This window comes from Streptomyces sp. NPDC006551, assembly GCF_040611675.1.
GTDB lineage: Bacteria > Actinomycetota > Actinomycetes > Streptomycetales > Streptomycetaceae > Streptomyces.
Genome location: NZ_JBEXOT010000007.1, coordinates 170,149 through 216,478, shown reverse-complemented (window position 1 = coordinate 216,478; position 46,330 = coordinate 170,149). Strand labels below are relative to the sequence as shown.

General features: G+C 71.2%; 39 protein-coding genes and 1 pseudogene. 22 read left to right on the top strand and 18 right to left on the bottom strand.

From position 1 onward, the window contains the following. The 4 genes and pseudogenes from ABZY12_RS11105 to ABZY12_RS11090 form a co-directional block, all read right to left on the bottom strand. Positions 1 to 94, bottom strand: a pseudogene (locus ABZY12_RS11105) (response regulator); the annotation flags it as partial. Between the two features lie 50 nt (positions 95 to 144). Beyond that, positions 145 to 1,962, bottom strand: coding sequence for a 2-oxoglutarate dehydrogenase, E2 component, dihydrolipoamide succinyltransferase (gene sucB / locus ABZY12_RS11100; RefSeq protein ID WP_356889004.1), 1,818 nt, complete (start codon positions 1,960 to 1,962; stop codon positions 145 to 147). Between the two features lie 62 nt (positions 1,963 to 2,024). Further along, complete coding sequence (lpdA, locus tag ABZY12_RS11095; RefSeq protein ID WP_356889003.1) at positions 2,025 to 3,413, bottom strand: dihydrolipoyl dehydrogenase; 1,389 nt, start codon at positions 3,411 to 3,413, stop codon at positions 2,025 to 2,027. Positions 3,414 to 3,695: 282 nt separating this feature from the next. Beyond that, a complete protein-coding gene (locus ABZY12_RS11090) occupies positions 3,696 to 5,204 on the bottom strand; it encodes a leucyl aminopeptidase (RefSeq protein WP_356889002.1) in 1,509 nt (502 codons plus the stop codon). Between the two features lie 296 nt (positions 5,205 to 5,500). Between ABZY12_RS11090 and ABZY12_RS11085 the strand changes: the two genes are divergently transcribed. Genes ABZY12_RS11085 through ABZY12_RS11065 form a run of 5 tightly spaced genes read left to right on the top strand, consistent with a single transcriptional unit; the run spans position 5,501 to position 12,165 of the window. Next, positions 5,501 to 7,546: a hypothetical protein gene (locus ABZY12_RS11085; RefSeq protein ID WP_356889001.1), complete on the top strand. Its 2,046-nt coding sequence runs from the start codon at positions 5,501 to 5,503 to the stop codon at positions 7,544 to 7,546. Between the two features lie 33 nt (positions 7,547 to 7,579). Next, positions 7,580 to 9,103: a GT4 family glycosyltransferase PelF gene (pelF, locus tag ABZY12_RS11080; protein WP_356889000.1), complete on the top strand. Its 1,524-nt coding sequence runs from the start codon at positions 7,580 to 7,582 to the stop codon at positions 9,101 to 9,103. Then, positions 9,100 to 10,746 carry a hypothetical protein gene (locus ABZY12_RS11075; protein ID WP_356888999.1) on the top strand — a complete coding sequence of 549 codons (1,647 nt, stop codon included), beginning with the start codon at positions 9,100 to 9,102 and terminating at the stop codon, positions 10,744 to 10,746. The genes pelF and ABZY12_RS11075 overlap by 4 nt, the downstream gene beginning before the upstream one ends. Before the next feature lie 7 nt (positions 10,747 to 10,753). Beyond that, positions 10,754 to 11,386, top strand: coding sequence for a spherulation-specific family 4 protein (locus ABZY12_RS11070; protein WP_356888998.1), 633 nt, complete (start codon positions 10,754 to 10,756; stop codon positions 11,384 to 11,386). Then, positions 11,383 to 12,165, top strand: coding sequence for an endo alpha-1,4 polygalactosaminidase (locus ABZY12_RS11065; RefSeq protein ID WP_356888997.1), 783 nt, complete (start codon positions 11,383 to 11,385; stop codon positions 12,163 to 12,165). The genes ABZY12_RS11070 and ABZY12_RS11065 overlap by 4 nt, the downstream gene beginning before the upstream one ends. A gap of 9 nt (positions 12,166 to 12,174) precedes the next feature. Here ABZY12_RS11065 and ABZY12_RS11060 read toward each other — a convergent pair whose 3' ends face one another. Continuing rightward, the gene (locus tag ABZY12_RS11060; RefSeq protein WP_356888996.1) at positions 12,175 to 12,939 is read right to left on the bottom strand and encodes an adenosylcobinamide-GDP ribazoletransferase; all 765 of its coding nucleotides are present in this window, start codon (positions 12,937 to 12,939) and stop codon (positions 12,175 to 12,177) included. 67 nt (positions 12,940 to 13,006) lie between these two features. Between ABZY12_RS11060 and ABZY12_RS11055 the strand changes: the two genes are divergently transcribed. After that, on the top strand, positions 13,007 to 13,777 hold the full coding sequence (locus tag ABZY12_RS11055) for a hypothetical protein (protein WP_356888995.1): 771 nt from the start codon (positions 13,007 to 13,009) through the stop codon (positions 13,775 to 13,777). Here the strand turns inward: ABZY12_RS11055 and ABZY12_RS11050 are convergent. The 4 genes from ABZY12_RS11050 to ABZY12_RS11035 form a co-directional block, all read right to left on the bottom strand. Next, on the bottom strand, positions 13,711 to 14,427 hold the full coding sequence (locus tag ABZY12_RS11050; RefSeq protein ID WP_356888994.1) for a hypothetical protein: 717 nt from the start codon (positions 14,425 to 14,427) through the stop codon (positions 13,711 to 13,713). The genes ABZY12_RS11055 and ABZY12_RS11050 overlap by 67 nt on opposite strands. Next, the gene (locus tag ABZY12_RS11045; RefSeq protein WP_356888993.1) at positions 14,424 to 16,184 is read right to left on the bottom strand and encodes a phosphatidylglycerol lysyltransferase domain-containing protein; all 1,761 of its coding nucleotides are present in this window, start codon (positions 16,182 to 16,184) and stop codon (positions 14,424 to 14,426) included. The genes ABZY12_RS11050 and ABZY12_RS11045 overlap by 4 nt, the downstream gene beginning before the upstream one ends. Before the next feature lie 96 nt (positions 16,185 to 16,280). Next, the gene (gene cobT, locus ABZY12_RS11040; RefSeq protein WP_356888992.1) at positions 16,281 to 17,348 is read right to left on the bottom strand and encodes a nicotinate-nucleotide--dimethylbenzimidazole phosphoribosyltransferase; all 1,068 of its coding nucleotides are present in this window, start codon (positions 17,346 to 17,348) and stop codon (positions 16,281 to 16,283) included. A 44-nt stretch (positions 17,349 to 17,392) separates the two neighbouring features. Beyond that, positions 17,393 to 18,595 (bottom strand): bifunctional adenosylcobinamide kinase/adenosylcobinamide-phosphate guanylyltransferase, encoded by a 1,203-nt coding sequence (locus tag ABZY12_RS11035; RefSeq protein ID WP_356888991.1) that lies wholly within the window; start codon positions 18,593 to 18,595, stop codon positions 17,393 to 17,395. Between the two features lie 92 nt (positions 18,596 to 18,687). Here ABZY12_RS11035 and ABZY12_RS11030 point away from each other — a divergent pair, with 92 nt between their 5' ends. Then, the gene (locus ABZY12_RS11030) at positions 18,688 to 18,894 is read left to right on the top strand and encodes a hypothetical protein (protein WP_356888990.1); all 207 of its coding nucleotides are present in this window, start codon (positions 18,688 to 18,690) and stop codon (positions 18,892 to 18,894) included. A gap of 148 nt (positions 18,895 to 19,042) precedes the next feature. Here the strand turns inward: ABZY12_RS11030 and ABZY12_RS11025 are convergent, their stop codons facing one another. The 4 genes from ABZY12_RS11025 to ABZY12_RS11010 all read right to left on the bottom strand — a co-directional run bounded on the left by ABZY12_RS11025 (position 19,043) and on the right by ABZY12_RS11010 (position 23,633). Continuing rightward, positions 19,043 to 20,131: a trypsin-like peptidase domain-containing protein gene (locus tag ABZY12_RS11025; protein WP_356888989.1), complete on the bottom strand. Its 1,089-nt coding sequence runs from the start codon at positions 20,129 to 20,131 to the stop codon at positions 19,043 to 19,045. 84 nt (positions 20,132 to 20,215) lie between these two features. Further along, positions 20,216 to 21,985 carry an ABC transporter ATP-binding protein gene (locus ABZY12_RS11020; RefSeq protein WP_356888988.1) on the bottom strand — a complete coding sequence of 590 codons (1,770 nt, stop codon included), beginning with the start codon at positions 21,983 to 21,985 and terminating at the stop codon, positions 20,216 to 20,218. 239 nt (positions 21,986 to 22,224) lie between these two features. Continuing rightward, a complete protein-coding gene (locus ABZY12_RS11015) occupies positions 22,225 to 22,935 on the bottom strand; it encodes a methyltransferase domain-containing protein (protein WP_356889017.1) in 711 nt (236 codons plus the stop codon). A gap of 101 nt (positions 22,936 to 23,036) precedes the next feature. Next, positions 23,037 to 23,633, bottom strand: a complete 597-nt coding sequence (locus ABZY12_RS11010; protein WP_356888987.1) for a DUF3043 domain-containing protein — start codon at positions 23,631 to 23,633, stop codon at positions 23,037 to 23,039. A 270-nt stretch (positions 23,634 to 23,903) separates the two neighbouring features. On the opposite strand from ABZY12_RS11010, the gene ABZY12_RS11005 reads away from it, so the two are divergent. The 5 genes from ABZY12_RS11005 (at position 23,904) to ABZY12_RS10985 (ending at position 30,322) form a co-directional block, all read left to right on the top strand. After that, on the top strand, positions 23,904 to 24,701 hold the full coding sequence (locus tag ABZY12_RS11005) for a PspA/IM30 family protein (protein ID WP_356888986.1): 798 nt from the start codon (positions 23,904 to 23,906) through the stop codon (positions 24,699 to 24,701). Between the two features lie 39 nt (positions 24,702 to 24,740). Next, positions 24,741 to 25,019 carry a hypothetical protein gene (locus ABZY12_RS11000; RefSeq protein WP_356888985.1) on the top strand — a complete coding sequence of 93 codons (279 nt, stop codon included), beginning with the start codon at positions 24,741 to 24,743 and terminating at the stop codon, positions 25,017 to 25,019. Positions 25,020 to 25,105: 86 nt separating this feature from the next. After that, positions 25,106 to 26,335 (top strand): sensor histidine kinase, encoded by a 1,230-nt coding sequence (locus ABZY12_RS10995; protein WP_356888984.1) that lies wholly within the window; start codon positions 25,106 to 25,108, stop codon positions 26,333 to 26,335. Next, the gene (locus tag ABZY12_RS10990) at positions 26,332 to 27,024 is read left to right on the top strand and encodes a response regulator transcription factor (protein WP_356888983.1); all 693 of its coding nucleotides are present in this window, start codon (positions 26,332 to 26,334) and stop codon (positions 27,022 to 27,024) included. Before ABZY12_RS10995 ends, ABZY12_RS10990 begins: the two co-directional genes overlap by 4 nt. Before the next feature lie 148 nt (positions 27,025 to 27,172). Then, positions 27,173 to 30,322: an efflux RND transporter permease subunit gene (locus ABZY12_RS10985; protein WP_356888982.1), complete on the top strand. Its 3,150-nt coding sequence runs from the start codon at positions 27,173 to 27,175 to the stop codon at positions 30,320 to 30,322. A gap of 83 nt (positions 30,323 to 30,405) precedes the next feature. Here the strand turns inward: ABZY12_RS10985 and nadA are convergent, their stop codons facing one another. Further along, positions 30,406 to 31,587 (bottom strand): quinolinate synthase NadA, encoded by a 1,182-nt coding sequence (gene nadA, locus ABZY12_RS10980; RefSeq protein WP_356888981.1) that lies wholly within the window; start codon positions 31,585 to 31,587, stop codon positions 30,406 to 30,408. Between the two features lie 264 nt (positions 31,588 to 31,851). On the opposite strand from nadA, the gene ABZY12_RS10975 reads away from it, so the two are divergent. Further along, positions 31,852 to 32,208, top strand: a complete 357-nt coding sequence (locus tag ABZY12_RS10975; RefSeq protein WP_018848827.1) for an iron-sulfur cluster assembly accessory protein — start codon at positions 31,852 to 31,854, stop codon at positions 32,206 to 32,208. 76 nt (positions 32,209 to 32,284) lie between these two features. Here ABZY12_RS10975 and ABZY12_RS10970 read toward each other — a convergent pair whose 3' ends face one another. Together ABZY12_RS10970 and ABZY12_RS10965 are read right to left on the bottom strand one after the other, a co-directional pair. Then, the gene (locus tag ABZY12_RS10970; RefSeq protein ID WP_356888980.1) at positions 32,285 to 33,703 is read right to left on the bottom strand and encodes a hypothetical protein; all 1,419 of its coding nucleotides are present in this window, start codon (positions 33,701 to 33,703) and stop codon (positions 32,285 to 32,287) included. 79 nt (positions 33,704 to 33,782) lie between these two features. Beyond that, positions 33,783 to 33,989 (bottom strand): hypothetical protein, encoded by a 207-nt coding sequence (locus ABZY12_RS10965; RefSeq protein ID WP_356888979.1) that lies wholly within the window; start codon positions 33,987 to 33,989, stop codon positions 33,783 to 33,785. A 132-nt stretch (positions 33,990 to 34,121) separates the two neighbouring features. Here ABZY12_RS10965 and ABZY12_RS10960 point away from each other — a divergent pair, with 132 nt between their 5' ends. After that, positions 34,122 to 35,096, top strand: coding sequence for a carbohydrate kinase family protein (locus tag ABZY12_RS10960; RefSeq protein ID WP_356888978.1), 975 nt, complete (start codon positions 34,122 to 34,124; stop codon positions 35,094 to 35,096). 99 nt (positions 35,097 to 35,195) lie between these two features. Here ABZY12_RS10960 and ABZY12_RS10955 read toward each other — a convergent pair whose 3' ends face one another. After that, a complete protein-coding gene (locus ABZY12_RS10955) occupies positions 35,196 to 36,581 on the bottom strand; it encodes an aminotransferase class V-fold PLP-dependent enzyme (protein WP_356888977.1) in 1,386 nt (461 codons plus the stop codon). A 286-nt stretch (positions 36,582 to 36,867) separates the two neighbouring features. Between ABZY12_RS10955 and coxB the strand changes: the two genes are divergently transcribed. The 4 genes from coxB (at position 36,868) to ABZY12_RS10935 (ending at position 41,423) form a co-directional block, all read left to right on the top strand. Further along, positions 36,868 to 37,833 carry a cytochrome c oxidase subunit II gene (gene coxB, locus ABZY12_RS10950; RefSeq protein ID WP_356888976.1) on the top strand — a complete coding sequence of 322 codons (966 nt, stop codon included), beginning with the start codon at positions 36,868 to 36,870 and terminating at the stop codon, positions 37,831 to 37,833. Next, complete coding sequence (ctaD, locus tag ABZY12_RS10945; RefSeq protein WP_356888975.1) at positions 37,830 to 39,563, top strand: cytochrome c oxidase subunit I; 1,734 nt, start codon at positions 37,830 to 37,832, stop codon at positions 39,561 to 39,563. Before coxB ends, ctaD begins: the two co-directional genes overlap by 4 nt. Next, a complete protein-coding gene (locus ABZY12_RS10940; protein WP_356888974.1) occupies positions 39,560 to 39,958 on the top strand; it encodes a cytochrome c oxidase subunit 4 in 399 nt (132 codons plus the stop codon). Before ctaD ends, ABZY12_RS10940 begins: the two co-directional genes overlap by 4 nt. A 211-nt stretch (positions 39,959 to 40,169) precedes the next feature. Beyond that, on the top strand, positions 40,170 to 41,423 hold the full coding sequence (locus ABZY12_RS10935) for an Ig-like domain-containing protein (protein ID WP_356888973.1): 1,254 nt from the start codon (positions 40,170 to 40,172) through the stop codon (positions 41,421 to 41,423). A gap of 8 nt (positions 41,424 to 41,431) precedes the next feature. Here ABZY12_RS10935 and ABZY12_RS10930 read toward each other — a convergent pair whose 3' ends face one another. Next, positions 41,432 to 41,839 carry a hypothetical protein gene (locus tag ABZY12_RS10930; protein ID WP_356888972.1) on the bottom strand — a complete coding sequence of 136 codons (408 nt, stop codon included), beginning with the start codon at positions 41,837 to 41,839 and terminating at the stop codon, positions 41,432 to 41,434. 177 nt (positions 41,840 to 42,016) lie between these two features. Between ABZY12_RS10930 and ABZY12_RS10925 the strand changes: the two genes are divergently transcribed. The 4 genes from ABZY12_RS10925 (at position 42,017) to ABZY12_RS10910 (ending at position 46,190) form a co-directional block, all read left to right on the top strand. Then, positions 42,017 to 42,637 (top strand): heme-copper oxidase subunit III, encoded by a 621-nt coding sequence (locus ABZY12_RS10925; protein ID WP_356888971.1) that lies wholly within the window; start codon positions 42,017 to 42,019, stop codon positions 42,635 to 42,637. 72 nt (positions 42,638 to 42,709) lie between these two features. Continuing rightward, positions 42,710 to 43,519, top strand: coding sequence for a c-type cytochrome (locus tag ABZY12_RS10920; RefSeq protein WP_356888970.1), 810 nt, complete (start codon positions 42,710 to 42,712; stop codon positions 43,517 to 43,519). Continuing rightward, positions 43,516 to 44,568, top strand: a complete 1,053-nt coding sequence (locus ABZY12_RS10915) for a Rieske 2Fe-2S domain-containing protein (RefSeq protein WP_356888969.1) — start codon at positions 43,516 to 43,518, stop codon at positions 44,566 to 44,568. Before ABZY12_RS10920 ends, ABZY12_RS10915 begins: the two co-directional genes overlap by 4 nt. Then, positions 44,565 to 46,190: a cytochrome bc complex cytochrome b subunit gene (locus ABZY12_RS10910; RefSeq protein WP_356888968.1), complete on the top strand. Its 1,626-nt coding sequence runs from the start codon at positions 44,565 to 44,567 to the stop codon at positions 46,188 to 46,190. The genes ABZY12_RS10915 and ABZY12_RS10910 overlap by 4 nt, the downstream gene beginning before the upstream one ends. Positions 46,191 to 46,330 lie beyond the last annotated feature (140 nt).

The following is a 46,330-nucleotide window of genomic DNA, read 5'->3' as shown; positions in this document are numbered from 1 at the left end:
CCTCCTTCTCCAGGGCCCGCAGCTCGGCGAAGCGGGAGACGGCCATCTCGATGGCCGGCACGACATCGCTCTTGCTGAACGGCTTGACGAGGTACCCCGGGCAGGGGCGCCGCTGGTGAGCCTTGTTACAGCTCAGGGGCTTGCCTACAGGCCGAGCTCGACCTCGAACTCGCCGGCCTCGAGGATCGCCTTGACCGCCGTGAGGTAGCGGGCGGCGTCGGCGCCGTCCACCAGACGGTGGTCGTAGGAGAGCGCGACGTACGTCATGTCGCGGATCGCGATCGTCTCACCCAGGTCCGGGTGGTCGACGACGACCGGACGACGGACCGTGGCACCGATGCCCAGGATGGCGACCTGGTTCGGCGGCACGATGATCGTGTCGAACAGCGCGCCGCGCGAGCCGGTGTTGGAGATCGTGAAGGTCGCGCCGGAGAGCTCGTCCGGCGTGATCTTGTTGCCGCGGACCTTGCCGGCCAGCTCGGCGGTGGCCTTCGAGATACCGGCGATGTTCAGGTCGCCCGCACCCTTGATGACCGGCGTCATCAGACCCTTCTCGGAGTCCACGGCGATGCCGATGTTCTCCGAGTCGAAGTACGTGATGGTGCCCTCGTCCTCGTTGATCCGGGCGTTGATGACCGGGTGGGCCTTCAGCGCCTGGGCCGCCGCCTTCACGAAGAACGGCATCGGGGACAGCTTGACGCCCTCGCGGGCCGCGAAGGAGTCCTTCGCGGCGGCGCGCAGACGCATCAGCTTGGTGATGTCGACCTCGACGACCGAGGTCAGCTGGGCCTGGCCGTGCAGCGCCTTCATCATGTTGTCGCCGATGACCTTGCGCATGCGGGTCATCTTGACGGTCTGGCCGCGGAGGGGGGAGACCTCCAGGGCCGGAGCCTTCGGCGCGGCGGCCGGAGCGGCGGCCGGAGCCGGGGCGGCCTTCTTGGCCTCGGCGGCCGCGAGGACGTCCTGCTTGCGGATACGGCCACCGACGCCGGTGCCCTTGACGGCCGCCAGGTCGACACCGTTCTCGGTGGCGAGCTTGCGGACCAGCGGGGTCACGTAGGCACCGTCCTCCGCCGGCTGTGCGGCGGCGGGGGCAGGAGCGGCCGGGGCCGGGGTGACCGGAGCGGGCGCCGGAGCCGGAGCCGGAGCGGGCGCCGGGGCGGCGGGAGCGGCCGGGGCGGGCGCCGGAGCCGGAGCGGCCTGGGCGGCCGGGGCCGGGGCCGGAGCGGCCGGGGCGGGGGCCGGAGCCGGAGCCGGGGCGGCGGGAGCGGCGGCCGGAGCCGGCGCGGCGGCCGGGGCGGCACCCGCGGCACCGATGACGGCCAGCTTGGCGCCGACCTCGGCGGTCTCGTCCTCACCGACGACGATCTCGAGCAGGACGCCCGACGCCGGGGCGGGGATCTCGGTGTCGACCTTGTCCGTGGAGACCTCGAGCAACGGCTCGTCGGCCTCGACGGTCTCGCCGACCGACTTCAGCCAACGGGTGACGGTGCCCTCGGTGACGGACTCGCCGAGCGCCGGCAGGACGACGTCGGTGCCCTCGGCGGAACCGCCGCCGGAGGCGGCCTCGGCCGTCGGGGCCGGAGCCGGGGTCTGCACCTCGGTGGAGGGGGCGGCCTGCGGAGCGGGGGCCGGGGCCTCCTGCTGCGGGGCCGGAGCCTCGGCCTGGGCCGGGGCCTCGGCCTGGGCCGGCTCGGCGGCCGGGGCCGCCGCGGCGGCACCCGAGCCGTCGTCGATGATCGCCAGCTCGGCACCGACCTCGACGGTCTCGTCCTCGGCCACCTTGATGGAGGACAGGACGCCCGACGCGGGGGCGGGGATCTCGGTGTCGACCTTGTCGGTCGAGACCTCGAGCAGCGGCTCGTCGGCCTCGACACGCTCGCCCTCGGCCTTGAGCCAGCGGGTGACGGTGCCCTCGGTGACGCTCTCGCCGAGCGCCGGCAGGGTTACGGAAACCGGCATGGTTTCAGTTGCTCCTAACGAATTGCGGAAAGTGGTCGTCGCGCCCGTTGATGACGTGAGCGTCAGTCGTGGGAGTGGAGGGGCTTGCCGGCCAGGGCCAGGTGAGCCTCGCCGAGCGCCTCGTTCTGCGTCGGGTGGGCGTGGATGAGCTGCGCGACCTCGGCCGGCAGCGCCTCCCAGTTGTAGATCAGCTGCGCTTCGCCGACCTGCTCGCCCATGCGGTCACCGACCATGTGGACGCCGACCACGGCACCGTCCTTGACCTGGACGAGCTTGATCTCGCCCGCGGTCTTCAGGATCTTGCTCTTGCCGTTGCCCGCGAGGTTGTACTTCAGGGCGACGACCTTGTCCGCGCCGTAGATCTCCTTGGCCTTCGCCTCGGTGATCCCGACGGAGGCGACCTCGGGGTGGCAGTACGTCACCCGCGGCACGCCGTCGTAGTCGATCGGAACGGTCTTCAGACCGGCCAGGCGCTCGGCCACCAGGATGCCCTCGGCGAAACCGACGTGCGCGAGCTGGAGCGTGGGGACGAGGTCGCCCACGGCCGAGATCGTCGGCACGTTGGTGCGCATGTACTCGTCGACGAGGACGTAGCCGCGGTCCATCGCGACGCCCTGCTCCTCGTAGCCGAGACCGGACGAGACCGGGCCGCGGCCGATGGCGACGAGCAGCACCTCCGCCTCGAAGGTCTTGCCGTCGGCCAGGGTGACCTTGACGCCGCTGTCGGTGTACTCGGCGGACTGGAAGAACGTGCCGAGGTTGAACTTGATGCCGCGCTTGCGGAAAGCGCGCTCAAGAAGCTTGGAGCTGTTCTCGTCCTCGACCGGGACCAGGTGCTTCAGACCCTCGATGACCGTCACGTCGGTGCCGAAGGACTTCCACGCGGAAGCGAACTCGACGCCGATGACACCGCCGCCGAGGATGATCGCGGACTCCGGGACCCGGTCCAGGGTCAGCGCGTGGTCCGAGGAGATGATCCGGTTGCCGTCGATCTCCAGGCCCGGCAGCGACTTCGGTACGGAACCGGTCGCGAGGAGGACGTGCCGACCCTCGACGCGGCGGCCGTCCACGTCGACCGAGGTCGGGGAGGACAGGTGACCGTGACCCTCGATGTAGGTCACCTTGCGGGAGGCGACGAGACCCTGCAGACCCTTGTAGAGGCCCGAGATCACGTCGTCCTTGTACTTGTGCACGGCCTTGATGTCGATGCCCTCGAAGGAGGCCTTGACACCGAACTGCTCCGCCTCGCGGGCCTGGTCGGCGACCTCGCCGGCGTGGAGCAGCGCCTTCGTGGGAATGCAGCCGTTGTGCAGGCAGGTGCCGCCGAGCTTGTTCTTCTCGATCAGTGCGACGTCCAGGCCCAGCTGCGCTCCGCGCAGCGCCGCGGCGTAACCGCCGCTACCGCCGCCGAGGATCACTAGGTCGAAAACGGTGCTGGCGTCGTTCGCCACGTCACGTCCTCCATGCATGTGCGCCGGTCGCCGGTCTTCTCTGACCGGGCGGCGGCTGGTGTTCGGCCGCTTTTTCTTCGGCCCTGTGGTGGGGGCCCTGTCCTGCCGAGAACCCATCTTCGCACTTGTTGCCGGAAGGCGGGACGCGGGGCCGGGTCCTGAGACAGGCGATCGTCCGTACGGGCGGGTGAGGCGGGCGTACGAACCTACGGATTTCGTCGAGGGCGCGACGTGTGCGGCCCCGGGGAGCTCGTCCCCGGGGCCGCACACGGAAGGCGACGGTCAGAGCTCGCCGTCGGCCGTCTTCTCCGCCAGCCTCACCAGGGTGCGGACCGCGGATCCCGTGCCGCCCTTCGGGGTGTAGCCGTACGGCGCGCCCTCGTGGAAGGCCGGGCCCGCGATGTCGAGGTGGGCCCAGGTGATGCCCTCGCCGACGAACTCCTGGAGGAAGAGACCGGCGACCAGGCCGCCGCCCATCCGCTCGCCCATGTTGGCGATGTCGGCGGTCGGGGAGTCCATGCCCTTGCGCAGGTCCGCGGGGAGCGGCATCGGCCAGGACTGCTCGCCGACCTCCTCGGCGATCTCGTGGATCGCCGTGCGGTAGGCGTCGTCGTTGGCCATGATGCCGAAGGTCCGGTTGCCCAGGGCCAGGACCATCGCACCGGTCAGGGTCGCCACGTCCACGATCGCGTCCGGGTTCTCCTCCGACGCCCTGGTCAGCGCGTCGGCGAGGACGAGCCGGCCCTCGGCGTCGGTGTTCAGGACCTCGACGGTCTTGCCGCTGTACATGCGCAGCACGTCACCGGGGCGGGTGGCCGAGCCCGACGGCATGTTCTCGGCGAGCGCCAGCCAGCCGGTGACGTTGACGGCCAGGCCGATCCGGGCGGCGGCGACGACGGCGGCGAACACGGCGGCGGCACCGCTCATGTCGCACTTCATCGTCTCGTTGTGGCCGGCCGGCTTCAGGGAGATGCCGCCCGAGTCGTAGGTGATGCCCTTGCCGACCAGGGCGAGGGTGCGCTCCGCCTTCGGGTGGGTGTAGGCGATACGGACCAGACGCGGCGGGTTCTCCGAACCGGCGCCGACGCCCAGGATGCCGCCGTAGCCGCCCTTGGCGAGCGCCTTCTCGTCGAGGACCTGGACCTTGAGGCCGTGCGCCTTGCCCGCGGCCTGCGCCTCGGCGGCGAAGGCGGCCGGGGTCAGGTCGTTCGGGGGCATGTTGATCAGGTCGCGGGCGCGGTTGATCTCCTCGGCGACCGCCTGGGCGCGCTCCGCGGCGGCCTTGAAGGCCTTGTCGCGCGGCTTGGCGCCCAGCAGGGCCACCTCGGCCAGCGGCTTCTTCCCGTTCTTGCCGTTCTCCTGGTAGGCGGTGAAGGCGTACGCACCGAGCAGAGCGCCCTCGGCGATCGCCTCGGCGTCCTCGACGGCGGTGATCGGCAGCGCGAACGCGGCCTTCTTGGCGCCGGTCAGGGTGCGGGCGGCGGTGCCGGCGGCACGGCGCAGGGCCTCGGTGCCGAAGGCCTCGCCGTCCTCGGGCGTGGAGCCCAGGCCGACGGCCAGGACGACGGGGGCCTTCAGACCTGCGGGGGCGGGCAGCTTGGTCACCTCACCCTCGGCACCCGAGGCACCCAGGGTCTCCAGGACCGCGGCGAGCTTTCCGTCGAACGCCTTGTCCACGGCCTCGGCGCCCGGCGCGACGACGAGGGCCTTGCCCGACTTCGCGACGCCGACGACGAGTGCGTCGGCGCGCAGCGTCGCCGCACCGGCAGTGCTGAGAGTGAGAGCAGTCACGGTGGTGAAATCTCGCTTCCGTTGAGTCCTGTGGCGGTCGAGGGATGGGCCGACCGTGCCCGCCGCATCGTATTTCGGCCCGATGAGCGCCGGGAACGAGCCTACGCTCGCTCCTCGTGTTCGCTCACGGCGACGGCGATTCACTCATCCGTGGTGTCTCTTTCACGTTTACCGCGCACGGCCGGAGAGCTCGTCCACACTCGCCTCATTCGCGCAAGCGCGGCATCCGCGCCTTTGCATCATCTCCACAGGTCTCCCCGGTTGCGGGTGGCCCTGCCGAGGGGGGACACCACCCGATGGAATCCGACCGGACCCGCCTGCCCGGAGCCGCCCGCACCGCGGCCCTCGCCGCCGCCGCACTCCTGGCCACCGTCGTTCCGTCGGCCGGAGCGAGCGCCGCCGAACCCGCCCCGCGCGTCGACCTGACCGTCCTCGTCCTCGACGACGGTGGCAGCGCGGTCGAGGCCATCACCTCGGAGCTGCGCTCCACCGGGGTCCCGTACCGCACGGTCGATCTGACCGACCCCGGCCGCCCGGTCATCACGGCCGGCTTCCTCTCCGACACGGTCGACGGGCGCCCGCGCGCCAGGTACCAGGGCGTCGTCCTGCCGCACGAGGCCGCCTTCGGCCCCGACTCCGCCGAGCACACCGCCCTCGTCGCGTACGAGAAGACCTACGGCATCCCGCAGGTCGACGCGTACACCTGGGCGCATCCGGGCGTCGGCCTCGAGTACACCAGCGACGGAGGCTTCTCCGGCAGCCTCGACGGGGTCACGGCCTCGGTGACCGCCGCCGGACGCGCCGGGCCCTTCCGCCACCTCGACGGGCCGCTGACCTTCGAGGACAACGACCCGGCGATCTCCGAGAGCCACGGCTACGCGGGGCGCCCAAGGGCGGGCTACACCAGCTATCTCGACATCCCCGTCCAGGGCGGCGGGCGGGCCGGCCTGATCGGCGAGTACGTCCACGACGGGCGCCGCGAACTGGTCGTCACCTTCGCCTACAACCGCCACCAGCGGCAGTTCCGGGCACTCGCCCGCGGCATCGTCGAATGGCTCACCCAGGGCGTCCACCTCGGACAGAGCCGCGCCTACTTCTCCGTCCACGTCGACGACGTCTTCGCCCCCGACGCCCGCTGGGACACCGTGCGCGACTGCACCCCCGGCGACTTCGACTGCGCCGACGGCGACGGAGCCGGCGCGAGCCCCATCCGGATGACCGACGCCGACGCACGGTACGCCGCCGCCTGGCAGAAGTCCGCGGGCTTCACCCTCGACATGGTCTACAACGGCGGCCAGGGCGAGCAGTGGAAGTCGGAACACGGCGGGAGCGACCCGCTCGCCGCCCAGCTGATCGCCGACCGCGCCCGGTACCGCTGGGTGAACCACACCTACACCCACCCCTTCCTCGGCTGCGTCCAGGACACCACCACCGTCCCCTGGCGGTGCGCCGGGGACGCGGCGGGGACCACGCTGTGGATGAGCCGCGCCGAGATCTCCGCACAGATCCGGAAGAACCACGACTGGGCCGTCGGCAAGGGCCTTCTCGTCGACCGGACCGAACTGGTCACCGGTGAGCACTCCGGCCTCAAGACCCTGCCGCAGCAGCCCGTCGACAACCCGAACCTCGCCGGCGCGCTCTCCGACAACGGCGTGAAGTGGATCGCGAGTGACAACTCGCGCGAGCCCGCACAGCGCGCCGTCGGGGCCGCGAAGACCGTGCCGCGCCACCCCATGAACGTGTACTACAACGTGGGAACGGCCGCCGAGATGGCCGACGAGTACAACTGGATCTACACCTCGCGCGTCCACGGCGGCAGCGGCGTCTGCGAGACCGACCCGGCCTCCGCCTGCCTGCCCGCCCCCCTCGACACCACCACCGGCTACGCCTCCCACATCGTCCCGCAGGAGGCCCGTACCGCGCTCTCGCACGTCGTGGCCAACGACCCGCGCCCGCACTACGTCCACCAGTCCAACCTCGCCGAGGAACGGCTGCTCTACCCCGTCCTCGACAAGGTCCTCGCCGACTACCGCGCCCTGTTCGCGGACAACACGCCACTCGTCAACCCGCGCCAGCGCGACGTCGGCACCGAGCTGAACCGCCGCGCCGCCTGGGACCGGGCACTGACGGCCGGCAAGGTCACCGCCTACCGCGTCGGCGCCACCGTCACGGTCAAGGCCCCCTCCGGAGTGAGCACGCCGATCACCGCTCCCGAGGGGACCCGTAAGGAACTCCTCATGGGCACGGCCGCGTTCGGGACGCCGTACGCGGGAGCGCGCTCGGCCTGGACCACGCCCGAAGCGCTCCAGTCCACCATCACCCTCACGCTCCCGACCGCCTGACGCCTGACCAGCACGTTCTGGGGGGGAACGCACATGCCGAGCAGTGGCCGTCACGTCACCATGCTCACCGAAGGCACCTATCCGCACGTCCACGGGGGAGTGAGCACCTGGTGCGACCAGCTCGTCCGGGGCATGCCCGAGGTCGACTTCGCCGTCCTCGCGCTCACCGGCAGCGGGCGCGAACCGGTCACCTGGGAGCTCCCGCCCAACGTCCACCGGCACACGTCGTTCCCGCTCTGGGGCGCCTCGCCGGGGCCGGCGGGCCACGGCCGGCCCCCGCGCGGGCGTGAGGGCCGCCGCTTCCTCGACCTGTACGAGCGGTTCCTGCTGTCGATACTCGACCCGGGCGCCGGCCACGACTTCGGTGAGGGCCTCTACGCCCTGGCCGGACTGGCCCGGCGCGGACGGCTCACCGCCGCCCTGCGCTCCGAACGGGCGCTGCGCTCGCTGATGTGGATCTGGACCATGCCGCATCTGCCGACCGTCGCCGCCCGGCCCACCGTGCAGGACGCCCTGACCGCCACCGACCTGCTGGAACACGCCCTGCGGCCGCTCGCCGCCCGGTTGTCCGACGACACCGTCGCGCACGCCGTCTCCAGCGGCCTCGCCACCCTGCCGGCGCTCGCCGCCCAGCACTTCGAAGGGGTGCCCTTCCTGCTCACCGAACACGGCATCTATCTGCGCGAGCGCTATCTCGGCTACCGCACCGAGGCCCAACGCTGGCCGGTGAAAGCCCTGATGCTCGGCTTCTACCGCGAGCTCAACTCGCTGGGCTACCGCAAGGCCGACCTCATCACCCCCTGCAACCAGTACAACCGGCGCTGGGAGGAGCGCGGCGGCGCCCCCGCCGACCGCATCCGGACCGTCTACAACGGAGTCGACCCGGCCGCCTTCCCGTACGCCGGTCCGGAACCGGAGGTCCCCACCCTCAGCTGGGCGGGCCGGATCGACCCCATCAAGGACCTGGAGACGCTGATCCGGGCGTACGCCATCGTCCGCGCCGAACTCCCCGAGCTGAGGCTGCGGTTGTTCGGACCGGTCCCGGCCGGGGGCGAGGACTACAAGACCCGCCTGGAGAAGCTCGCCGCCGAGCTGGGCGTCACCGACGGGGTCACCTTCGAGGGCCGCGTCTCCGACGTGGCCCGCGCCTACGCGGCGGGGAGCGTCGTCATGCTCTCCTCGATCAGCGAGGGATTCCCCTTCTCGCTGATCGAGGCGATGTCCTGCGGCCGGGCGACGGTGTCGACGGACGTGGGCGGGGTACGGGAGGCCGTCGGCGACACCGGCCTCGTCGTCCCGCCGCGCGAGCCCGCCGTGATGGCCGCCGCCGTCACCGAGCTGTTGCGCGACGGGGAGCGGCGGGCGGAGCTGGGGCGCAGGGCCAGGCAGCGGGTCGTGGACCGGTTCACCCTGCACCGCTCGGTGGACGGCTTCCGGCAGATCTACCGCGAACTCGCCGGCCGGCCCGTCACGCCCCTGCCGGACCCCGAGGACTGGACGGTCCGGATCACCGACCCCTGGCGCCAGGAACTCGTCGGAGGAGGCTCCCTCTCGTGAGCGGCTCCCTCTGGCTCAAGGAGGGCACCATGCCGGACACACTGCCGGTGGTTCCGCGCCGGCGGCCCTACGACACGTGCCTCGCGACCGCCTCCCTCGCCGCCGACCCGCTCGACGAACTCGCCGAGCGGCTGGACGCGTTGGCCGCCGTCGCCGTCCACCCCGACGAGATGGCCGCGATACTCGAGTCCGACGGCATGACGGACGACCACATCCGCCTCACCTACGGCCGCGCCGACTCCTTCGCCCTCGCCGAGGAGCTCTACGCGCGCGTGGAGCGGCGCCACCCGGCCCCCGAGGCGCCGCCGGCCGGACCCTGGCACACCGGCCTCGCCGGCTGCCTCCTGCGCGGGCTGGTCTTCGCCCTGCCCGGGCTCGCCTACGTCCTCGGCGGGCCGTTCCTGGCCGGTCCGCGCGGTCCCCACGGGCTGCCCGCCGGTACGGTGCCGCTGCTGGCCGGCGCCGTCACCGGCTGGGTGTGGAACCAGGCCCTGTCCCACCGCGCGTACTCCTGGCTCGGGCTCGGCGACCGGCGGGCCGCCGTACGCGCGCTGCTCGCCGGAGCCCCGGCGGGCGTCCTCGCCGGGGCGGTCGTCGCGTGCGCGGCTGCCGGGCCGGGGGAGTGGCAGGCCGCCGTGTTCGCCACGGGGCAGGCGCTCTATCTGGCCGCCGCGACCGTCCTGCTCGTCCTCGGCCGCGAACGGGCCCTGCTCCTCGCCCTGCTGCCGCTGACCGGCGCGGTACCCGCGTTCTGGTACGACCTGCCCAGCGCCCTGCGCGCCGGCCTGCTGCTGGCGTCGCTCACGGCGAGCGTCACCTTCGCGACGATCGTCCTGCGGCCGGGCGTGGGGAGGCCGGGTGTCCCGCGGCCGGGCGTTGGGAGGCGGGGTGTCCCGCGGCCGGGCGGTGGGCGGCCGGGCGTTGGGAGGCGGGGTGTCCCGCGGCCGGGCGGTGGGCGGCCGGGCGTTGGGAGGCCGGGTGTCCTGCGGACGGGCGTTCGGCGGCCGGGTGTTGAAGGGGCGAGTGTCCCGCGGACGGGTGTGGGGAGGCCGGATACTGGCACGAGGGGTGTCCTGTGGCCGGGCGTTCGGCGCGACGGGGCCGGAAGCGGTGCCCCCTCGCTCGCCGCCTCCCTCCCGTACGGTCTGTTCGGCCTCGGGACCGGGCTGCTCGTCCTGTGCACGGCGGACCCGGCCGGTGTGGTCGCGCTGACCCTCTCCATGGGACCGGCGGAGTGGCTGCTGCACCGCTTCCGCGGCGAGAGCCGGACGCGGCTGCGGATCCTCACCACCGCCCGGGAGTTCCGCCGGGCCACGGTCCGCACGCTCGCCCGCTGCCTCGGCGGCTATCTCGCCGCCCTCCTCGTCCTGGCCCTGACGACCTGCCTGCTGTGGCCGGACACCCCGCCACCGACCGCCGTCCGGCTCCTCCCGCTCCTCCTCGTCGGCGTGGTGCTGTGGCTCGGACTGCTGCTCCAGGCCTTCGGCGCGGTACGCGCCGCGGCCGCCGTCTGCGCGCTCGCGGCGGGCGCGCAGCTCCTCGCCCCGACCGCCGGCCGCCCCGCGCTCGCCGCCGGAGCGGCCGTCGTGCTCGCCGTCCTCACGTGTGCTCTGCTGATCCGACCGACCGCCCACCGCGCCTAGGGAAGTTGTGAACCCCTCTCGACCGGCCCCCTCTCTGCTGGTGCCCTTCTACGAGCACCCCGCCGACCGCCCCGAGGCGTGGACGGCGGTGATCGAGTCGGCGCGCTCCCTCTACGGCGTCGTGCTGAACCCCGCCAACGGCGCGGGGCGGGCGCCCGACCCCGCTTTCGCCGCCGTCGCCACCCGGATCCGGGAGGCCGGGGCGCGGGTGCTCGGCTACACCGACACCGCGTACGGCCGCCGCCCGCACGGCGAGGTCGTCGCCGATCTGCTCCGCCACCGCGACTGGTACGGCACCGACGGCGCCTTCCTGGACCAGGTGCCGACCGAGCCCGGGGCCCTGGCCCACTACCAGCGCATCGGCGTCGCCGCGCGGGCGGCCGGAGCCCGGACCGTGGTCCTCAACCACGGCGCGCACCCCGCCCCGGGCTATGCCGACCTCGCCGACCTGCTGGTCACCTTCGAGGGCCCCTGGGACTCCTACCGCACGCTCGACCTGCCCGTCGCCGACCACTACTGCCACCTCGTCTACGCCGCCCCGCCCGACGCCCTGCCGACGACCCAGGTCCACTGCGCGGTCCCCGGCGCGGGCGCCCACCCCTGGGGCACGCTCCCGCACGCCCTGGAGCCCGCGCGATGAGACGTCCGCTGTTCCTCGGGATCCTGCTGCTGTTCCTGGCGACGGCCTGCACGAGCGTCCCCGACGACCCCCGCCCGTCCGGCCGCTGGCAGCCGAAGCCCGGCGTCGCCTGGCAGTGGCAGCTCAGCGGCCGCCTCGATCCGACCGTGGACGTCCCCGTCTACGACATCGACGGCTTCGACCACCCGGCCTCGGCCGTCGAGGACCTGCACGCGCGGGGCCGGAAGGTGATCTGCTACCTCTCCACCGGCGCGTGGGAGGACTTCCGCCCGGACGCGGCGAAGTTCCCCGAGGCCGTCCTCGGCGAGGGCAACGGCTGGGAGGGCGAACGCTGGCTCGACATCCGCCGTACGGACGTCCTCGCGCCGCTCATGGCCGAACGCCTCGACATGTGCCGCGAAAAGGGTTTCGACGCGGTCGAACCCGACAACATGGACGGCTACGAGAACCGCACCGGCTTCCCCCTCACCGCCGCCGACCAGCTCCGCTACAACCGTCTGATCGCGGAACTGGCCCACGACCGGGGCCTGTCGGTGGGCCTGAAGAACGACCTGGACCAGATCCCGCAGCTCCTCGACGACTTCGACTTCGCCGTCAACGAGCAGTGCGCGCAGTACGACGAGTGCGACCTGCTGACGCCGTTCGTGACGGCGGGCAAGGCAGTCCTCCACGTGGAGTACGAGCTGGACGTACGCGCGTTCTGCCCCGAGTCCCGCAGGCTCGGCCTCAGCTCGATGCTGAAGAGGTACGACCTGGACGCCTGGCGCCGGGCCTGCTGAGGTGCTCGGTCACCCCAGCGTCAGCGCCACGAGCGCCACCGTCCCCGCGGCCTCCTCCACCGCCCCGAACACGTCCCCCGTCACCCCGCCGAACCGGCGCACACACCGCCGCAGCAGCAGCGCGGCCGCGCCGAGCCCCGCCCCCGCCGCCAGGACGTGACGGAGCGCGTCGTACGGGGAGAACAGCGCGCCGGCGCCCGCGCACAGGACCAGGACGCCTCCTGTGACCAGCGCCGCCGACCGGACCGGGACGGTCGAGGCGACCATCGCGCCCAGGCCCTCGGGGCGGGCGGCGGGGACACCGGCGCGGGAGGCGTGGGTGAGGGCGAGGCGGGCGACGGTCGCGGCGAGGGCGGCGGCCACCGTGCCGTGTGCCCAGCCCTCCTCGTACAGCCGGTGGAGCGCGGCGACCTGGGCGAGGAGGACGAAGAGGAGCACGATGACGCCGAACGGGCCGATGTCCGACCGCTTCATGACGCGCAGCGCGTCCTCGGCCGGCTTCGCGCTCCCGAGGCCGTCCGCCGTGTCCGCGAGCCCGTCCAGATGCAGCCCCCGGGTCAGCAGCGCGGGCACCGCCGCCGTGACGACGGCCGCGACCAGCGGGCCCGCGCCGAGCAGCAGGAACGCGCCGCCGAGCGCGGCGGAGAAGAGCCCGACGACCAGGCCGGCGAGCGGGGCCCAGAGCATGCCGGCGCGCGCCGCGTCCCGGTCCCAGCGGGTGACGCGGGCGGGAAGCACGGTGAGGGTGCCGAAGGCGAAACGCAGGCCGTCCATCCGGGCAGGGTAATCGCCGGGCTCGGACAGTAAATTGCGCATAGAGCCCAAACCGGAAGTGGGTGGCATGGGTCACTGGTTCTCCCGCAACATCGTCGAGCCCGGGAAGCTCCCGATGCTGCTCGCCCTGGCCTCGTTCGTCCTGACCTTCCTGGTCACGCGGACGATCACCCGGCTGATCCGGGCCGGCAAGGGGCCGTTCGGAAACGTCTCTCCCGGCGGACTGCACATCCACCATGTCGTTCCTGGCGTCGTGCTCACCGTCGTCGGCGGCTTCGGTGCCGTCGGCAGCGGACGGCACGGTGTCGGCGTCGCCGTCTTCGCCGTCGTCTTCGGGATCGGGGCGGGTCTCGTCCTGGACGAGTTCGCGCTGATCCTCCATCTCGACGACGTGTACTGGAGCGAACAGGGGCGTCAGAGCGTGGAGGTCGTCGTCCTGACGGCCGCTCTGGTGCTGCTGACGCTCGGCGGGTTCTCGCCGCTCGGCGTCGACGACATGACCGCCGACGAGCGCCAGAGCCGGGCGACCTTCATCCTCACCCTCGCGGTGAACTTCCTCTTCGTCCTCATCGCCCTGGTCAAGGGGAAGTTCCGCATGGCCGTCATCGGCGCCCTGGTGCCGTTCGTGGCGATCGTGGCGGCCGTCCGGCTCGCCCGCCCCGGCTCCTGGTGGTCACGGCACGCCTACGCCCGCCGCCCCCGGGCCCGCGCCCGGGCCACGGTGCGTACGTACCGCCACGACCGGCGCTGGACCCGCGTACGCCGCAGGGTTCAGGACCTGATCGGCGGCTTCCAGGAGCGTGCCCCGGGACCGGGCTCCGGTTCCGACCGGTCCTGACGGCGCTCCCACCACGCGACGCACGCGACGAGCGCGAGCACGGCCGCGATCGCCGCCAGATGCTCCTTGCCCGCCAGGTTGTTCTTGACCAGGATCTCCACGACCATCGCGACGACCACGAGCGCCCCGGTCCACCGCGCCCGGTGGCGCCAGCAGACGAAGACCGCGAGGCCCACCACGGCGGCCGACGGTCCGGTGTCTACGACCCGCGCGTCCGACGCCGGCAGCCCGAGCGGGTTCTCCGGGCCGAGCGCGATGCCGATCCGGGCGTACAGCGTCCCGGCCAGCGTCGCCAGATAGGCGATCCCGAGCGTCCGCCACCGGCCCAGACAGATCTCGGCGATCCCGAAGACCAGCAGGATCTGCGCCAGCGCGCCCCACACGGGCAGATCCAGGGCCGGGACGAACAGCGAGAGCGGGGTGCGGAGCAGCGCGAGCCAGAGCGGTTCCTCGGCCCGTACCGAGCCGACGTTCTGCACCGGCTGATAGCCCCACTCCTGGTTCTGCACCAGCTGGAACGCGGCCGTGAGGCAGATGGCGGCCAGCGTCATCGGGATCGCCCGCCACCTCCGCGCGACGAGAGCCGTCCGTACGGTGGTGAACAGCGACCCCCACTCGCGGCGGGCGAAATCCTTGAGGGAGGACCTCACCGCCGGCCCTCCAGATGCTTGCGGTGCAGCCACTTCGGCAGACCGGGGGCCTCCAGGAAGCCCTCGGCGCGGCCCGCGGCGAGGCCGATGCGCAGCAGGTCGGCGCTCTTCTCGAAGAGCATGAAACGGGGCTCCCAGATCGGTCGGTACTTGGCGTTGGCGCGGTACAGCGACTCGATCTGCCACCAGCGGGAGAAGAAGCTGAGCAGCGAACGCCACATCCGCAGCACGGGTCCCGCCCCGAGCTTCGAGCCGCGTTCGAAGACGGAGCGGAACATCGCGAAGTTCAGTGACACCTGGGTGATCCCGATCTCCTCGGCGCACTGGAGGAGTTCGATGACCATGAACTCCATCAGACCGTTCTCGGAGTCCCGGTCACGCCGCATCAGGTCCAGCGAGAGCCCCTTCGGGCCCCAGGGGACGAAGGAGAGCACGGCCCGCAGCTCCCCGCTGTCGTCCGTGCACTCCAGCATCACGCACCGGCCGTCGCGCGGGTCGCCGAGCCGGCCGAGCGCCATCGAGAAGCCCCGCTCGGTGGCCCCGTCGCGCCAGTCGTCGGCCTTGCGGAGCAGCTCGTCCATCTCGTCGGCCGGGATGTCCTCGTGGCGCCGGATCCGCACCTGGTACCCGGCCCGCTTGACCCGGTTGAACGCCTGCCGCACCGTGCGCATGGCCCGGCCGTCCAGGGTGAACTCCCTGGTGTCCACGATCGCCTCGTCGCCCAGCTCCAGGGCGTCGAGGCCGTGCCGGGCGTAGACGGTTCCGGCCTCCTCGCTCGCGCCCATCACGGCCGGGATCCAGCCGTGTTCGCGGGCCTCGGCCAGCCATGGCTCGATCGCTCCGGGCCAGGCCTCCGGGTCGCCGATCGGGTCGCCGGAGGCGAGCGAGACCCCGCCGACCACCCGGTAGGCGATCGCCGCCTTCTCGCTGGGGGACCACACCACGCTCTTCTCGCGGCGCAGCGCGAAGTAGCCGAGCGAGTCGCGGTCCCCGTGCCTGTCGAGCAGGGCCCGCAGCTTGTCCTCGTCCTCCTCGGTGAGCGGGTCGACGGCCCGGCGCGAGCGGAAGGCGGCGAAGAGCACGGCGAACAGCAGCAGCGTGGACAGGACGTTGATGGTGACGTCGACCCAGCCCGGTGGGGCGATCCCGTCGGAGCGGGAGCCGTCCGACGCCAGGGTGACCAGCCGCATCACGCCGTACCGCCAGCGCTCCGGGAAGGTGGAGGTGCCGGTGGAGGTGTCGGTGACGGTGACCAGGACCGCGGCGAGCAGCGAGGTCACCAGGAGCCCGCCGACCGCCACGGCCGCGGCGAGCAGCGGGTTGGAGCGGTCGCCCTTGGCGTAGAACTCCTTGCGGCCGAGCAGCAGCGCGAGCACGAACGCGGCGGAGAGGACCAGCGAGACCCAGTTCTGGGCGTGCTGCCGGATCTCCGGGAAGACCATCGCGAAGGCGAAGAGCAGCAGGAAGAGCCCACCGAGCACGGTGTTGAGGATCCAGGCGGCCCGCTTGCGGCGGCGCATGGTGATCGCGAGGAAGAGCGTGAAGACGCCCGAGGCGAAGCCCGCGGTCAGCATGTACGGGGTGAAGTAGTCGTCCGTGTTGTGCCGACGGAGGTCCTGGCCGAAGGAGACCCAGACGGCGCTCAGGAAGTTGACGAACGTGACGGCGCGCAGATACCAGACGGCGAAAGCGGCGCTGCGCCGCGATCGGACGGTGCTCCCGGGCGCTCCTTCGGTGGACAAACGGACCTCTCCCATGAAAAGCGATCATATGGGGCATCGCTCGTCATGATCGGTCGCCGGACGCGTCCGTCCGCACGTGGCGGGCGGACGCGTCCGGTGCCGTGATCCGTCTCAGTTCTCCTCGTCGACCGCAGCGGCTGGAGTGGTCTGCTCCGGCAGCTCGGCGGCCAGTGCGGCCGCGGCCTGGACGAGGGGAAGAGCGAGCAACGCCCCGGTTCCCTCGCCCACAGTGACGCCCTGATCGAGCAGAGGGTTGAGCGCCATCCGGTCCAGCGCCTTCGACTGCGCCGGCTCCCCGCTCACCTGCCCCGCCAGCCACCAGTCCGGCGCGCGGAACGCCGCCCGCTGCGCCACCAGCGCGCAGGCCGCCCCCACCACACCGTCCAGGATCACCGGCATCCGCCGCACCGCGCTCTGCAGCAGGAACCCGGTCATCGCCGCGAGATCCGCCCCGCCGACCGCCGCGAGCAGCTCCAGCTGATCGCCCAGGACCGGCCGCGCGCGCCGCAGCGAGTCCCGGACGGCCGCGCACTTGCGCATCCAGGCCAGATCGTCGATCCCCGCGCCGCCCCGGCCGGTGACCACCGAGGCGTCCGTGCCGCACAGCGCCGCGACCAGCGTGGCCGCCGGGGTCGTACCGCCGACACTCAGATCGCCGAGGACGACCAGGTCCGTGCCGGAGTCGGCCTCCTCGTCCGCGATCGTGACGCCCAGCTCGACCGCCGCCACCGTCTCCTCGACGGTCAGCGCGTTCTCGACGTCGATCCGGCCGCTGCCGCGCCGCACCCGGTGCCGTACGACCTCGGCCGGCAGCAGCTCCGGATCACAGTCCAGACCCGCGTCCACCACCCGCACCGGCACACCGGCCCGCCGGGCGAGCACCGCCACCGGGCTCGCGCCGTCGAGCACCGCGCGGACCAGCTCGTACGCGGTGCCGGCCGGACGGCCCGACACCCCCAGCGAGGCCACCCCGTGATCGCCCGCGAAGAGCACCACCCGCGGCTGTTCGATCGCCCGCACCTTGACCGAACCCTGCGCGGCCGACAGCCACTCGCCCAGTTCGTCGAGCCGGCCGAGCGCACCGGGCGGAACGATCAACCGCTCCCGGCGCTCCTCGGCGTCACGCCGTATCCCGCCGTCGGGGCGCTCGATCAGATCGGAGAAGTCGTCCAGGTTCAAGGCTCTTCCTCGTGACGTCGGCGATGGCCATGGGTGATCGCACCCTACCCGCGCAGCACCAGGGCCTGTCCCGAGACGACGAGGAGCACCTGCTCGCACTCGTCGCCGAAGGCCGCGTTCAGCCGGCCCAGCTCGTCCCGGAAGCGGCGGCCCGACGCCGTGGCCGGGACGACTCCCGAGCCGACCTCGTTCGTCACGGCGACGACCGTGCGGGAGGTGTTCCGCACCGCCGCCACCAGCTCCGCCATCCGCTCGCGCAACTCCTCCTGCCCGCCGTGCGCCCACCGCTCGTCGTCCCAGGCCCCGGCCCGGTCCATCGCGTCCGTCAGCCACAGCGACAGACAGTCGATCAGCAGGGCCGGACCGTCGGACTCGAGCAGCGGTACGAGATCGCAGGTCTCGGCGGTACGCCAGGAACCCGGCCGCCGGTCACGGTGCAGGCTCACCCGCTGCGCCCACTCCGGATCTCCCTCCCGGGTCCCGCCGGTCGCCACGTACAGCACCTCGGGGAAGGTCTCCAGACGCCGCTCCGCCTCCACCGACTTGCCCGAACGGGCGCCCCCGGTCACCAGCGTGCGCCGCGGCACGTCGGGCACGGCGTGGTACTCCCCGACATACAGCGTCGTCCCGTCCGGCACCGCCCGCGCCCCGGCCGCCGCGAGCCGCCGGTCCAGCTCGGCACCGCCCGGGATGTCATGGTCCAGATGGGCGGCGACCACATCGGTGCTCGCCCCCACCGCCCCGGTCGCCCGCAGCCTGGCCAGCGCGTCGGGCCGCCCGGTGACGTCCAGGACGACCATGTCGTACGGGGTGCGATGGTCGTCCGGCAGGCCGGCGGGGGCACCGCCGGGCGGCAGATAGAGCAGCCGCTCACCGTCCGGGGAGATCACCTCGTACCCCGTACCGGGCGAATCCATCGGCACGGCCCGTACCCGGTGCCCGCTGATCAGCGTCAGCTCCCGTCCGTCCGGGACCCGCCCCGCGGCCGGCAGCCCGGCGGGCACCTCCACGGCCGGCCCGTCGTGCGGATGCGTCAGCAACACCTGCCGTACGCCCACCAGCGAATGCCCGGACCGGGCGGCGGCCAGCGCGGCCCCCGGCGTCAGGTCGAGCAGCAGCGCCCCGTCCACGAGCAGGGCGGTGGCCGCCCGCGCCTGCGGGCCACGGGCGGTCGCGCACACGGCGCAGGGGCAGTCGGGGCGGGGGAGCCCGAGAGGGGCGCCGGTGCCGAGCAGAGTCAGTTCCACGCTCAGATCCTCCCGCGTCACCGCGAGGGGTGCGCGCCCGGCTACGCTGCGGGCAGGAAACCGATCATCCGGTGAGCCTTCAGGAGGCGGACATGGCATGGACGTGGCGGTTCGAGAAGTCCGACGGCACGGAGGTCCAGCCGGCGGTGGCGCCGGAGGAGTTCACGACCCAGGGAGACGCCGAGTCCTGGATCGGTGAGTACTGGAAGGACCTCCTGGAGGGCGGCGCGGACCAGGTGACGCTCTCGGAGGACGGCACGAAGATCTACGGCCCGATGCCCCTGAACGCGGAGGGCTAAGGCCTGTTGTGGGCAATCGTCCCGCAGGACGGGACGGGTGGGCACAACCCACGGCCCCGGTGCCGTTGCCGGGCCCTCGTGCACAAGGCCCTCGGCAGGGCACCGGGCCCCCGGGTGCACGAGGGCCTTCCCCGGCGCGGCACCGAGGTCACATCTCGCCCAGCGTGACCTCCGCCCGGGACTCCCGGCCCGCCCGCTCGTACACCACCGTCACCCTGTCGCCCGGCTTCCGGGAAGCGAGCGCCTCCGACAGCGACGTGATCGTCGTGATCGGCTCGTCGCCCACCCGGGTGATCACGTCCCCCGGCCGCAGCCCCGCCTTCCCCGCCGCCCCGTTCGCCGGCGCCTCGACCACCGCGACCCCCGACGGCTCGTAATCGTCGTCGAGCACCGTCCGGCCGGTGATGTTCAGGGCCGCCCGGCCGGAGTCGGTGACCCTGCCGTTCCTGATGATCTGGTCGGCGATCGTCCTGACCATCGAGACGGGGATCGCGAAGCCGATCCCCGGCGCCGCGCCGCCGCCCATCTGCGGGTCCGTCGCCGCCAGCGTCGGGATGCCGATGACCTCGCTGTCCAGATTGACCAGCGCGCCCCCGCTGTTGCCGGGGTTGATCGCGGCGGACGTCTGCACCATGTTCCCGATGGTCGCCCCCGTACCACCGCCGGCACGGCCCGCGCTGACCGTGCGGCCGGTCGCCGACACGATGCCCTGGGTGACGCTGCCCGACAGACCCAGCGGGGAGCCCATCGCCAGCACGATCTGGCCCATGTCGACCTTGGCCGAGTCGCCGAACTTCGCCGGCTTCAGCCCCTCCGGGACGGAGTCCAGCTTGATGACGGCGAGATCCTGCTCGGGGTACGTCGAGACCAGTCTCGCCACCACCGGCTGCCCGCCGGTCGCCGCCGTGACCCGGAAGCTCTCCTCCCGGCCGATCACGTGCGCGTTGGTGACGATGTGCCCCTGGGCGTCGTACACGACCCCGGAGCCGAGGCTGTTCGACGCGTCGATCTGGACGACGGACGGCAGCACGTTCTTGATGACGGCCCGGTAGTCGTCCTGGAGGTCGTTGACGGCGAGCGGGGCGGCCGCCTGCGTGGAACGGTTCACCTCCGGGGCCGCACCGGACGTGCAGCCGCCGGCCAGGGCGACGGCGCAGGCCCCGGCGGCGACGGGCAGCAGCAGACGGCGCGTACGGGCACGAGCGAGGGAGCGGGCGCGAGCACGGGGGACGTCCATGTCCGGAGTATCCCGTTCACCCCGTACGCCCGGCCCGGTGAACGCCGCCGATCAGGGGGCCGACGAGAGGACCTGTGCCGCCGATCAGGGGGCCGATGAGAGGAACTGCGTCGCCGCCAGCTCCCCGTACAGCTCGTCTCCCGCCACCAGCTCGCCGTGCGTGCCCACCGCCCGGACCCGTCCCGACTCCATCACCACGATCCGGTCCGCCAGCGTCACCGTCGACAGCCGGTGCGCCACCACCAGGACCGTCACCTCGCGGGCCGCCTCCGCGACCACGTCGCGCAGCGCCAGCTCGTTCACCGCGTCCAGTTGCGAGGTCGCCTCGTCCAGCAGCAGCAACCGGGGCTTGCGCAGCAACGCCCGGGCGATGGCCACCCGTTGCCGCTCACCGCCCGACAACTTGGAGCCGCGGTGGCCGACGACCGTCTCCAGGCCGTCCGGCAGCCGCTCGACGAGCCCGTCCAGCCTGGCCCGTACGAGCACGTCCCGGATCTCCTCCTCCGTCGCCTCCGGCGCGGCGAACACCAGGTTCTCGCGCAGGGTGCCGGAGAGGACCGGGGCGTCCTGCTCGACGTACCCGATGGCCGCGCGGAGATCGGACAGCGACCAGTCCCGTACGTCCTTCCCGTCGATCAGGACCCGGCCGCCGGAGGGTTCGTAGAAGCGCTCGATCAGCCCGAACAGGGTCGTCTTCCCCGCCCCGGACGGGCCGACGAAGGCGGTCATCCCGGCGCCGCGGACGGTGAAGGAGACGCCCTGGTGGACGAGGGGGAGATCGTCGCGGTAGCGGAAGGAGACGTCCTCGAAGACGACCGAGGCCGGGCCGTTCTCCACCCGGCCCGTGGCCGTGGCGCCCAACTCCTCGGTCTGGAGACGCTCGGCCTCCAGGATGCGGCCGATCGCCGCGGAGCCCACCTGGTACTGCGTCGCCGCCTCGACCAGCTTGGAGACGGGCTCGATCAGATAGAAGAGGAAGAGCAGGAAGGCGATGAGCGAGGAGACGGAGATCGCTCCGGACGCGACCCGGGCGCCGCCGATGCCGAGCACCGCGAGGAACGACACCTGAACGGCGAGACCGATCGAGGACCCGGCCACCGACTGCCACTTCGCCGAGCGGACGCCGTGCCGCCAGGCCTCCTTCGCCGCCGCCTCGACGACCGCGGTCTCCCGCTCCTCGGCGCCGGACGCCTTGATCGTACGGAACGCGCCGAACGCCCGCTCCAGGACCGTGGAGATCTCGCCCACCGCCTCCTGGGAGCGCTTCGTGGCCCGCGAGATCCTCGGCATCACGACCGCGACCGCGCCGCCGATCAGCACGATCACGCCCAGGGTGACGCCGAGCAGGACGGGGTCCATCCACGCCATCATCGCGAGCGTCGCCACGAAGGCGAGGCCGCCGGTCGCCGCCGAGACCACCGACTGGGTCGTGACCGCGCGCAGCAGGGTGGTGTCGGAGGTGACGCGGGACATCAGATCGCCCGGCTGCGTCTTCTCCACCTCGGGCAGGCGCAGCCGCAGTAGCCGGCCGATCAGGGTGCGGCGGGCGGCGAGGACGACGGACTCGGCCGTCCGCTCCAGGATGTACGCGCCGAGCGACTCGATCGCCGTGCCGAGGACGACGAGGGCGGTGAGGAGGAGCAGGATCCCGGCGATCGACTGGTCCTCGCCGAGCCGCTCCACGAGAGCCTTCGCGGCGAGCGGCTGGGCGAGCCCGCCGGCGGCGCCGACCAGCGCGAAGAGTGCACCGAGAGCGACCGTCCGGCGATGCGGCCGGAAGTGCGCGTAGAGCGCGCGCCACACGTCACGCGCGGGCACGGGAGGAGCGGGAGCGGGGGAGGCGTCGGTACTCACGGAGAGGAGGACGCGGCAGAACCCCGGCCACCTGACGCGCCGGCCGAACCGGCCGAAGCGAACCGCCGGAGATCCCGCGGTCGGCGAACCGGCCGCCGGAGGCCCCGTGCGGCCCTCCGGGAGAGGCCGCGCGCGGCGCTCTGGGCGAGCAAGGCCCCGCGCGGCGCCCCGGCCCTCGCGCCCTCCGGGCAAGATTCCGGAGGACCTCCGGCCCATCGGTGCCCCCGGGAAGGCTCCCGCTAGCCCCGGACCCCGCAAAGATGCAGGAGCGCCGCTATTCGGCGGTACGGGTCCGTGCGGCCCGCGCGGTCCTCCGCCGTGAGCAGCCGGTCCAGTTGCTCGGCGGACGGCAGCCCCTCGTCACCCGGCACGCCGTCGGTGAAGACCCGTACGCCGTACCAGGCGTGCAGCGGCGCCGCGATCCCCGCGAGCGTCGCCGTCAGCGCGTCGAGCCGGTCGGCACGCACCTTGAGCCCGTTGTCGTCGGTGTACACGTCCGACTCGAAGCCGGCCACCGCGCCCGCCCAGTCCCCGGCGAGCCCCGGCCGCATGGCCAGCGCCTCCGCGTTCCGCACGACCAGGGACAGCAGGCCGCCGGGCGCCAGCATCCGGGCCAGGCCCGCGAGAAGCGCGTCCGGCTCGTCCGCGTACATGAGCACGCCGTGGCAGAGCACGACGTCGAAGCTGCCCGGCAGGAAGTGCACCCCGGTCTCGCGGCCGTCGCCCTCCACCAGCCGGACCCGCTCGCGGATCCCGGCCGGCTCGGTGGCCAGCGCCTCACGGGCGGCCTTGAGCAGCTCGGGGTCCGCCTCCAGACCGGTCACGGTGTGCCCGGCCCTGGCCAGCCGCAGTGCCTGGGTGCCCTGCCCCATGCCCGCGTCGAGTATGCGCAGCCGCTGCCCCACGGGGTAGCGGGCGGCTATCTGCTCGTCGAGCTGGCGCGCGATCATCTCCTGGCGGACGGTCTCGCGCAGGCCCCCGTGACCGGCGGGCCACGGGGACACGGCGGGCAGCAGCCGACCGCCCGTAGCAGGGCCGGAGCCGTCCCCGCTCAGGGCCGCTCTCCGCGCTTGACCTGCGGCTTCGGCAGCCGCAGTCGGCGCATCTGGAGCGTACGCATGAGGCCGTAGGCCACCGCGCCGCGCTTGGACTCGTTCGGGAAGCGCTCGTTCAGCTGCTTCTTCAGCCGCAGCCAGATGCCGATCGAGTCGATGACGATCATGACGATCACACCGAGCCAGAGCAGCAGCGAGATGTTCTGCAGCGCCGGGACCCGGATCATCGACAGCACGAGGATCACCACGGCCATCGGGAGGAAGAACTCCGCGATCGCGAAGCGCGAGTCGACGAAGTCGCGCACGAAGCGGCGGACCGGACCCTTGTCACGGGCCGGCAGGTAACGCTCGTCGCCGCTGGCCAGCGCCTCGCGCTGACGGGCGAGGTCCGCGCGGCGCGCCTCTCGCTGGCGCTTCATGGCCTCCTTGCGGTCGGTCGGCACCGTCGCGGCACGACGGCGCTGGGTCTGCGCCTCGCTCCGCTTCGGAGTCGGGCGGCCCTTGGGGGCCTCGGGGTCGCGGGGCTGCTTGGAGAGGTCCGCCGTCACCTTGTCGGTGGGGGCCTTCTCTTCCTTGGAACGGCTACGGAACACAAAAACCAAGGGTACGTGGTGGGGGGCACGGACCCCAGCCCCGCCGGGAACGATCCGCTAACGGCCCGCGTCTGTGGGGGTACGCACGGAAGACGCGCACGGTCACCCCGAGATCCCTCTACTCCCTGAGCCGGAGGGGAACCGCACGTAGTCGTCCTTGGGGAGGAGCGCATCCGGCCCCGAACAGTGCGGTAATGGATACAGGGACCGTACTGTGGATCCTGTTGGAGTGCTTGAGCCGAGTCCGTCAGAAGGGGGCGCGCGAAGCCCATGAGCGGTGTCATGAAGCGTATGGGGATGATCTTCCGCGCGAAGGCAAACAAGGCCCTTGACCGGGCCGAGGATCCGCGCGAGACCCTCGATTACTCCTACCAGAAGCAGCTGGAGCTGTTGCAGAAGGTCCGGCGGGGCGTGGCCGACGTGGCGACCTCGCGCAAGCGGCTCGAACTGCAGCTGAACCAGCTCCAGGGCCAGTCCGCCAAGCTGGAGGACCAGGGCCGCAAGGCGCTGGCGCTCGGCCGCGAGGACCTGGCGCGCGAGGCGCTGTCCCGGCGGGCGGCGCTCCAGCAGCAGGTGAGCGACCTCGAGGTGCAGCACCAGACGCTGCAGGGCGAGGAGGAGAAGCTCACGCTGGCCGCGCAGCGGCTGCAGGCCAAGGTCGACGCCTTCCGTACGAAGAAGGAGACGATCAAGGCGACCTACACGGCGGCGCAGGCGCAGACCCGGATCGCCGAGTCGTTCTCCGGCATCTCGGAGGAGATGAGCGACGTCGGCGTGGCGATCCAGCGCGCCGAGGACAAGACGGCCCAGCTGCAGGCCCGGGCCGGCGCGATCGACGAGCTGCTCGCCTCGGGCGCGCTCGACGACCAGTCGGGCCTGGCGAAGGACGACATCCAGGCGGAGCTCGACCGGCTGTCCGGCGGTACGGACGTCGAGCTGGAGCTCCAGCGGATGAAGGCCGAGCTGGCGGGAGGCCCCGCGGCCTCGAAGCAGGCGATCGAGGGCGGCGCCGGGACGGCGACGCCGCAGGACCAGCAGCAGTCGCACCCCCGTTTCGACAAGCAGTAACGAGCCTTGAGCGGTAACCGACCCTGAGGACGGCGCGTCATGATCGTACGGATCATGGGGGAGGGCCAGTGGAAGCTGGCGGACAGTCACTTCGCCGAGCTGAACAAACTCGACGACGAGCTGCTGGACGAGATGGAGTCGGGTGACGGCGTGGGCTTCCGCCGTACCCTCTCCGCTCTCCTCGACGCGGTCCGCACGCTCGGTGCCCCGCTCCCGGACGACGCGCTGGAGCCGTCCGCGCTGATCCTCCCGTCTCCCGACGCGACCCTCGAAGAGGTCCGCGAGATGCTCTCCGACGACGGGCTCATCCCGGGCTGAGCCCCGGCACCCGACGCTCCCGGTGCCCCGCGCCCCTTCCGGGGGCGCGGGGCACCGCCGTGCGTCACCCCGTACCGTTGCCCGATGTGACCACCCTCGACAGCGGGTTCTCGCGCGGCCGGCGCTGGCTGCGGACGCACCCCCTCGCCTTCGACGCCGGCCTCGCTCTCGCCGTGCTCGTCTGCATGGTCACCGGCTCCTTCGCCGATCCCCACGGCAGCCCCAACGGCCCGACGTTCGGCGACCGCACCCCGGACGCCTCCAGCGTCCTGCTCATGGTGCTGAGCGCCGCCGCCCTCGTCCCGCGGCGACGTGTGCCCCTCGCGGTCCTCGGCTTCACGTCCGCGGTCACCCTCGTCGAGCTGATCGCCGACGACAGCCCGGCGCCCGTCGCCATGGGCGCCGTCATCGCGCTCTACACCGTCGCCTCCCGCACCGACCGCCCCACCACCTGGCGCGTCGGTCTCGCCACCATGACGGTGCTGACCGCCGCCGGGATGCTCTTCGGCCCGACCCCCTGGTACGCCCAGGAGAATCTGGGCGTCTTCGCCTGGACCGGCATGGCCGCGGCCGCCGGTGACGCCGTCCGCAGCCGGCGGGCCTTCGTCGACGCCATCCGGGAGCGCGCCGAACGCGCGGAACGGACCCGCGAGGAGGAGGCACGGCGCCGGGTCGCCGAGGAGCGGCTGCGGATCGCCCGTGACCTCCACGACGTGGTGGCCCATCACATCGCGCTGGTCAACGTTCAGGCCGGGGTCGCCGCGCACGTCATGGACAAGCGCCCCGACCAGGCCAAGGAGGCCCTCGCGCATGTCCGCGAGGCCAGCCGCTCGGCCCTCAACGAGCTGCGCGCCACCGTCGGTCTGCTCCGCCAGTCCGGCGACCCGGAGGCCCCCACCGAGCCGGCGCCCGGCCTCGGTGTCCTCGACGAGCTGCTCGCCACCTTCCGTAACGCCGGTCTCCCCGTCGAACTGGCCCGCACCGACGACAGCGCCGCCCTGCCCGCGGCCGTCGACCTCGCCGCGTACCGGATCATCCAGGAGGCGCTGACCAACGTGCGCAAGCACGCCGGCCCGGACGCCAAGGCGGAGGTGAGCGTCGTGCGGGTCGGCCGGACGATCGAGATCACCGTCCTCGACAACGGGACGCCCAAGGCCGCCCCCGCCGACGCCGACACGGGGGGCCACGGCCTGCTCGGCATGCGCGAACGGGTCACCGCCCTCGGCGGCACCCTGACGGCCGCACCCCGCTACGGCGGCGGTTTCCGCGTCCAGGCGATACTGCCCACCACGGCCCGTACGGGGGAGGACACATGACGATCCGGGTGCTGCTCGCCGACGACCAGGCCCTGCTCCGCAGCGCGTTCAAGGTGCTGGTGGACTCCGAGCCGGACATGGAGGTCGTCGCCGAGGCCGCGGACGGCGCGGAGGCCGTCGCCCTGGCCCGGTCCGCGAAGGCGGACGTCGTCCTGATGGACATCCGCATGCCCGGTACGGACGGGCTCGCCGCCACCCGCATGATCACCGCCGACCCCGAGCTGTCCGCCGTACGGATCGTCATGCTGACCACCTTCGAGGTGGACGAGTACGTCGTGCGGTCGCTCCGCGCCGGCGCCTCCGGCTTCCTCGGCAAGGGGGCGGAACCGGAGGAACTGCTCAACGCCATCCGGATCGCAGCCGCCGGCGAGGCGCTGCTGTCGCCCGTGGCGACCAAGGGTCTGATCGCCAAGTTCCTCGCTCAGGGCGGGGGTTCGGACGGAGAGGAGGGGGAGAACGCGCTGCGGCACTCCGAGCGCCTGGCCGCCCTCACCACCCGTGAACGCGAGGTCCTCGTCCTCGTCGCGGGCGGCCACTCCAACGACGAGATCGCCGAACGTCTCGAAGTCAGCCCCCTCACGGTCAAGACGCACGTCAACCGGACCATGGCCAAGCTCGGCGCCCGCGACCGGGCTCAGCTGGTGGTCACGGCCTACGAGTCGGGTCTGGTCCGTCCGAAGGTGGAGTGAGGGAGTACTCCGGCGTACTCCAGGCGCGGTATGCGCGGGATAAGGAAGTGGGCCCGAGGGCCGAGGATCCGGGGCTTCCCATGGCTGATCGTGGAGGTGGGCACCTGTCACCGCCCGCCTGCCGAGTACGCCACAGAAGAGAGACCCCATGTCCTGGCTGTCCAGATTCAGCCTCGCACAACGGGCCCTGATAGGGCTGATGTCCATCGTCGCGATCCTCTTCGGAGCGATCGCGATCCCGCAGCTGAAGCAGCAGTTGCTGCCCTCGATCGAGCTCCCGATGGTCTCGGTGCTGGCCCAGTACCAGGGCGCCTCCCCCGATGTGGTCGAGAAGCAGGTCGTCGAACCGCTCGAGAACACCATCGAGGCCGTCGACGGCATCACGGGCATCACCTCCACCGCCTCCGAGGGCAACGCCGTCATCATGGCCACCTTCGACTACGGCGACGAGGGCACCAAGCAGCTCGTCGCCGACGTCCAGCAGGCCGTGAACCGGGCCAGGATCGCCCTGCCCGACGACGTCGACCCGCAGGTCGTCGCCGGTTCGACCGACGACATCCCGACCGTCGTCCTCGCCGTCACCTCGGACAGGGACCAGCAGGCCCTCGCGGACCAGCTGGAGCGGACCGTCGTCCCCGCCCTGGAGGACATCGACGGGGTGGGCCAGGTCTCCGTCGACGGCGTCCAGGACCTCCAGGTCTCCGTCACCCCCGACGACCGGAAGCTCGCCGCGGCCGGCCTGAACACCATGAAGCTCGCCGAGGCCGTCCGGGCCGGTGGCGGCACGGTCCCGGCCGGCTCGTTCTCCGAGGCCGGCAAGAGCCGCACGGTCCAGGTCGGCGGCGGCTTCACCTCGCTCCGGCAGATCCAGGACCTGCGGATCAAGCCCGAGAAGGGCAAGGCCGTCCGTCTCGGCGACGTGGCCACGGTGAAGCAGGAGGAGTCCTCCCGCGTCTCCCTCACCCGTACGAACGGCAAGCCCAGCCTCGCCGTCATGGCCACCATGGACAACGACGGCAGCGCCGTCGCCATCTCCGACGCGGTCAAGGAGAAGCTGCCCGAGCTCCGCCGGGACCTCGGCGCGGGCGCCGAGCTGACCGTGGTCTCCGACCAGGGCCCGGCAGTCTCCAAGTCGATCTCCGGTCTGACCACGGAGGGCGCGCTCGGTCTCGTCATGGCCGTCCTGGTGATCCTGGTCTTCCTCGCCTCCCTGCGCTCCACCCTGGTCACCGCGGTCTCCATCCCGCTCTCGGTGGTCCTGGCGCTCATCGTGCTGTGGACCCGCGACCTGTCGCTCAACATGCTGACGCTGGGTGCGCTGACCATCGCCATCGGCCGGGTCGTCGACGACTCGATCGTGGTGCTGGAGAACATCAAGCGGCACCTGGGCTACGGCGAGGAGCGCCAGGCGGCGATCCTCACGGCGGTACGGGAGGTGTCGGGCGCCGTCACCTCCTCGACTCTCACCACGGTCGCGGTCTTCCTGCCGATCGGCCTGGTCGGCGGCATGGTGGGTGAGCTGTTCGGTTCGTTCAGCCTGACGGTGACCGCCGCCCTGCTCGCCTCCCTGCTGGTCTCCCTGACCGTCGTCCCGGTCCTCTCGTACTGGTTCCTGCGTGCCCCCAAGGGCACGTCGGCGGACCCGGACGAGGCGCGGCGGCTGGCCGAGGAGAAGGAGAACAGGAGCCGGCTCCAGCGTCTGTACGTCCCGGTCCTGCGGTTCGCGACCCGGCGCCGCCTCACCAGTGTGGCCATCGCGGTCGTCGTCCTCATCGGCACCTTCGGCATGGCCCCGCTCCTGAAGACCAACTTCTTCGACCAGGGCGAGCAGGAGGTCCTCTCCATCAAGCAGGAGCTGGCACCGGGCACCAGCCTCGCGGCGGCCGACGAGGCCGCGCAGAAGGTCGAGAAGGTCCTGGCCACCGCCGGTGGCGTGAAGGACTACCAGGTCACGGTCGGCTCCTCGGGCTTCATGGCCGCCTTCGGCGGCGGCACGGGCGCCAACCAGGCCTCGTACCAGGTGACGCTGGAGGACTCGGCGTCGTACGAGAAGACCCGCGACGCCATCGACGAGGCGCTGGGCGCGCTCGACGGCATCGGCGAGACGACGATCGCGGCGGGCGACGGCTTCGGCAGCCAGGACCTGAGCGTGGTGGTCAAGGCGTCCGACGCGGACACGCTGAAGAAGGCGTCCGAGGCGGTCAGGGCCGGCGTGGCGGAGCTCGACGACGTCACCGACGTCCAGAGCGACCTGTCCCAGTCGGTGCCCAGGATCTCCGTCAGGGCCAACGCCGAGGCGGCGGAGGCGGGCTTCGACGACACGACGCTCGGTATGGCCGTCGCGCAGGCGGTGCGCGGCACCCCGGCCGGCAAGGCGATCCTCGACGACACCGAGCGGGACGTCGTCCTCACCTCCGCGAAGCGGGCCACGACGATGGCCGAGCTGAAGGCGCTGCCGCTCGGGCCGGTCAGGCTCGGCGACATCGCCGACGTGAAGCTGGTCCCGGGCCCGGTCTCGATGACCCGGATCGACGGCTCGCGTGCGGCGACGATCACGGCCAAGCCGATCGGTGACAACACCGGCGCGGTGAGCGCCGCCCTCCAGACGAAGATCAACGAGCTGGATCTCCCCGAGGGCGCGACCGCCTCCATCGGCGGTGTCTCCGAGGACCAGTCCGAGGCGTTCGGCAACCTGGCGCTGGCGATGCTGGCGGCGATCGCGATCGTCTTCATGCTCCTGGTGGCGACCTTCAAGTCGCTGATCCAGCCGCTGATCCTGCTGGTCTCGATCCCGTTCGCGGCGACCGGCGCGATCGGTCTGCTGCTGGTGACGGGTACCGCGATGGGCGTCCCGGCGATGATCGGCATGCTGATGCTGATCGGCATCGTGGTGACCAACGCGATCGTGCTGATCGACCTGATCAACCAGTACCGGGCCCAGGGCCTGGGCGTCGTCGAAGCGGTCGTCGAGGGCGGCCGCCACCGACTGCGCCCGATCCTCATGACGGCTCTGGCGACGATCTTCGCCCTGCTCCCGATGGCGCTCGGCATCACGGGCGAGGGCGGCTTCATCGCCCAGCCGCTCGCGGTGGTCGTGATCGGCGGTCTGATCACGTCGACGCTGCTCACGCTGCTGCTGGTCCCGACGCTCTACGCGATGGTCGAGCTTCGCAAGGAGCGCCGCGCGAAGAAGAAGGCGGCGAAGAGGACGAAGAAGCGGGACGGCTCGTCGGACCACCCCGGGCAGCCGGACGTGACCCCCGTGGACGCGACCCTGCTGAACGCGCTGGACAGCTGAGCCGCCTCGCGCGGCCCGAGGCCGAAGGGCGCCCCGCGATCACGCGGGGCGCCCTTCGGCGGTGTCCGGAAGGCGGTGCCGTCCTACGGGAGCGCGAGCATCCGCTCCAGGGCCAGCTTCGCGAAGCTCTCGGTCTCCTTGTCGACCTCGATCCGGTTGACCAGGTTGCCCTCGGCCAGCGACTCCAGCGCCCACACCAGGTGCGGCAGGTCGATCCGGTTCATCGTCGAGCAGAAGCAGACCGTCTTGTCGAGGAAGACGATCTCCTTGTCCGGGTGCGCGTTGGCCACGCGCCGGACCAGGTTCAGCTCCGTGCCGATGGCCCACTTCGAGCCGGCCGGGGCCGCCTCCAGCGTCTTGATGATGTACTCCGTGGAGCCCACGTAGTCCGCGGCCGCCACGACCTCGTGCTTGCACTCCGGGTGCACGAGGACGTTCACGCCGGGGATCCGCTCGCGCACATCGTTGACCGAGTCCAGCGAGAACCGGCCGTGCACCGAGCAGTGCCCCCGCCACAGGATCATCTTCGCCGCGCGCAGCTCCTCGACGGTCAGGCCGCCGTTCGGCTTGTGCGGGTTGTAGAGGACGCAGTCCTCCAGCGACATCCCCATCTCACGGACGGCGGTGTTGCGGCCCAGGTGCTGGTCGGGCAGGAACAGCACCTTCTCGCCCTGCTCGAACGCCCAGTCCAGGGCCCGCTTGGCGTTGGAGGAGGTGCAGATGGTGCCGCCGTGCTTGCCGGTGAAGGCCTTGATGTCGGCCGAGGAGTTCATGTACGAGACGGGCACGACCTGCTCGGCGATCCCGGCCTCGGTCAGTACGTCCCAGCACTCCGCGACCTGCTCGGCGGTGGCCATGTCGGCCATCGAGCAGCCCGCCGCGAGGTCCGGCAGGACGACCTTCTGGTCGTCGGTGGTGAGGATGTCGGCGGACTCGGCCATGAAGTGGACACCGCAGAAGACGATGTACTCGGCCTCCGGGCGCGCCGCCGCGTCGCGGGCGAGCTTGAAGGAGTCGCCGGTGACGTCCGCGAACTGGATGACCTCGTCGCGCTGGTAGTGGTGGCCGAGGACGAAGACCTTGTCCCCGAGCTTCTCCTTCGCGGCGCGGGCGCGCTCCACCAGGTCGGGGTCGGAGGGCGACGGCAGGTCGCCGGGGCACTCCACGCCGCGCTCGCTCTTGGGGTCGGCCTCGCGGCCGAGCAGCAGGAGGGCGAGCGGCGTCGGCTGAACGTCCAGGGGCTGGGCGGTGGTCACGTCACGCACCCTTTCTTATCTGCGGAGCGAGCCTTTTCGTCGAAATGACGCTATCTATGATAACCGCTTCACGTCACTTTGACGATGTCCATAGTGTCGATGTGACGAAAGTCCGCACGGCGGCCTGTACAGCGGCGCGTGACCGTCCCCGATCCGGTGTGCGAGCATGAAGAGGAAAAGACGCGAAAGCCGAGCCTCGCCCGGAATGATTCCGGGGCCCCGCCGGTTGCAACCGTCGGCAAGCAGTCTCCGTACACACCGGGAGAGAAGCAGATGTCCGTATCGGACGAGAAGACCACTGTCAGCGACGGCATCCTCCTGTCTGACGCCGCCGCGGCCAAGGTCAAGGCCCTGCTCGACCAGGAAGGCCGCGACGACCTGGCGCTGCGCGTCGCCGTTCAGCCCGGCGGCTGCTCCGGCCTGCGTTACCAGCTCTTCTTCGACGAGCGTTCGCTCGACGGCGATGTCGTCAAGGACTTCGACGGCGTCAAGGTCGTGACCGACCGCATGAGCGCCCCCTACCTCGGCGGCGCCTCCATCGACTTCGTCGACACGATCGAGAAGCAGGGCTTCACGATCGACAACCCGAACGCCACGGGCTCCTGCGCCTGCGGCGACTCGTTCAGCTAGGCCTGAGCGCGCGACGTACGAAGGCGGCCGCCCGGATCCCGGGCGGCCGCCTTCGTTCATGCTCGGGGGAGCGCGGCTACTTCCTGGGCACGGGCTCCCCGCTCGCCGCGTCCACGACCGTCCTGCTGCCCAGCGGCTGGTCCAGCGTCACCGTCCGCGTCACCTCCACCGCGATGGCGATGCACGCCCGGTCCGGATCGGCCGGCTTCTCGCTCACCCGCACGGTGACCTTGCCGGGGCTCTCCTGCGCGGTGGCCGTGTACGTGCTGCAGACCCCGCCCCAGAAGGTCACCGACAGCTTCCGGCCGTCCGCGTCCGTCCGGTACGAACCGATCTGCCGTGGCGTGCCCTCGTCCGAAGGGGCCGGCGACGGCTTCGCCGGCGGCGCCAGGTGCTCCGGGGCCACCGCCGTCCGCACGACCGTGTGCGGCTCCGCGCCCGCCTCGGCCTCCACCCGGAACAGCCACGACGGTACGAGCGCCCGCTTGCCGTCCACGAACTCCGAGGCGAGACCGAGAGCCGCGCCGGTCACGGCCAGCTCCCGCGGCCGGGCGTCGGGCTCGCACGTCACCGTCGGGACGTCCGCGCCCGCCGGAGGGGCGGTCGCGCAGCCGCCGATGCCGATCGGCCCGCCGGCCGACGCCTTGTTCAGCTCCTCCAGCGCCTTCTCCGCGCCGATCACCGGATAGGTGTGGCTCTTCACCGGCTCCTTCAGCTGTCCGCTGCCGGCCACCGGAGCGCCGTCCGGACCGACCTGGATCCCGGTCGACCAGCCGTACGTCGGCAGCCCGCCCACGACCGGATCCGCGTTGACCACGCGCACCGAGCCGTTCATCACCTGGGTCGCGTCCAGCTTCGCGTCGCCCTGCCCGATCGCCTTGAGCACCGGAGCGGCCGCGGCCTTCGCCGCCGCCTCGCTCACCGGCGCACCGCCGCGCGGCGGCTTCGGCTCACCCGGAGGCGGACACGCCCTGCCCTTGAGGCAGGCGTCCCCGGCCGGGCCGCCGTCCTGCCGCGAGAACGTCCAGCTGCCCGGAGCCTCGGCCGACACGTCGAGCCGCAGCCCGGAGCCGTCCTTCTCCGGCGCGATCTTCCAGACCGCGCCCTCGAGCCTCGGAGCGCCCGGGATGCCGAGCGCCTTCGCCAGCCGGGCCACCTCCGCCGAGGTGACCCGGCCCTCAGGCCGGTGGACTGCGGCCGAGGAGGGCCCCTGGGGGAGGGGGCCCTTGGCCGTGTAGACGGCGCCGCCGTCGTTCGGGTCCGGCTCACCGGGCGCGATGCCCGGGCCGTCGCCCACGCCGCCACTGCCGCTGTCGCTCTTGCCGTCGAGGTGCAGCCGCGGGGGAGTGGCGGCACCGCTTCTCGTACCGTCACCTCCGTCGGAGGCGGTGGTGGCGAAGTACGCGCCCCCGCCGCCGACCAGCAGCACTCCCGCCGTCACCGAGGCGACCAGCAACGGCGTACGTTTCCGCCGCGGGTTCTCCGTACCGCTCACCGCATCGCTCCTTCGTCCCGCCGAAATCTCTGGAAGACACGGATGGGACGGAACGGGCGACCGAGTGGTTCCGTCCCGGTCAGGCGCCGTACTCGGAGGTGGCGTCGATCAGCCGCGCCGAGTCGGGCGGGACGACGACACCGTGGATCAGCGCGGGGGAGACCGGGGCGGCCGCCGCAGCCGCCGGTACCACCCAGTGCGGCGCCATCCGCGCGCTGTCGCCGCGCAGCTGGGCCAGGCTGAGATCGGACTCCTGAAGCTCCCGGGGAGCGGGGTGCGTGGACATAAGCGCACCGTACGCACGGCACGGCTTCATGGAAAAGACCTACTCTGGGGTAGTTTCCGCTGTTCGGCAGCGGGGCCCCCGGACCGGTAGCGTGAACTGTCAACCCTCTCCGTCCCGCAGGAGCGCCCAGCCGTGCGTATCGCAGTCACCGGCTCCATCGCCACCGACCACCTCATGACCTTCCCCGGCCGGTTCGCAGACCAGCTCGTCGCGGACCAGCTGCATACGGTCTCGCTCTCCTTCCTCGTCGACAACCTCGACATCCGGCGGGGAGGCGTCGGCCCGAACATCTGCTTCGGCATGGGCCAGCTCGGCGGCAACCCGATCCTGGTGGGCGCGGCCGGCTACGACTTCGACGAGTACCGCGCCTGGCTCGACCGCCACGGCGTCGACACCGGGTCCGTACGGATCTCCGAGGTCCTGCACACCGCCCGTTTCGTCTGCACCACGGACAAGGACCACAACCAGATCGGCTCCTTCTACACGGGCGCGATGAGCGAGGCCCGGCAGATCGAGCTGAAGGCCGTCGCCGACCGCGTGGGCGGTCTCGACCTGGTGCTCATCGGCGCGGACGACCCCGAGGCGATGCTGCGCCACACGGAGGAGTGCCGGACGCGGGGCATCGCCTTCGCCGCCGACTTCTCGCAGCAGATCGCGCGGATGGACGGCGACGAGATCCGCACCCTGCTCGACGGCGCGACCTACCTCTTCTCCAACGAGTACGAGAAGGGCCTCATCGAGTCCAAGACCGGCTGGACCGACGAGGAGATCCTCGCCCGCGTCGGCCACCGGGTCACCACCCTCGGCTCGCGCGGTGTGCGCATCGAGCGCGTCGGCGACCCGGCCATCGAGGTCGGCTGCCCGGAGGAGGACGCCAAGGTCGACCCGACGGGCGTCGGCGACGCGTTCCGCGCCGGCTTCCTGACCGGCCTGTCCTGGGGCGTCGGCCTGGAGCGCGCGGCCCAGGTCGGCTGCATGCTCGCCACCCTGGTGATCGAGACCCTGGGCACCCAGGAGTACACCCTGCGCCGCGCCAACTTCATGGAGCGGTTCGTCAAGGCGTACGGCCACGAGGCCGGCGCCGAGGTCCAGGCGCACCTGGCCTGACGCGGCGGGCTCCGGCGCCTCTCGGGGCCCGCGCCACGCGGGCCCTGGGGGCGTCTCGCCGCGCCCGGCGGGATCGGCGAGACGCCCCCCACAGGGGCGCTACGCCACCCGCCGCACCACGTAGGCGGTGCCGCCCTTCGGCGAGGGCTCCTCGCCCAGGTACTCCTGGCCGCGCATCTCGCACCAGGCCGGGATGTCCAACCGGGCCGCCTCGTCGTCGGCGAGGACGGTCACCGTGCCGCCCAGCGGGACGTCGCCGATCACCCGGGCCAGTTCGATGACCGGGATCGGGCAGCGCCTGCCCAGGGCGTCCACCACGAGGGACCCCGGCTCGCCCGCCTCCCCGGTCACCGCCTCCGGGGCCCCGAGCCGCTCCCGTACCGCCCCGACCACCCCCGGCAGCAGGTCGAGGAACCGGTCCACATCGCTCTCCGGGGTGCCCGTAGGCAGGGACACCCGGACGTTGCCCTCGCTCAGCACCCCCATCGCCCGCAGCACATGGCTGGGCGTCAGCGTCGAACTCGTACACGACGAACCGGACGAAACGGAGAAACCCTCCCGGTCCAGCTCGTGCAGCAAGGTCTCTCCGTCGACATAGAGACAGGAGAAGGTCACGAGATGGGGGAGCCGGCGCACCGGATCGCCCACCACCTCCACGTCCGGCACCAGCTCCGGCACCCGCGCCCGGATCCGGTCCACCAGCCCCCGCAGCCGGGCGGCCTCGGCCTCCGCCTCCGCCCGTACCGCCCGCAGCGACGCCGCCGCCGCCACGATCGCCGGCAGGTTCTCGAACCCGGGCGCCCGCCCGGACTCCCGTTCGTCCGCCGGCCCTTGGGCGGCGAACCGCACCCCCTTCCGTACGGCGAGCAGCCCCACCCCGGCCGGACCGCCCCACTTGTGCGCGCTCGCCGCGAGCAGCGACCAGGCGCCCTCGACCGGCCCCCAGCCCAGCGACTGCGCCGCGTCCACCAGGAGCGGCACCCCCGCCGCCCGGCACGCCTCCGCGACCTCGGCCACCGGCTGCACCGTTCCCACCTCGTGGTTGGCCGACTGCAGACAGGCCAGCGCGGTGCCCGCGTCCAGCGCCGCCGCGAAGGCCGCCGCCTCCACCGCCCCGGAGCGGCCCACCGGCACCTCGGTCACCGACCCGCCGGCCGCCGTGTGCGCCTCGGCCGCGTGCAGCACCGAGGAGTGCTCGACCGCCGAGACCACGAGCCGGTCCCCGACACGCCGACGGCCCGCGAGCGCTCCGGAGATTCCCGCGTGAACCGCGCGCGTCCCCGAAGGAGTGAACACCAGCTCGTCGGGGCGGCAGCCCACCGCCTCCGCGGCGGCCTCCCGCGCCGCGTCCAGCAGCAGCCTGGCCCGCCGCCCCTCGCGATAGAGGCGGGCGGGATCGGCCCAGCCCTCGTCCAGGGAGGCAAGCAGCGCCTGGCGGGCGACGGGGTGCAGCGGGGCGGCGGAGGCGGCGTCGAAGTAGGGCACCCGTCCACGGTAGAGCCCCACCTCGTAAGACCCCGTCAGATGCCCCGTCCGCGCCGCTCGTCGACCGCCGGACGGCCGCCCGGGAGCCGCCCGCGGAATGCTCGGGTCCACCCCTTCGGGGAGTCGGACGGCGCGTTGGGCACCCTCCCCGCGCGACCCCAAATAGCGTCCAGTAGGGTTTGGTCCGCATAAACATCCAAACCCCTGCCCGCGGCCGGGGCGGCGACCGACCAGCGAGACGGCCGTAGCCGACCAGCGCGGGCCGAGACTCTCGGGAAGGCGCTACGTGAGTCCCAACGGCTCCGACCGCTCGTCGCGGCGCCCGATGCGGCGGAAGCTGCCGCAGGTGCTGACTGCGGGCCTGATCCTGGCGACAGCCACCGGCTGCTCGTACAACTGGGAAGACTTCCCCCGCCTTGGTATGCCCACCCCGGTGACGGAAGAGGCACCTCGGATCCTCTCCCTCTGGCAGGGCTCGTGGGCGGCTGCGCTCGCCACGGGTGTCCTGGTCTGGGGTCTGATCCTGTGGTCGGTCATCTTCCACCGGCGCAGCCGCACCAAGGTCGAGGTACCTCCGCAGACGCGGTACAACATGCCCATCGAGGCGCTGTACACGGTCACCCCCCTCATCATCGTCTCCGTGCTCTTCTACTTCACGGCGCGCGACGAGTCGAAGCTCCTCGAGCTCTCCGCCAAGCCGACCCACACCGTGAACGTGGTCGGCTACCAGTGGAGCTGGGGCTTCAACTACGTCGAGAACGTGCCCGGAGTGACGGGCGACGCGAAGACGGACAAGAACCTGGCGTCCATCCCGGACAAGTTCCTCAAGGACTTCCCGGAGAACGCCGGAGGCGTCTACGACGCCGGTATCCCTGGTGACCGGAACCCGCAGAACGGCAACCCGGGCCCGACCCTGTGGCTGCCCAAGGGTGAGAAGGTCCGGTTCGTCCTGACCTCCCGTGACGTCATCCACTCCTTCTGGGTGGTCCCCTTCCTGATGAAGCAGGACGTCATCCCGGGTCACACCAACTCCTTCGAGGTGACCCCGACGCAGGAGGGCACCTTCATGGGCAAGTGTGCCGAGCTGTGCGGTGTCGACCACTCCCGGATGCTCTTCAACGTCAAGGTGGTCTCTCCGGAGCGCTACCAGCAGCACCTGAAGGAGCTGGCGGAGAAGGGGCAGACCGGCTACATCCCGTCGGGCATTGAGCAGACGGACCCGGCCAGGAATGCGGAGAAGAACCAACTGTGAGCATCCTCAACGAACCCCAGGGTGCGGCCGCGGCTGAGGACTCGTACGAGAACGAGCTCCCGGTACGCCGCAAGCAGCCCGGCAATGTCGTGGTGAAGTGGCTGACCACCACCGACCACAAGACGATCGGCACGCTCTACCTGGTCACGTCGTTCGTCTTCTTCTGCATCGGCGGACTCATGGCGCTCTTCATGCGCGCCGAGCTGGCCCGTCCGGGTACGCAGATCATGTCGAACGAGCAGTTCAACCAGGCGTTCACGATGCACGGCACGATCATGCTGCTGATGTTCGCGACGCCGCTGTTCGCCGGATTCGCGAACTGGATCATGCCGCTGCAGATCGGCGCGCCCGACGTGGCGTTCCCGCGGCTGAACATGTTCGCGTACTGGCTGTACCTCTTCGGCTCGATCATCGCGGTGGCCGGCTTCCTCACCCCGCAGGGTGCGGCCGACTTCGGCTGGTTCGCCTACTCCCCGCTCTCGGACGCCGTCCGTTCGCCGGGTGTCGGCGCCGACATGTGGATCATGGGTCTGGCCTTCTCCGGCTTCGGCACGATCCTCGGTTCGGTCAACTTCATCACCACGATCATCTGCATGCGCGCTCCCGGCATGACGATGTTCCGGATGCCGATCTTCACCTGGAACGTGCTGCTGACCGGTGTGCTGGTCCTGCTCGCCTTCCCGGTCCTGGCGGCCGCGCTGTTCGCCCTGGAGGCGGACCGGAAGTTCGGTGCCCACGTCTTCGACGCCGCCAACGGTGGCGCCCTGCTGTGGCAGCACCTCTTCTGGTTCTTCGGACACCCAGAGGTGTACATCATCGCGCTGCCGTTCTTCGGCATCGTCTCCGAAGTGATCCCGGTCTTCAGCCGCAAGCCGATGTTCGGCTACATCGGTCTGATCGCCGCGACCATCGCGATCGCCGGTCTGTCGGTGACGGTGTGGGCCCACCACATGTACGTCACCGGTGGCGTGCTCCTGCCGTTCTTCTCCTTCATGACGTTCCTCATCGCCGTACCGACCGGTGTGAAGTTCTTCAACTGGATCGGAACGATGTGGAAGGGCTCGCTGTCCTTCGAGACACCGATGCTCTGGACGATCGGCTTCCTGGTCACCTTCACCTTCGGTGGTCTGACCGGCGTCATCCTGGCCTCGCCGCCGATGGACTTCCACGTCTCCGACTCGTACTTCGTGGTCGCGCACTTCCACTACGTCGTCTTCGGCACCGTGGTCTTCGCGATGTTCGCCGGCTTCCACTTCTGGTGGCCGAAGTTCACCGGCAAGATGCTGGACGAGCGGCTCGGCAAGATCACCTTCTGGACGCTGTTCATCGGCTTCCACGGCACCTTCCTGGTGCAGCACTGGCTGGGTGCCGAGGGCATGCCGCGTCGTTACGCGGACTACCTCGACGCCGACGGCTTCACCGCGCTGAACACGATCTCGACGATCTCCTCGTTCCTGCTCGGTCTGTCGATCCTGCCGTTCTTCTACAACGTCTGGAAGACCGCCAAGTACGGCAAGAAGATCGAGGTCGACGACCCGTGGGGCTACGGCCGTTCGCTCGAGTGGGCGACCTCCTGCCCGCCGCCGCGACACAACTTCCTCACCCTGCCGCGGATCCGCTCCGAATCCCCGGCGTTCGACCTGCACCACCCGGAGATCGCGGCGATCGACCAGCTCGAGAACCACGGCTCCGAGAAGGCCCTCGCGGGTGAGAAGGAGGCCGGCAAGTGAAGATCCAGGGCAAGATGTTCATCTGGCTGAGCGTCTTCATCCTCGCCATGGCGATCCTCTATGGCGTGTGGTCGAAGGAGCCGGTCGGCACCACGGCGCTCTTCCTGGCCTTCGGTCTGGCCATCATGGTCGGCTACTACCTGGCCTTCACGGCCAAGCGTGTCGACGCGATGGCCCAGGACGACAAGGAGGCCGACGTCGCGGACGAGGCCGGCGAGGTGGGCTTCTTCGCCCCCCACAGCTGGCAGCCGCTGTCGCTGGCCATCGGTGGTGCGCTCGCCTTCCTCGCCGTCGCGATGGGCTGGTGGCTGCTGTACTTCTCGGCGCCGCTGATCCTGGTCGGCATCTTCGGCTGGGTGTTCGAGTTCTACCGCGGTGAGAACCAGAACCAGTAGCGTCACCCCGCAGGACCCCGCAGGACCCCGCAGGACCCCGCAGGACCCCGCAGGACCCCGCAGGACCCCGCAGGACCCCGCAGGACCCCGCAGGACCCCGGAGGGGCCCGGACACTTCGTCACCGAAGCGTCCGGGCCCCTCTCTTTCGCGCCGCCCCTCGTTTGCAGCACTCGGCGCGCTGGCTGCGAGGAATGTTCTTACGGTGATGTCATGAACGACACGCCGCGCATTCGGACTGTTGTGAGCTGCACCGTCCTGGCCTTCACCGTCACCGCCGGCGCCACCGCGTGCGCGGGCTCCGAGGGCCACCCGCTGTCCGCCAGGCCGTACGACGCGGCGGAGCAGATCTCCTTCAACGCTCCCGTGGACGGCAAGAAGGCCGATCCGGACAAGGCGCTGGAGATCACCGCCAAGGGCGACGAGGGCCGCATCACCGATGTGACGGCCGCCGACGCCACCGGGCACCACCTGGCCGGCGAACTCACCGCGGACGGCCAGAGGTGGCGCTCCACGGGCTCCCTGACGGCCGGAGGCCGGTACACGGTCAAGGTCACCACGGAGAACGAGAACGGCGCTCCCGGCACCCGTACGTTCACGTTCGAGACCGCCCCCGCCAAGCGGTCCCTGGTCGTGGAGTTCGGGCCGGAGGCGGGCACGTACGGCGTCGGACAGCCGATCACGGCCGACCTCAGCCTCCCGGTGAAGGGCAAGGCGGCCCGGGCGGTGGTCGAGCGGGCCCTCAAGGTGCGTTCCACGCCGTCCGTGGAGGGTGCCTGGCACTGGGTGGACGACGAGAAGCTGCACTACCGCCCGAAGGAGTACTGGCCCGCCGGGACGAAGATCACGGTGACGGGGAACCTCGCGGGCGTGAAGGTGGGCGACAAGCTCTACGGCGGCGAGTCGAAGCCGCTGAACCTGACGATCGGCGACCGGATCGAGGCGGTCGCGGACGCCGGCTCGCACTACATGACCGTGCGGCGCAACGGAGAAGTGATCAACACCATTCCGGTGACCACCGGAAAGCCGGGCTTTTCCACCCGTAACGGCATCAAGGTGGTGCTGGGCAAGCAGTACTTCGTCCGGATGCGGAGCACCACCGTCGGCATCGCGGCGGGCAGCTCGGAGTCGTACGACCTGCCCGTCTACTACGCGACGCGGGTCACCTGGAGTGGTGAATACGTCCACGCCGCGCCGTGGTCCGTCGGCTCGCAAGGAGTTGCGAATGTCAGCCACGGCTGTGTCGGCATGTCGACAGGCAACGCGGCCTGGTTCTACAAGACCGTGCGCCCCGGCGACATCGTGAAGACGATCAACAGCTACGGCGACACGATGGACACCTTCGGCAACGGCTTCGGCGACTGGAACATGCCCTGGGACAAGTGGCGTCAGGGCAGCGCGCTGCTCGGCGACGCCAAGAGCCCCACCACCCCGGCCGACATCGCCCGCCTGCGTCCGTCGATCTAGGCCCTGTCCTAGTGGTCACACCCGACGGCGAGACGGGACCGCAGCAGGGCCGCCAGGGACGCCGCGAAGTCCACCGGTTCCACCGGGAGGGTGGCCGCGGCGTCCGCGCGGCTCCAGGTGGCCAGCCAGGCGTCCTGCGGGCGGCCGATCAGCAGCAGCACCGGCGGGCAGTCGAAGACCTCGTCCTTGATCTGGCGGCAGACGCCCATCCCGCCGGCGGGCACCGCCTCGCCGTCCAGGACGCAGACGTCCACGCCGCCCTCGTCGAGGCGCCTGAGCACCGCCGGGAGTGTCGCGCATTCGATGAACTCGACTGGCGGAACGTCGGCCGCCGGCCTGCGTCCCGCGGCGAGCCGCACCTGCTCGCGGGTGTTGGCGTCGTCGCTGTAGACCAGAACCGTGGCGCTCGACTGCATCGTTCCTCCGTGAAGGTCATCAACCGATGCGGCGGATGCTACTCCGTCCCACTCCGCGTCAACACCGGTTCGACACCGGCGGGAAGGCCGCTTCGATGGGCCGTTCGGGCTGGACACACGCCCCTGACACTCCGAACGGCACCCCCCGGAGTGAGGGCGGGATAAGCGACCGACATAATGTCGGTCGTGGCGACAGTAACGACAGTAGAAACCGGGCACGCGCACCCGTCGGTCAATCGGCCGAACCTCACCAGCGTCGGAACCATCATCTGGCTGAGTTCCGAGCTGATGTTCTTCGCGGCCCTCTTCGCGATGTACTTCACCCTGCGATCGGTGACGGGAGCCGCGTACTGGACGGAAAAGGCCTCGGCCTTGAACTTCCCGTTCTCGGCGACCAACACCACGATCCTGGTGCTCTCCTCCCTCACCTGTCAGCTCGGCGTCTTCGCCGCCGAGCGGGGCGATGTGAAGAAGCTCCGGACGTGGTTCATCATCACGTTCGTGATGGGTGCGATCTTCATCGGCGGCCAGGTCTTCGAGTACACCGAGCTGGTCAAGCACGAGGGTCTCTCGCTCTCGTCGGACCCGTACGGCTCCGTGTTCTACCTGACCACCGGCTTCCACGGCCTGCACGTGACGGGCGGTCTCATCGCCTTCCTGCTGGTCCTGGGCCGGACGTACGCCGCCAAGAGATTCACTCATGAGCAGGCAACCGCCGCCATCGTCGTGTCCTACTACTGGCACTTCGTCGATGTCGTCTGGATCGGCCTCTTCGCCACGATCTACATGATCAAGTAATCGGACGCCATCTCGGCGGACCGAGACATCCAGCAAGCATCGACGCAGAAGATCCTGACACCGGGGTAATCCGTGAAAAAGCTCTCCGCACGACGACGCCATCCGCTGGCGGCGGTCGTCGTCCTCCTTCTCGCGCTGGCGGCCACTGGGGGGCTGTACGCCGCGTTCGCGCCCGCGGGCACGGCGAAGGCCGATGAAACCGCCCAGTCCCTCGCCATCGAGGAGGGCAAGAAGCTCTACTCCGTCGGCTGCGCCAGCTGCCACGGAACCGGCGGTCAGGGCACCTCTGACGGCCCCTCCCTGGTCGGCGTCGGCTCGGCCTCCGTGGACTTCCAGGTCGGCACGGGCCGTATGCCGGCCCAGCAGCCGGGCGCCCAGGTGCCGAAGAAGAAGGTCATCTACACGCAGGCTGAGATCGATCAGCTCGCGGCGTACGTCGCCTCTCTCGGTGCCGGCCCGATCACGCCGAAGGCAAGCCAGTACAGCCCTGAAGGCGCCGACATCGCCCGTGGTGGCGACCTGTTCCGTTCCAACTGCGCCCAGTGCCACAACTTCACCGGTGAGGGCGGCGCGCTGACGCACGGCAAGTACGCCCCCAGCCTCGAAGGCGTGAGCCCGAAGCACCTGTACGAGGCCATGCAGACCGGCCCGCAGAACATGCCCTCCTTCCCCGACACGACCATGCCGGAGAAGGAGAAGAAGGACATCATCGCGTACGTCCAGGCCGTCAACAGCGACAAGGCCGACAACCCCGGCGGGCTCTCCCTCGGTGGCCTCGGCCCCGTCAGTGAGGGTCTGTTCGGCTGGATCTTCGGTCTGGGCGGGCTGATCGCAGTTGCCGTCTGGGTCGCGGCCCACACCGCTAAGGCCAAGAAGTCATGAGTACCCAAGAGATTCCAGAAGAGAACCTGCCCAGTGAGCAGGCCACCGCGCACGGCGCGGTGAAGGTCGCCGACGACCCGTTCGCCGACCCGGGCCTTCCGCCCCACAAGCCGCGCATCCAGGACATCGACGAGCGGGCCGCCAAGCGGTCCGAGCGTGCGGTCGCCTTCATGTTCACGCTGTCGATGCTGGCCACGGTGGGCTTCATCGCCTCGTACGTGATCTTCCCGGTCGACAAGATCGTGTACATCTGGCCGTTCGGCCGGGTGAGCGCGCTCAACTTCGCGCTGGGGCTGACCCTCGGTGCGGCGCTCTTCTTCATCGGCGCGGGCGCGGTCCACTGGGCCCGCACCCTGATGTCCGACGTCGAGATCGCGGACGAGCGTCACCCGATCCAGGCCTCCCCGGAGACCCGGGCGAAGGTCATGTCCGACTTCGCGGTCGGCGCGGCCGAGTCCGGCATGGGCCGGCGCAAGCTGATCCGCAACACCATGTTCGGCGCGCTGTCGCTCGTACCGCTCTCCGGCCTGGTGCTCCTGCGTGACATGGGTCCGCTGCCCGAGAAGAAGCTCCGGACCACGCTGTGGGCCAGGGGCAAGCAGCTGATCAACATGAACACGCACGAGCCGCTGCGTCCCGAGGACGTCGCGGTCGGTTCGCTGACCTTCGCGATGCCCGAGGGCCTCTCGGAGCACGACCACAACTTCCAGACCGAGATCGCCAAGGCCGCCCTGATGATCGTCCGCATTCAGCCGGACGACATCAAGGACAAGCGTGAGCTCGAGTGGTCGCACGAGGGCATCGTCGCCTTCTCGAAGATCTGCACCCACGTGGGTTGCCCGATCTCGCTGTACGAGCAGCAGACGCACCACGTGCTCTGCCCGTGCCACCAGTCCACCTTCGACCTGTCCGACGGCGCCCGTGTCATCTTCGGCCCGGCCGGTCACGCCCTGCCGCAGCTGCGGATCGGCGTGAACGACAAGGGCTTCCTCGAGGCGCTCGGCGACTTCGACGAGCCCGTCGGCCCTGCCTTCTGGGAGCGCGGATGAGCACTGTGACCGATAAGCAGAAGAAGGCGCCCGCCGGTGAGCGGGTGGCCGACTGGGCCGACGGCCGCCTGGGGATCTACTCCCTGGCCAAGGCCAACATGCGGAAGATCTTCCCGGACCACTGGTCCTTCATGCTCGGTGAGATCTGCCTCTACAGCTTCATCATCATCATCCTCACGGGTGTGTACCTGACGATGTTCTTCCACCCGTCGATGAACGAGGTGGAGTACCACGGCAGCTACGTCCCGCTGCAGGGTCAGCTGATGTCCGAGGCGTTCAACTCGACCATGCGCATCTCCTTCGATGTGCGCGGTGGTCTGCTCATCCGGCAGATCCACCACTGGGCGGCGCTGATCTTCATCGCCGGCATGTTCGTGCACATGATGCGCGTGTTCTTCACCGGCGCGTTCCGCAAGCCGCGTGAGATCAACTGGCTGTTCGGCTTCCTGCTGTTCTTCCTGGGCATGTTCACCGGCTTCACCGGTTACTCGCTCCCGGACGACCTGCTCTCCGGCACCGGTGTCCGCTTCATGCAGGGCGCGATCCTGTCCGTGCCGGTCGTCGGTACGTACCTGTCGATGTTCCTGTTCGGCGGCGAGTTCCCCGGCGGCGACTTCGTGGCCCGGTTCTACTCGGCCCACGTCCTGCTGCTGCCCGGCATCATGCTCGGCCTCGTGGTGGCGCACCTGATCCTGGTCTTCTACCACAAGCACACGCAGTTCGAGGGCCCCGGCCGTACGAACAACAACGTCGTGGGCATGCCGCTGCTGCCGGTCTACATGGCCAAGGCCGGAGGCTTCTTCTTCCTGGTCTTCGGTGTCATCGCGGTCATCTCGGCGATCGCCTCGATCAACCCGATCTGGGCGCTCGGCCCGTACCGTCCGGACCAGGTGTCCACCGGCGCGCAGCCCGACTGGTACATGGGCTTCGCCGAGGGTCTGATCCGTGTCATGCCGGGCTGGGAGATCAACCTCTGGGGCCACACCCTGGTCCTGGGCGTGATGATCCCGCTGGCGATCTTCCCGCTGGTGCTCGCGGCGATCGCGGTCTACCCGTTCATCGAGTCCTGGATCACCGGCGACAAGCGCGAGCACCACATCGCGCAGCGCCCGCGCAACGCTCCGACGCGCACCGCGTTCGGTGTCGCCTGGATCACCGCGTACATGATCATGCTCGTGGGTGGTGGCAACGACATCTTCGCGACCCACTTCCACCTGTCGATCAACTCGATCACCTGGTTCGTCCGGATCGCGTTCTTCGTCGGCCCGGTCATCGCGTTCATCGTCACCAAGCGGATCTGCCTCGGCCTCCAGCGCCGCGACAAGGACAAGGTGCTGCACGGACGCGAGTCCGGAATCATCAAGCGCCTGCCGCACGGTGAGTTCGTCGAGATCCACGAGCCGCTCAGCCAGGGCGAGCTGTACCGCCTCACGGCGCACGAGCAGCACGAGCCCGCGCAGCTGCCGCCGGCCGTCGACGAGAACGGTGTGGAGCGCAAGGTGGGCCGGATGGAGAAGCTCCGGGTCAAGCTCAACCGGAGCTACTACGGCGAGGACAACCAGATCGCCAAGCCCACCGCCGAGGAGTACAGGGAGATCACCAGCGGCCACGGCCACCACTGATCACCTCGCCCCCAGGGCTTCGCCCTGAGGGGGACCCCTGGAAGGTCGCCACAGCGGGAGCCCCGTCCATTCGATGGACGGGGCTCTTCGCCGTCCCCGCCGGTCGATAGGGTGGGCGTGTATTCGTCTCGTTACGCACA

Coding starts and splice junctions, on each gene's coding strand:
- sucB (WP_356889004.1), bottom strand. CDS start 1,962: ATGCCGGTTTCCGTAACCCTGCCGGCGCTCGGCGAGAGCGTCACCGAG.
- ABZY12_RS11085 (WP_356889001.1), top strand. CDS start 5,501: ATGGAATCCGACCGGACCCGCCTGCCCGGAGCCGCCCGCACCGCGGCC.
- pelF (WP_356889000.1), top strand. CDS start 7,580: ATGCCGAGCAGTGGCCGTCACGTCACCATGCTCACCGAAGGCACCTAT.
- ABZY12_RS11065 (WP_356888997.1), top strand. CDS start 11,383: ATGAGACGTCCGCTGTTCCTCGGGATCCTGCTGCTGTTCCTGGCGACG.
- ABZY12_RS11060 (WP_356888996.1), bottom strand. CDS start 12,939: ATGGACGGCCTGCGTTTCGCCTTCGGCACCCTCACCGTGCTTCCCGCC.
- ABZY12_RS11055 (WP_356888995.1), top strand. CDS start 13,007: ATGGGTCACTGGTTCTCCCGCAACATCGTCGAGCCCGGGAAGCTCCCG.
- ABZY12_RS11045 (WP_356888993.1), bottom strand. CDS start 16,184: ATGGGAGAGGTCCGTTTGTCCACCGAAGGAGCGCCCGGGAGCACCGTC.
- ABZY12_RS11030 (WP_356888990.1), top strand. CDS start 18,688: ATGGCATGGACGTGGCGGTTCGAGAAGTCCGACGGCACGGAGGTCCAG.
- ABZY12_RS11025 (WP_356888989.1), bottom strand. CDS start 20,131: ATGGACGTCCCCCGTGCTCGCGCCCGCTCCCTCGCTCGTGCCCGTACG.
- ABZY12_RS11015 (WP_356889017.1), bottom strand. CDS start 22,935: ATGATCGCGCGCCAGCTCGACGAGCAGATAGCCGCCCGCTACCCCGTG.
- ABZY12_RS11005 (WP_356888986.1), top strand. CDS start 23,904: ATGAGCGGTGTCATGAAGCGTATGGGGATGATCTTCCGCGCGAAGGCA.
- ABZY12_RS11000 (WP_356888985.1), top strand. CDS start 24,741: ATGATCGTACGGATCATGGGGGAGGGCCAGTGGAAGCTGGCGGACAGT.
- ABZY12_RS10990 (WP_356888983.1), top strand. CDS start 26,332: ATGACGATCCGGGTGCTGCTCGCCGACGACCAGGCCCTGCTCCGCAGC.
- ABZY12_RS10985 (WP_356888982.1), top strand. CDS start 27,173: ATGTCCTGGCTGTCCAGATTCAGCCTCGCACAACGGGCCCTGATAGGG.
- ABZY12_RS10975 (WP_018848827.1), top strand. CDS start 31,852: ATGTCCGTATCGGACGAGAAGACCACTGTCAGCGACGGCATCCTCCTG.
- ABZY12_RS10965 (WP_356888979.1), bottom strand. CDS start 33,989: ATGTCCACGCACCCCGCTCCCCGGGAGCTTCAGGAGTCCGATCTCAGC.
- ABZY12_RS10935 (WP_356888973.1), top strand. CDS start 40,170: ATGAACGACACGCCGCGCATTCGGACTGTTGTGAGCTGCACCGTCCTG.
- ABZY12_RS10930 (WP_356888972.1), bottom strand. CDS start 41,839: ATGCAGTCGAGCGCCACGGTTCTGGTCTACAGCGACGACGCCAACACC.
- ABZY12_RS10925 (WP_356888971.1), top strand. CDS start 42,017: ATGTCGGTCGTGGCGACAGTAACGACAGTAGAAACCGGGCACGCGCAC.
- ABZY12_RS10915 (WP_356888969.1), top strand. CDS start 43,516: ATGAGTACCCAAGAGATTCCAGAAGAGAACCTGCCCAGTGAGCAGGCC.
- ABZY12_RS10910 (WP_356888968.1), top strand. CDS start 44,565: ATGAGCACTGTGACCGATAAGCAGAAGAAGGCGCCCGCCGGTGAGCGG.